The 57,671-nt window shown below is 29.7% G+C and carries 56 protein-coding genes (2 of these 56 cut by a window edge); 30 read left to right on the plus strand and 26 right to left on the minus strand.

Annotated elements, in window-relative coordinates:
• Positions 1-95, minus strand: partial view of an ornithine--oxo-acid transaminase gene (rocD, locus tag P161_RS0116125; RefSeq protein ID WP_026777928.1) — the 5' portion only. 1,183 nt of this gene lie to the left of the window's left edge; the window shows 95 of its 1,278 coding nt (coding positions 1-95); it begins with the start codon at positions 93-95; the stop codon falls past the left edge of the window.
• A 495-nt stretch (positions 96-590) separates the two neighbouring features.
• On the opposite strand from rocD, the gene P161_RS0116130 reads away from it, so the two are divergent.
• The 13 genes from P161_RS0116130 (at position 591) to P161_RS19580 (ending at position 9,802) form a co-directional block, all read left to right on the plus strand.
• The gene (locus P161_RS0116130; protein ID WP_026777929.1) at positions 591-1,067 is read left to right on the plus strand and encodes a lipocalin family protein; all 477 of its coding nucleotides are present in this window, start codon (positions 591-593) and stop codon (positions 1,065-1,067) included.
• Between the two features lie 21 nt (positions 1,068-1,088).
• On the plus strand, positions 1,089-1,784 hold the full coding sequence (locus P161_RS0116135) for an OmpA family protein (RefSeq protein ID WP_026777930.1): 696 nt from the start codon (positions 1,089-1,091) through the stop codon (positions 1,782-1,784).
• Between the two features lie 105 nt (positions 1,785-1,889).
• On the plus strand, positions 1,890-3,344 hold the full coding sequence (gene rlmD / locus P161_RS0116140) for a 23S rRNA (uracil(1939)-C(5))-methyltransferase RlmD (protein WP_026777931.1): 1,455 nt from the start codon (positions 1,890-1,892) through the stop codon (positions 3,342-3,344).
• 58 nt (positions 3,345-3,402) lie between these two features.
• Positions 3,403-3,672, plus strand: a complete 270-nt coding sequence (locus tag P161_RS0116145) for a hypothetical protein (RefSeq protein WP_026777932.1) — start codon at positions 3,403-3,405, stop codon at positions 3,670-3,672.
• A 44-nt stretch (positions 3,673-3,716) separates the two neighbouring features.
• Positions 3,717-4,010 (plus strand): 4a-hydroxytetrahydrobiopterin dehydratase, encoded by a 294-nt coding sequence (locus P161_RS0116150; RefSeq protein ID WP_026777933.1) that lies wholly within the window; start codon positions 3,717-3,719, stop codon positions 4,008-4,010.
• Between the two features lie 4 nt (positions 4,011-4,014).
• Positions 4,015-4,479 (plus strand): DUF6452 family protein, encoded by a 465-nt coding sequence (locus tag P161_RS0116155; protein ID WP_026777934.1) that lies wholly within the window; start codon positions 4,015-4,017, stop codon positions 4,477-4,479.
• Positions 4,460-5,179 (plus strand): DUF6048 family protein, encoded by a 720-nt coding sequence (locus P161_RS0116160; protein WP_026777935.1) that lies wholly within the window; start codon positions 4,460-4,462, stop codon positions 5,177-5,179. The genes P161_RS0116155 and P161_RS0116160 overlap by 20 nt, the downstream gene beginning before the upstream one ends.
• A gap of 128 nt (positions 5,180-5,307) precedes the next feature.
• The gene (locus tag P161_RS0116165) at positions 5,308-6,255 is read left to right on the plus strand and encodes an isopenicillin N synthase family oxygenase (protein WP_026777936.1); all 948 of its coding nucleotides are present in this window, start codon (positions 5,308-5,310) and stop codon (positions 6,253-6,255) included.
• A gap of 135 nt (positions 6,256-6,390) precedes the next feature.
• A complete protein-coding gene (locus tag P161_RS0116170) occupies positions 6,391-6,714 on the plus strand; it encodes a translation initiation factor (protein WP_026777937.1) in 324 nt (107 codons plus the stop codon).
• Between the two features lie 243 nt (positions 6,715-6,957).
• Positions 6,958-7,902, plus strand: coding sequence for a hypothetical protein (locus P161_RS0116175; protein WP_026777938.1), 945 nt, complete (start codon positions 6,958-6,960; stop codon positions 7,900-7,902).
• Positions 7,903-8,772: a nucleoside phosphorylase gene (locus tag P161_RS0116180; RefSeq protein WP_026777939.1), complete on the plus strand. Its 870-nt coding sequence runs from the start codon at positions 7,903-7,905 to the stop codon at positions 8,770-8,772. It begins immediately after the preceding gene.
• Positions 8,773-9,633 (plus strand): substrate-binding domain-containing protein, encoded by an 861-nt coding sequence (locus P161_RS0116185; RefSeq protein ID WP_026777940.1) that lies wholly within the window; start codon positions 8,773-8,775, stop codon positions 9,631-9,633. It abuts the gene before it with no gap.
• A 19-nt stretch (positions 9,634-9,652) separates the two neighbouring features.
• A complete protein-coding gene (locus tag P161_RS19580) occupies positions 9,653-9,802 on the plus strand; it encodes a hypothetical protein (protein ID WP_155810487.1) in 150 nt (49 codons plus the stop codon).
• A 137-nt stretch (positions 9,803-9,939) separates the two neighbouring features.
• Here P161_RS19580 and P161_RS0116195 read toward each other — a convergent pair whose 3' ends face one another.
• On the minus strand, positions 9,940-10,605 hold the full coding sequence (locus P161_RS0116195; protein WP_026777941.1) for a uracil-DNA glycosylase: 666 nt from the start codon (positions 10,603-10,605) through the stop codon (positions 9,940-9,942).
• A 97-nt stretch (positions 10,606-10,702) separates the two neighbouring features.
• On the opposite strand from P161_RS0116195, the gene P161_RS0116200 reads away from it, so the two are divergent.
• Together P161_RS0116200 and P161_RS0116205 are read left to right on the plus strand one after the other, a co-directional pair.
• A complete protein-coding gene (locus tag P161_RS0116200) occupies positions 10,703-12,910 on the plus strand; it encodes a DNA mismatch repair protein MutS (protein ID WP_026777942.1) in 2,208 nt (735 codons plus the stop codon).
• 142 nt (positions 12,911-13,052) lie between these two features.
• Positions 13,053-13,397: a hypothetical protein gene (locus P161_RS0116205; RefSeq protein WP_026777943.1), complete on the plus strand. Its 345-nt coding sequence runs from the start codon at positions 13,053-13,055 to the stop codon at positions 13,395-13,397.
• A gap of 181 nt (positions 13,398-13,578) precedes the next feature.
• Here the strand turns inward: P161_RS0116205 and P161_RS0116210 are convergent, their stop codons facing one another.
• Positions 13,579-13,806, minus strand: a complete 228-nt coding sequence (locus P161_RS0116210; protein WP_026777944.1) for a hypothetical protein — start codon at positions 13,804-13,806, stop codon at positions 13,579-13,581.
• Positions 13,807-13,830: 24 nt separating this feature from the next.
• The gene (locus P161_RS0116215; RefSeq protein ID WP_026777945.1) at positions 13,831-14,340 is read right to left on the minus strand and encodes a DinB family protein; all 510 of its coding nucleotides are present in this window, start codon (positions 14,338-14,340) and stop codon (positions 13,831-13,833) included.
• Positions 14,341-14,423: 83 nt separating this feature from the next.
• Between P161_RS0116215 and P161_RS19825 the strand changes: the two genes are divergently transcribed.
• The 4 genes from P161_RS19825 (at position 14,424) to secA (ending at position 19,575) form a co-directional block, all read left to right on the plus strand.
• Positions 14,424-14,909: a hypothetical protein gene (locus P161_RS19825; protein ID WP_026777946.1), complete on the plus strand. Its 486-nt coding sequence runs from the start codon at positions 14,424-14,426 to the stop codon at positions 14,907-14,909.
• A gap of 102 nt (positions 14,910-15,011) precedes the next feature.
• Positions 15,012-15,584: a cob(I)yrinic acid a,c-diamide adenosyltransferase gene (locus tag P161_RS0116225; protein ID WP_026777947.1), complete on the plus strand. Its 573-nt coding sequence runs from the start codon at positions 15,012-15,014 to the stop codon at positions 15,582-15,584.
• 213 nt (positions 15,585-15,797) lie between these two features.
• Positions 15,798-16,019, plus strand: a complete 222-nt coding sequence (locus P161_RS0116230) for a DUF2795 domain-containing protein (protein WP_018942163.1) — start codon at positions 15,798-15,800, stop codon at positions 16,017-16,019.
• A gap of 214 nt (positions 16,020-16,233) precedes the next feature.
• Positions 16,234-19,575 carry a preprotein translocase subunit SecA gene (gene secA, locus P161_RS0116235; protein ID WP_026777948.1) on the plus strand — a complete coding sequence of 1,114 codons (3,342 nt, stop codon included), beginning with the start codon at positions 16,234-16,236 and terminating at the stop codon, positions 19,573-19,575.
• A gap of 154 nt (positions 19,576-19,729) precedes the next feature.
• On the opposite strand, the gene P161_RS0116240 is transcribed toward secA, so the two are convergent.
• The 11 genes from P161_RS0116240 to nadC form a co-directional block, all read right to left on the minus strand.
• Positions 19,730-20,044 (minus strand): hypothetical protein, encoded by a 315-nt coding sequence (locus P161_RS0116240; protein WP_026777949.1) that lies wholly within the window; start codon positions 20,042-20,044, stop codon positions 19,730-19,732.
• 12 nt (positions 20,045-20,056) lie between these two features.
• The gene (locus P161_RS0116245; RefSeq protein WP_026777950.1) at positions 20,057-21,091 is read right to left on the minus strand and encodes a hypothetical protein; all 1,035 of its coding nucleotides are present in this window, start codon (positions 21,089-21,091) and stop codon (positions 20,057-20,059) included.
• Between the two features lie 4 nt (positions 21,092-21,095).
• Entirely contained in the window at positions 21,096-21,707 is a 612-nt protein-coding gene (locus P161_RS0116250) for a HEAT repeat domain-containing protein (RefSeq protein WP_026777951.1), read from the minus strand.
• Between the two features lie 5 nt (positions 21,708-21,712).
• Positions 21,713-22,240, minus strand: a complete 528-nt coding sequence (locus P161_RS0116255) for an RNA polymerase sigma factor (RefSeq protein ID WP_026777952.1) — start codon at positions 22,238-22,240, stop codon at positions 21,713-21,715.
• A gap of 252 nt (positions 22,241-22,492) precedes the next feature.
• The gene (locus P161_RS0116260; protein WP_026777953.1) at positions 22,493-27,232 is read right to left on the minus strand and encodes a glycosyl hydrolase; all 4,740 of its coding nucleotides are present in this window, start codon (positions 27,230-27,232) and stop codon (positions 22,493-22,495) included.
• Positions 27,233-27,500: 268 nt separating this feature from the next.
• The gene (folE, locus tag P161_RS0116265; RefSeq protein WP_231494754.1) at positions 27,501-28,166 is read right to left on the minus strand and encodes a GTP cyclohydrolase I FolE; all 666 of its coding nucleotides are present in this window, start codon (positions 28,164-28,166) and stop codon (positions 27,501-27,503) included.
• Between the two features lie 138 nt (positions 28,167-28,304).
• Positions 28,305-29,669: a histidine--tRNA ligase gene (hisS, locus tag P161_RS0116270; RefSeq protein WP_026777955.1), complete on the minus strand. Its 1,365-nt coding sequence runs from the start codon at positions 29,667-29,669 to the stop codon at positions 28,305-28,307.
• A 117-nt stretch (positions 29,670-29,786) separates the two neighbouring features.
• Positions 29,787-30,725: a YihY/virulence factor BrkB family protein gene (locus tag P161_RS0116275; protein ID WP_026777956.1), complete on the minus strand. Its 939-nt coding sequence runs from the start codon at positions 30,723-30,725 to the stop codon at positions 29,787-29,789.
• Positions 30,726-30,790: 65 nt separating this feature from the next.
• Positions 30,791-31,261 carry a hypothetical protein gene (locus P161_RS0116280; RefSeq protein ID WP_026777957.1) on the minus strand — a complete coding sequence of 157 codons (471 nt, stop codon included), beginning with the start codon at positions 31,259-31,261 and terminating at the stop codon, positions 30,791-30,793.
• The gene (locus tag P161_RS0116285) at positions 31,258-31,827 is read right to left on the minus strand and encodes a pentapeptide repeat-containing protein (protein ID WP_026777958.1); all 570 of its coding nucleotides are present in this window, start codon (positions 31,825-31,827) and stop codon (positions 31,258-31,260) included. The genes P161_RS0116280 and P161_RS0116285 overlap by 4 nt, the downstream gene beginning before the upstream one ends.
• A 92-nt stretch (positions 31,828-31,919) precedes the next feature.
• Entirely contained in the window at positions 31,920-32,777 is an 858-nt protein-coding gene (nadC, locus tag P161_RS0116290) for a carboxylating nicotinate-nucleotide diphosphorylase (RefSeq protein ID WP_026777959.1), read from the minus strand.
• Positions 32,778-33,066: 289 nt separating this feature from the next.
• Here nadC and rlmH point away from each other — a divergent pair, with 289 nt between their 5' ends.
• Complete coding sequence (rlmH, locus tag P161_RS0116295) at positions 33,067-33,540, plus strand: 23S rRNA (pseudouridine(1915)-N(3))-methyltransferase RlmH (RefSeq protein ID WP_026777960.1); 474 nt, start codon at positions 33,067-33,069, stop codon at positions 33,538-33,540.
• Positions 33,541-33,610: 70 nt separating this feature from the next.
• On the opposite strand, the gene P161_RS19830 is transcribed toward rlmH, so the two are convergent.
• A complete protein-coding gene (locus P161_RS19830; protein ID WP_051605784.1) occupies positions 33,611-34,459 on the minus strand; it encodes a helix-turn-helix transcriptional regulator in 849 nt (282 codons plus the stop codon).
• Between the two features lie 201 nt (positions 34,460-34,660).
• Between P161_RS19830 and P161_RS0116305 the strand changes: the two genes are divergently transcribed.
• The 4 genes from P161_RS0116305 (at position 34,661) to P161_RS0116320 (ending at position 38,307) form a co-directional block, all read left to right on the plus strand.
• Complete coding sequence (locus tag P161_RS0116305) at positions 34,661-35,239, plus strand: non-canonical purine NTP diphosphatase (protein ID WP_026777961.1); 579 nt, start codon at positions 34,661-34,663, stop codon at positions 35,237-35,239.
• A 51-nt stretch (positions 35,240-35,290) separates the two neighbouring features.
• A complete protein-coding gene (locus P161_RS0116310; RefSeq protein ID WP_026777962.1) occupies positions 35,291-36,319 on the plus strand; it encodes an iron ABC transporter permease in 1,029 nt (342 codons plus the stop codon).
• Positions 36,320-36,386: 67 nt separating this feature from the next.
• Positions 36,387-37,184, plus strand: a complete 798-nt coding sequence (locus P161_RS0116315) for an ABC transporter ATP-binding protein (protein ID WP_036841605.1) — start codon at positions 36,387-36,389, stop codon at positions 37,182-37,184.
• 67 nt (positions 37,185-37,251) lie between these two features.
• Entirely contained in the window at positions 37,252-38,307 is a 1,056-nt protein-coding gene (locus P161_RS0116320) for a M28 family metallopeptidase (RefSeq protein WP_026777964.1), read from the plus strand.
• Between the two features lie 130 nt (positions 38,308-38,437).
• Here P161_RS0116320 and P161_RS0116325 read toward each other — a convergent pair whose 3' ends face one another.
• The 3 genes from P161_RS0116325 to P161_RS0116335 are packed head-to-tail and all read right to left on the minus strand — an operon-like array spanning position 38,438 to position 40,991.
• Positions 38,438-38,767: a hypothetical protein gene (locus P161_RS0116325; RefSeq protein WP_026777965.1), complete on the minus strand. Its 330-nt coding sequence runs from the start codon at positions 38,765-38,767 to the stop codon at positions 38,438-38,440.
• A gap of 1 nt (position 38,768) precedes the next feature.
• On the minus strand, positions 38,769-39,614 hold the full coding sequence (locus P161_RS0116330; RefSeq protein WP_036841607.1) for a sulfurtransferase: 846 nt from the start codon (positions 39,612-39,614) through the stop codon (positions 38,769-38,771).
• A 48-nt stretch (positions 39,615-39,662) separates the two neighbouring features.
• Positions 39,663-40,991 (minus strand): dicarboxylate/amino acid:cation symporter, encoded by a 1,329-nt coding sequence (locus tag P161_RS0116335; RefSeq protein ID WP_026777967.1) that lies wholly within the window; start codon positions 40,989-40,991, stop codon positions 39,663-39,665.
• A 123-nt stretch (positions 40,992-41,114) separates the two neighbouring features.
• Here P161_RS0116335 and P161_RS0116340 point away from each other — a divergent pair, with 123 nt between their 5' ends.
• Positions 41,115-41,756 carry a DUF937 domain-containing protein gene (locus P161_RS0116340; RefSeq protein ID WP_026777968.1) on the plus strand — a complete coding sequence of 214 codons (642 nt, stop codon included), beginning with the start codon at positions 41,115-41,117 and terminating at the stop codon, positions 41,754-41,756.
• A gap of 185 nt (positions 41,757-41,941) precedes the next feature.
• A complete protein-coding gene (locus P161_RS0116345) occupies positions 41,942-43,480 on the plus strand; it encodes an IS1182 family transposase (RefSeq protein WP_026775472.1) in 1,539 nt (512 codons plus the stop codon).
• Positions 43,481-43,599: 119 nt separating this feature from the next.
• Here P161_RS0116345 and bshA read toward each other — a convergent pair whose 3' ends face one another.
• The 6 genes from bshA to dnaB form a co-directional block, all read right to left on the minus strand.
• Positions 43,600-44,736, minus strand: coding sequence for an N-acetyl-alpha-D-glucosaminyl L-malate synthase BshA (gene bshA / locus P161_RS0116350; protein ID WP_026777969.1), 1,137 nt, complete (start codon positions 44,734-44,736; stop codon positions 43,600-43,602).
• Positions 44,737-45,030: 294 nt separating this feature from the next.
• Positions 45,031-45,876 (minus strand): transketolase, encoded by an 846-nt coding sequence (locus P161_RS0116355; protein ID WP_026777970.1) that lies wholly within the window; start codon positions 45,874-45,876, stop codon positions 45,031-45,033.
• Between the two features lie 223 nt (positions 45,877-46,099).
• Positions 46,100-47,359, minus strand: coding sequence for an asparagine synthetase B (locus P161_RS0116360; RefSeq protein ID WP_231494755.1), 1,260 nt, complete (start codon positions 47,357-47,359; stop codon positions 46,100-46,102).
• Positions 47,360-47,363: 4 nt separating this feature from the next.
• Entirely contained in the window at positions 47,364-47,780 is a 417-nt protein-coding gene (locus tag P161_RS0116365) for a PIN domain-containing protein (RefSeq protein ID WP_026777972.1), read from the minus strand.
• Positions 47,780-48,034 (minus strand): DUF6364 family protein, encoded by a 255-nt coding sequence (locus P161_RS0116370; RefSeq protein ID WP_026777973.1) that lies wholly within the window; start codon positions 48,032-48,034, stop codon positions 47,780-47,782. Before P161_RS0116370 ends, P161_RS0116365 begins: the two co-directional genes overlap by 1 nt.
• Before the next feature lie 202 nt (positions 48,035-48,236).
• Complete coding sequence (dnaB, locus tag P161_RS0116375) at positions 48,237-49,748, minus strand: replicative DNA helicase (RefSeq protein ID WP_026777974.1); 1,512 nt, start codon at positions 49,746-49,748, stop codon at positions 48,237-48,239.
• Positions 49,749-49,886: 138 nt separating this feature from the next.
• On the opposite strand from dnaB, the gene P161_RS0116380 reads away from it, so the two are divergent.
• The 4 genes from P161_RS0116380 to P161_RS0116395 all read left to right on the plus strand — a co-directional run bounded on the left by P161_RS0116380 (position 49,887) and on the right by P161_RS0116395 (position 56,014).
• A complete protein-coding gene (locus tag P161_RS0116380) occupies positions 49,887-50,963 on the plus strand; it encodes a DUF3810 domain-containing protein (protein ID WP_026777975.1) in 1,077 nt (358 codons plus the stop codon).
• Positions 50,964-51,119: 156 nt separating this feature from the next.
• Positions 51,120-54,089 (plus strand): amidohydrolase family protein, encoded by a 2,970-nt coding sequence (locus P161_RS0116385; protein WP_026777976.1) that lies wholly within the window; start codon positions 51,120-51,122, stop codon positions 54,087-54,089.
• A 6-nt stretch (positions 54,090-54,095) separates the two neighbouring features.
• Positions 54,096-55,391 (plus strand): amidohydrolase family protein, encoded by a 1,296-nt coding sequence (locus P161_RS0116390; RefSeq protein ID WP_026777977.1) that lies wholly within the window; start codon positions 54,096-54,098, stop codon positions 55,389-55,391.
• Between the two features lie 230 nt (positions 55,392-55,621).
• Complete coding sequence (locus tag P161_RS0116395) at positions 55,622-56,014, plus strand: hypothetical protein (protein WP_026777978.1); 393 nt, start codon at positions 55,622-55,624, stop codon at positions 56,012-56,014.
• Positions 56,015-56,071: 57 nt separating this feature from the next.
• Here P161_RS0116395 and typA read toward each other — a convergent pair whose 3' ends face one another.
• Positions 56,072-57,671, minus strand: the 3' portion of a protein-coding gene (gene typA, locus P161_RS0116400; RefSeq protein WP_026777979.1) for a translational GTPase TypA. Its footprint extends 173 nt past the window's final position; only the last 1,600 of its 1,773 coding nucleotides appear in the window; its start codon lies beyond the right edge, outside the window; the stop codon is at positions 56,072-56,074.

Consider the following 57,671-nt stretch of genomic DNA (forward strand, 5'->3'; position numbering starts at 1 on the left):
CTTAAAACCACAGGAAGTGGATGATAGTTGTGAGCACCATGTTTTTCTTCTAATTCAATCGCTTGTTGCGAACTTAATTTGTCTAAAACAGTCATTTTATTTTTTTTAAATGTTTGTACTAAAAACATTCCTGTTCTACCTTTTTCTTTCTGATACAAAAATTTATTTTTTGGTCAAAAATTCAGCGTGGGAAAGAAATCATCCTCGAAGTTTTACAAAAGTAATAAAAAATTAAAATCCATCAACCTTAATAAAGAGAAGAAACAATAAATTAATTCAATATATCTCATACTTTTTTTGGGCGTTCCCTAAAAAGTTCGCGCTTTCACTACTCGCTTTTTTTGTGAAAAACAAAAAAGAGCTCAAACAAGTAGCTCAATCGCTAACGCAAATAGAGCAAACTAAAAACTGTTGATAAAAAAATCTGATTTCGATTAAAGAAAAAACTTAATGAGCTCAATTTTAAATCAAAAAAAATTTAATTTTGATTCCTATAGATAAGTAAAAAAAATATACTTCTATTATTCTTTTGTATACTTTAGCCTTTGCTAAAAAAACAATTAAACTAATAAAAAAACAATGTATCAATCATGAAAAAAACCATATTCATTTTATTATTACTGACAGCTTTTATAAGTTGTAAATCAACATCCACAGTTAATACAAAATTAGACAATAAAACAGAACGAATGTTAAAAGGCGATTGGACGTTAACTTCTGTTAATTACCCAAATTCTGAATATTTTCAGGTAAATTCTTTTAATATCGAAGATTCTAAATGCTTTGTAAATAGCAATTGGAGCTTTGTTTCTAATAACAATAAAGGTGAAATGTCTCTTAACAATGCAAGTAGTGCTTGTAAAAACTTTAGCTCTCCATTAACTTGGTACATTAATGAAGAGGGTAATTTTATTTTAAAAATTATTAATGACTATAAAGCAAAAGAAGTTAACAATGGTTTTATTTTAGCAGTTAACAATGTTTCTGAATCTAGTTTTGAATTAGTTGACACTATTAATGTTGCAGGACAAACAAAAAACATCACTTATACTTTTCAAAGAAAATAATTTAATAAAAAAACATATATAATGAAAAAATCAATAATTTATAGTTTGGCTATTTTAATAGCATCTGCACTTACATTCTCATCTTGTGAGGCTACAAAAAATGCAAATAATACTCAAAAAGGTGCTGGAATTGGTACAGCTGCTGGAGCCATTATTGGTGGTATTATTGGTAACAATGTTGGTAACAAGAAAAACTCTGAATTAGGTGCAGTTTTAGGTGGTGTTATTGGAGGGGTTACTGGTGGTATTATTGGTAATAAAATGGATAAACAAGCTAGAGAAATTGAAGAAGCTGTTCCTGGAGCACAAGTAGAAAGAGTTGGTGAAGGTATTATGTTAACGTTAGGTGAAAACTCAATTAGATTTGATACAAATAAGGCTTCATTATCTACAACAGCAAAAGAAAACTTAATGAAATTAGTACCAGTTTTAAATAACTATGAAAATACAAATATTGTAATTTATGGCTATACAGATAATACTGGTAGAGCTGAGTACAACTTATCTTTATCAGAAAAAAGAGCAATTTCTGTGATGGAATTTTTAGCTGCAAATGGAGTTCAAAAAGCTAGGTTTGAAACAAAAGGAAAAGGAATTAACGATCCTATTGCAACCAATGAAACAGCTGAAGGAAGAAGCAAAAACAGACGTGTTGAGTTTGCAATTGTTGCTAATGAAGAAATGATTAAAGAAGCACAAAAAGAAGCAAAACAATAAAAATCTTATTTTTTATAAAATGAAAGGTTACTCAAAATGAGTAGCCTTTTTTGCTTTGTAAAAGTCTTATTTTACTTAATTTTGTGCATCCATAAAAAACAAGAAATGCCACGTAGAGAACGAAATAAATTTGTCAAAAAAAATCAAGTTTTAGAATTAAAGATTGAAGATTATGCTTTTGGAGGAAAAGGAATTGCAAGAATAAAATCCGAAGAAGGTAGTTTTGTAATTTTCGTTCCTAATACGTTGCCTGGACAGTTGGTAAAAGCACAAATTAGCAAGTCTAGCAAGAAATACGCAGAAGCTAAATTAATTGATGTTTTACAGCCTTCTGAAGATGAAGTTGAAGTTCCTTATCAAGATATTCCTGGTGCTCCTTATATTCAGTTGCCTATTGAATTGCAACATCAATATAAAAAAGAAAGCACCTTATCTTTATTTAAGAGAATTGGTAAAGTTGCCAATATCGAAGATTTGTATGACGAATTTATAGCCTCACCAAACGTATTTCATTATCGAAATAAAATGGAATATGGTTTTTCTGCCATTGGTTATGACAGAATTAACAAAACCGATAAAGACGAATTTACCTTAGGTTTTAAAAGACGTGGAGTTTGGTGGATGGGTGATAATTTAGAAAAAGATTCTGGTTTATTTGACAAGCAACTAGAAGACAATCTAAAAAACATCAGACAATACTGCATTGATACTGGTTTAGAACCTTGGCATGGACCTAGAAAAGAAGGTTTTTTTAGATATTTTGTGGTAAGAAAATCTTTTAAGACTGATGAATTATTATGCAATTTAGTAACCACTTCTGGGGATTTAGACAAGTTTGATTTAAACAAATTCGCCAACTTTTTGAAAGAAATTTTGGGAGAACGTTTAGCAGGTTTATTACACACTATAAATGATGAAACTGGCGATAGAACAATCGCAACTTCTGGAAGTTTAAAGTTAGTTTACGGAAAAGATAAAATTGTAGAAGAATTGTTAGGTTTAAATTTTGAAATCAGCATGAAAAGCTTTTTTCAAACCAACCCAAAATGTGCAGAAAAATTATATGCCAAAGTTGTTGAATATGTTTTGGAAGACAAAAGCAAAGTAGACAATTCTGTTGTGATGGATTTGTTTTGTGGAACAGGAACTATTGGGCAAATTGTAGCTTCTAAAAGCGAAAATGCCAAAATTGTTGGGGTAGATATTGTGGCTTCTGCCATTGAAGATGCAGAGAAAAATGCCAAAAGAAATAACATTGAAGGATTACAATTTTTTGCTGCAGATGTAGGTAAGTTCTTAATTGCACATCCTGAATATCAAGATAAGATAAAAACGATTATTTTAGATCCTGCAAGAGCTGGAATTGCTCCAAAAACATTGCAAAAAATCATCAATTTAAATGCAGATAGAATGGTGTATGTTTCCTGTAATCCTGCAACGCAAGCAAGAGATACAGAATTGTTAAGTGAAGCTGGTTATCAATTGAAGAAAATTAGTTTGGTAGATCAGTTTCCACACACAAGCCATATTGAAACTGTGGTTTTGTTTGAGAAAGGGTAAATTGGTTTATTAACGAATCCTTTTAAAAGTTGTATATTCATTTTAATATATTTGTATTATGGTTAAAAAAATATTTGGTGCTATTTTTATATTAATCTCTGTATTTTTAGGTATACTTTTTTTAATTGGAATCCCCAATAATTTAAGTTTGTTTTTATTAATGATAAGCAGCAAGTCTGCGCATTCAATTGGGTATTTTACAGGTAATTTTATTATTTATATTTTAATATTAGTAATTTCAATAAAATTATTCAAATTAGGTTTAAAATGGACTAGTAAAAAACCAAATCTAACAAAGAATATCAATAAAATTGGCATCAACAAATAAATCTTTTAAACATATAAACTTTTTAAAAAACAATACTTATGAAAATGCTAAAACTATCTGAAGAAGCAATTGAATCGAAATTAGAAAACTTAATTGATTGGGAATATTATGACAATGCTTTGCACACCGATTTTGAGTTCGATAATTTTAAAGATTGTATGTCTGCAATGAATAGAATTGCTTTTGAATGTGAGGCTTTAAATCATCATCCTGAATGGACCAATGTTTATAATACGTTAGATATTACGTTAACAACACATGATGCAGATGGTGTTACAGAATTAGATTTTAAATTGGCTGCAGCCATCAACAAAATTGTAGAGGTTGAAGAAGATTAAATATATGAGAAAAATAATTGTCCTTATTTTTTTATCATTCATCATTTTTTCAAGTTGTGAAAAAGATGACTTTTGTATACAAAATCCTGTAACTCCAAATTTAATCTTAGAGTTTTACGATGCTAATAATAGAGAAACACTTAAAAATTTTACATCTTTAACGGTTTCGTCTGAAAGTGCAGAGAATAACGATAACCTTTTTGAAAATATTACCAGAAGTAGACTTGAAATCCCTTTAAATCAATTTGCTACAGAAACAGTCTATAACTTTTCTCAAAATGGGATTGACAATCAATTTACAATAAAATATACAACTGAAGATGTATATGTTTCTAGATCTTGTGGATTTAGAGTTATTTTTAATGATGTAAGTTTCGAATCAGATAATACATGGATAACAAGTTTTACACCACAAATAATAACAACTATAGACAATCAAAATGAAACTCATGTCCAAATATTTCATTAGTATTTTCTTTCTATTAGTTTATGTTGATGGATTTTCACAACAGCAAAAAAAAGATACTTTAGGAACTTCAAATGATTCAATTGTTTATAAATCTCCTTATGGAATTCGTATTGGAATAGATATTAGCAAACCAATATTATCTACTCTTAGTGATTCTTACTCTGGTTTAGAAATTGTTGGAGATTATAGAATTTCTAAGAAATTTTACATAGCTGCAGAATTGGGTTTTGAAGAAGAAACAACACAAGAAGATTATACAAACTCAACCTCAAAAGGTAATTATATTCGATTAGGTTTTAATTACAATGCTTATGAAAATTGGTTGGATATGAACAACGAAATTTTTGCTGGGTATAGATATGGTTTTAGTATTTTTGATCAAACTTTAAATAGTTACACTCCAAATGTTATAAGAGGTGAAGATAATGGAACTCCTTATTTTCCAGTGATTACAAATACAACAGCATCAACCACTAGTTTAAATGCTCATTGGTCTGAATTTGTGGTTGGTTTTAAAGCAGAAACGTTTAAAAATCTATTTGTAAGTGTTAGTGGATCTTATAAAATTTTAATGAGCGCCAAAGAGCCTGAAAACTTCCAAACATTGTATTCTCCAGGATTTAATAGAATTTTTGAAAGTGGAACTGGATTTGGTTTCAACTACACCATAAGCTATTTAATTCCGTTTACTAAAAGGTAATATTTAAAAAATTCTTACATTTACTATCCAAAAAAAGGATCACACAAAAATGGACTTTACTTTTATTGAAAGCTAAAAGTAATTCTTTTGTAACTTTAAATTCTTATTTTACTAAAAATTCAATTAAAATGAATAAAATACCAAGCGTTAATTTAGCTGATTTTTTATCAGATGATACAACAAGAAAACAAAAATTTATAGATGAAATTGGACATGCTTATGAAAACATAGGTTTTGTGGCACTAAAAGGTCATTTTTTAGATGAAAAATTAGTGGAAAATTTATATAAAGAGATTAAAAACTTTTTTGATTTACCAACAGAGGTAAAAGAAAAGTATGAAATTCCAGGAATTGGTGGCCAAAGAGGTTATGTTTCTTTTGGTAAAGAATCTGCCAAAGGCAAAAAAGAAGGTGATTTAAAAGAATTTTGGCATTTTGGTCAATATGTAGATAGAGACTCTAAATATGCAGATGAATACCCTGCAAACGTGCAAGTTGATGAATTACCAAACTTTAATAAAGTTGGGAAGGAAACCTATCAAATGTTAGAAAAAACCGCAAAATTTGTATTGCGTTCTTTGGCTTTGCATTTAGGTTTAGAAGAAACTTATTTTGATAATTATATTAAAAATGGGAATAGTATTTTACGTCCAATTCATTATCCACCCATAAAAACAGAACCAAAAGGTGCAGAAAGAGCAGCTGCTCATGGAGATATTAATTTGATTACCTTATTAATGGGTGCTCAAGGAAAAGGTTTACAGGTGCAAAATCATAAAGGAGAATGGATTGATGCAATGGCTGAACCAGATGAATTAATGATTAATGTGGGTGATATGTTATCAAGACATAGCAACAATAAATTAAAATCTACCATTCACAGAGTTGTAAATCCACCGAAAGAAATGTGGGGAACTTCTCGTTATTCAATTCCATTTTTTATGCACCCAGTTTCTGATATGAAATTAGATGTTTTAGAAAATTGTATCGATGATAAAAACCCAAAACAGTTTGATGATATTACTGCTGGCGAGTTTTTAGATGAACGTTTAAAAGAATTGGGACTTAAAAAATAAAAAAGCCCATCCTAACCTTCCCAAAGGGAAGGAACTAGCAAGTTTAAGAAAAAATATAAAATATAAAAACTCATTTAAATACGAGTAATTAAAGAGAATGAGTTTTTTCCCCTTTGGGGAAATTAAAAGGGGCTTATGGATTTCAAAGATCAATTAAAAAATTTATTTCCAGATCATCAAGAAACTGAAGAACCAAAAGAAGAAAAATCGAATATTTGGTTACAAGATGATCCTATACTTTGCAAATACGAAAAACGTAAAGGAAAACCAATTACTATTTTAGATGGGTATACAGGAGCAACATCGGACTTTAAAATACTTGCCAAAGAAATAAAAACAACACTTTCTGTTGGTGGTAGTTTTAAAGATGATAAAATTATTATTCAAGGAGATTTTAGAGATAAAATCATGGAAATTTTAAAAGATAAAGGCTTTAAAGTAAAAAGAGTTGGTGGATAATCCCATCCTAACCTTCCCAAAAGGAAGGGATTAGCTTGTTTGAGTTTTTTTATGATTGTATTCTTTAAAAAAACAGCATAAACAAAAGTCAAAAAGTTTTTATTTACAGGCTAAAAAATCTGGTTTGTGAAATATAAAAATACAACTAAACTAGTTGAGTTCAATTCTTGAATTAGTGGCTAAAACTTATGAAATTTAAAGCAGTATGCAATAAATTAAGACAACAAACGTTATTTTTTAATTATGAGCTCATCTATTTTACATATTACCAATGGAGATTTTACTACAAACTATTTAAAAAAATTAAATTATTCTGGAGATTTTATCACTTGGAGAGAAATGTTAAGTGAAGGTAAAACAACTACAGATGTTGGTAGTGAAGCTTTTTGGAAAAATAGATTCGAATTTTTTAAAACTTCTTATAAAGTAAGCAAACAAAAATTTATAAATTATACTTTAAAAGAATACAGAAACCTTTGTAATAAAAAAAGTAACAAAGAAATTGTATTATGGTTTGAGCATGATTTATTTTGCCAAATTAATATGTTGGCAGTTTTAAGCTGGTTAAATCGTTACAGAAAAGGACATCATATTTCTTTAATTTGTAGTGGAAAAATTGGAGATTCTAATAAAATGTATAGCATTTCAGAACTCAATAAAACACAAATAAATAATCATTTTAAAAATAGAGTTGCACTTTCGCAAGATGATATTGAATATGCAGATTATATTTGGCAATTATATTGTTCTGATTCTCCTTTGCGATTAGAAGCCGTTTATAAATTCAACCCAATGTCTCCATTTCATTATTTGGCAACTGCTATAGAGGCTCATTTGCAACGTTTCCCAGCCATAAAAAATGGACTCAATAGTATTGAGAATTCAATTTTAAAAACTACTCATAGTCAAACTTTTACTTCAAAAAAAGAATTAATTTCTAAATTGATAACAGCGCAAAAAGTCTATGGTTTAGGAGATTTACAATACGAACATTATATAGATACATTAAAACCACTTTTTAACAGTTTTAATCCTGTAAAACTCTCTAAAAAAGGAAAACAAGTTTTAGAAAATCAATTGAATTTTTATGGTCAAATAAGAAATGATATTTCGTATCTTGGGGGCTCTAAAAAATATAGTTTTTTGTTTGATAATCATTCTAAAAAACTATTACAAATTACCTCATAAATGGCTATAAAACAATCTGAATTAATCTTAAATCCAGATGGAAGTATTTATCATCTCAATTTAAGACCAGAAAATATTGCTACAAATATTATTTTCGTTGGTGATCAAGATCGTGTTGAAAAAATCACACAACTTTTTGACAGTATTGAGTTTACAACTCAAAAAAGAGAATTTAAAACATCCACAGGAATTTATAAAGGAAAACGAATTTCTGTAATTTCCACAGGAATTGGTCCTGATAATATTGATATTGTTCTAAATGAATTAGATGCTTTGGTCAACATCAACTTAGAAACAAGAGAAGTTAAGGAAAATCATACAGCTTTAAATATTGTAAGAATTGGTACTTCTGGCTCTTTGCAAAAAGACATTCCAGTTGATTCTTTTTTACTGAGTTCTCATGCAATCGATTTAAATGGCATGCTTCACTCCTATCAAGTTGATGAAATTGCACACCCAGAAATCGAAGATACTTTTGTAAAACATACCAATTGGAGTGCAAAAAAATCGTATCCTTTAGTAATTGCAAATAGTACTGAGTTAGCAAATAAAATTATTTCTGATACAGTTTTTCAAGGAATTACGGCTACTGCTGGGGGTTTTTATGCACCTCAAGGACGAATTTTACGTTTAGGTTTACAAGACGAACATCTAAACTCTAAAATTGATAGTTTTAATTTTAACGGAATTAGAATTACAAATTTAGAGATGGAAACATCTGCAATTTATGGTTTGTCTAAACTTTTAGGGCATCATGCAGTTTCTATGAACGCCATTATTGCTAATAGAGCCAATGGTACTTTTAGCGAAAATCCATATAAAGTTGTTGAAAATTTAATTGAATACACTTTGCAAAAATTAATTGAGTAAATGACGAATTTAAAAATTGGTGGTGTTCCTGAGCATTTTAATTATCCTTGGTATATCACTTTAAAAAATAAAGAATATAGCAAGCATAATATCAATCTTCGTTGGCAAGATTATCCTGGAGGAACAGGACAAATGTGCAAAGCGTTAAGAAATGGTTCTGTAGATATTGCTATAGTTTTAACAGAGGGAATTATTAAAGATATTGCAGATGGAAATCCGTCTAAAATTGTGCAAACTTTTGTAGAAACTCCCTTAATTTGGGGAATTCATGTAGGTGCTAAATCAAAATTTAAAAAAATAGATGATTTAGAAAATGCTACAATTGCCATTAGTAGGTTTGGTTCTGGCTCTCATTTAATGGCGATTGTAAATGCCTATAACCAAGGTTGGGATATTGCAAAACTAAAATTTAAAGTCATCAAAGATTTGCAAGGTGGCATTGATGCTTTAACAAATGGTGAAGCAGATTATTTTATGTGGGAACATTTTACCACAAAACCTTTGGTTGATAATGGTACTTTTAGAAGAATAGATGATTGCCCAACTCCTTGGCCTTGTTTTGTAATTGCGGTTAGAAACGAAGTTTTAGAAAACAATTTTAATGAAGTTAAAAAAGTTTTAGACATTATAAATGCCGAAACTGCAGACTTTAAAGAAATAGAAAATATTGATAAAACCTTAGCAAAAAGATACGAACAACAATTGGAAGACATTCAAAAATGGTTAAAAATAACTGAATGGAATGCAGGAAAACCAATTACAAAAAATTTAATTGGTCGTATTCAAAATAAAATGGTGCAGTTTAACGTTATTGAAGAGAAGAAAAATTCGGGAGATTTCATAAAAAATATGTACATTTAAACCGTAAATAAAAGAATTTATGAAAAGAGCAGTATTTATTGTCGTTTGTGTTTTAGGAATTATTTGTTTTGCTTCTTGCAGAAGTACATCTTCTTCTTGTGGCTTGGCTGATACTTTAGAAGTTGAGCAACTTCAAAATGAAGAATTAGAACAAATGTTATTCGTTTAATTTTACTTCCGAAATCTGTTAACATATTAAAATTTCAGTTTATATATTTTTAAACTTATAAATTTACAAAATCCATCAATCTTTAAAATTTGATGGATTTTTTGTTCACATATAATTCGTGCATTCGTGGCAATAATTTACCAATCAATTTCATTTTTATTGATAGATTTCAAAAAAGCATTCGTTTTCGAAAAATGCTCATTTCCAAACCAATAACCTCTATTAGCACTTAAAGGTGATGGATGCCCAGATTCTAAAATATGATGTTTCTTTTTGTCAATTAACTTCACTTTTTTCTTGGCAAAACCTCCCCAAAGTAAAAAAACAATATTTTCTTTTTCGGTTGATATTTTCTTAATTACTTCATCTGTAAACGTTTCCCAACCTTTTTTTTGATGACTTCCAGCTTCATGAGCTCTAACTGTTAAAGTGGCATTTAATAATAAAACTCCTTGTTTTGCCCATTTTTCTAAATTCCCACTTTGTGGATATTCTTGGTTTAGATCCGTAGAAATTTCTTTAAAAATATTTTGTAAAGAAGGTGGATGAGCAATACCATCTTTAACAGAAAAGCATAATCCATTAGCTTGATTTGGTCCATGATAAGGATCTTGACCAATAATTACCACTTTTAAATCATCTAAAGAACAAAAATCAAAAGCTGCAAAAATATCAGATCCTTTTGGGTAACATATATGGTTTGTATATTCATCTTTTACAAATTTTGTTAGATCTTTAAAGTATGGTTTTTCAAACTCGTTTTGTAAAATATTTTTCCAAGGATTGGCTATTTTTACTTGCATTGTTTCTTATTTTTGTTATCTGAATTCAAGACTTAAAATTTTGAATTCAAAGTTACTTATTAGTTCGCTAAAAACCTTGAACATTAAATTTTAAACTTTGAATACTAGTATCTCCGAAAAAACATTACAAGATTTAGAATTTTCTACAGTTTTACAACATATTACAGAGTTTTGTATTTCTGGTTTAGGAAAAGAAAAAGTATTGGAAATTACGCCGATTCACAATAAAAGACAATTATTTAAAGAACTGAATTTAGTCGATGAATATGTATCTTCTTTTGAAAGTGAAAATAGAGTTCCTAATCATGGTTTTGATAATATTTCAGCAAGTATAAAACGTTTAGCGATAGAAAATAGTTTTATAGAAACAGAAGCGTTTTTAAAACTTGCAAGTACTTCTTTAACTGTAAACGAGTTAATTAAATTCTTTAAAAAGTTTCAAATTATGTTTCCTACATTTTTTGAACTTTCTCAAAAAATTGAATTTACAACCTATATTGATGACGAAATCAAGAAAATTATCGAGATTTCTGGCGAAGTAAAAAACAATGCATCATCCACCTTAAAACAATTACGAAGAGATATTAATAATGTTCGTGGTAAAATTGGTGCAAGTTTTTCAAGTGCTTTATCCAAAGCAATTGCAGCTGGTTATTTAGATGATATTAAAGAAACTGTGGTTGATAATCAACGTGTTTTGGCAGTTGCTGCCATGCACAGAAGAAAAGTTGCTGGTAGTTTGTTAGGTTCATCCAAATCTGGAAATATCGTTTACATTGCTCCACAAGCAACCTTAGCTTACAGCAGAGAATATCAAAATTTAGTGTACGATGAAAAGCAAGAAGTGATAAAGATTTTACGAGATTTATCAACTACAATTCGTCCAATGGTTTCTTTGTTAGAGGAATATTTTGAATTTTTAATTCATATGGATAGTGTTGGAGCAAAAGCAAAATACGCACGAGAAATTAATGCAATTTTGCCAAAAATATCTCGAACTAAAAAGATATTTTTTAAAAATGCGTATCATCCTGTTTTATGGAGAAAAAATAAAAAACAAAATTTACATACAGTTCCTCAAACTATTGAGTTGAATGAACAACAACAGATCATCGTAATTTCTGGACCCAATGCTGGTGGAAAAAGTATCACTTTAAAAACCATTGGTTTGTTACAAATTATGGTGCAAAGTGGTATTTTAATTCCTGTTGATGAACGAAGTGAAACTCATATTTTTGATATTGTTTTAACGGATATTGGAGATAATCAATCTATTGAAAACCAACTGAGTACTTACAGTTATCGTTTAAAAAATATGCGTAATTTTTTAAGAAGATGTAACGAAAATACGCTGTTTTTGATTGATGAGTTTGGTACAGGTTCAGATCCAGAATTGGGTGGAGCTTTAGCCGAAATTTTCTTGGAAGAATTCTATCATAAAAAAGCATTCGGAATTATTACCACCCACTACTCCAACTTAAAAGTTTTAGCGGCTGAATTAGAAAATGTTACCAACGCAAATATGCAGTTTGATGAACGCAGTTTAGAGCCCTTGTATAAATTATTTGTTGGGCAAGCAGGAAGTTCATTTACATTTGAAGTCGCGCAAAAAAACGGAATTCCTTTTAGCTTAATTAACAAAGCAAAAAAGCGAGTTGATACAGAAAAAGTGCGTTTAGATAAAACCATTTCTAAACTTCAAAAAGAGCGAAATAAATTACAGAAAAATTCTGAAAATTTAGAAAAACAAAAAACGCAAGGTCAAGAGCATTTAGAGAGTTTGCAAGAAAAAGAACAAAGAATTCAAAATAAATTGTCTGGTTTTCAAGAATTGTATGATCAAAACCAAAAAATGCTTTCTTTAGGAAGAAAAACAAATGAACTCTTAAATAAATACTTTCAAACCAATAATAAAAAGGAATTAAATACCAACTTTAATAAATGGGTTGCTGATGAAAAAGTAAAACATTTAAAGAAAAATCCTGTTCAACCGAAAACTAAATCTCAAAAACAGAAAGCCAAAATTGTTCAAAAACAAATGCAAGAGGTTATTAATAAAGTTGAAAAAGAAGTTTTAGAAAAAGTTGTTGAAGTTAGAAAAGAAAAGAAAATTGAAGCTGTAAAAATTGCAAAAGAAAAATCAGATTATGTTTATAAATTAAATGATCGTGTTCGAATTATTGATTCTAATTCTGTAGGAACAATTGATAAAATTGATAAAAAAAATGTAACGATTAACTATGGTGTTTTTACAACAAAAACTTCGTTGAATAAAATTGAATTGGTAGAAAAAGCAAAAAAGTAGAACCCTAATCAGCTAAAAAACTTCTTTAAAACTCTTAATTTGAGTTAAATGTTGTTAAGATTATATTAAACCAAGAAAACTGTTGAAACCTTTTTCATTTTCCACAGTCTATTAGATATACATTTAACTTAACACATTTATTATGAGAAAATTAAAATCAATCATTACCATTATTGCCATTAGTTTAGCAACCACTTTTTCTACAACAGCTTCAGAAAAAGAGCCTTCAAAAATCACCAAAGAATTAAGAACAGAGATTGTAGAATTGCTTGGCAGCAAAATTCCTATCGAATTTAAAAAAACCGAAAAAGTAGAAATCTCATTTATGATTAATAATGAGAATGAAATTATTGTTATTTCTGTAGATTCTGAACTTGCAGATTTTAACTCTTACATTAAAAAGCAATTAAACTACAAAAAAGTAAAGGTTAAAGGAACCATAAAAGGAGAAGTTTATAAAATTCCTGTTACAGCAAATAAAAAGTAACTTTTACAAGTAAAAAAACAATATTTAACTAAAGATCCCGCTTTTCAGCGGGATTAGTTCAACTAAAAATTTTAAAAGAAGCTTCGCTATTTTTAAAATTGAGTTTCAATAAACTGGTTGGTTAGTTTGTGCCCAAGATTAGTATAAAAGCTAACTTGGGCATTTTTTAATCTAATTCTATTTAATCCTCGAATTGTTTCATTTCCGAATCATAAAATTCACCAGCTTTATCCATTAAATCTGCTAATTCTGTTGATATATCTTCTTCACTTTCGCCTGTTAAATCTTCAAACCACTCAATTTCATCATCTTTTAAATTTATTAAAAAACGAGGAAACTCTGTGTGTAACACAAAAATATCATCTGGAAAGTTACTATTATCGGCCAATAAAAATTTTGGTAAAGTCATATGCTAAAATTAGTTTTTACAAATTTACAAATATCTTTCTGTAACAATGTTTAAATGATGCTTTTGATGCCCAGAAAATAAATATCCTAAAGCTCTTACCGAAATTTTATTCCCAGAAGCAACTCCAATTCGCAGCAAAGCTTCATCAGAAAAACTTTTATATAATTGAATTGTTGATTTTCTTAAAGTTTCCATTTCATCTAATAAATCAAAATAATTTAACTGATTTGCATTCCCATGATCTACAAAAATATCTTGATCAAAACCTGGTAAAGAAGTGGCATCATTTCTAGCAAAACACAAAGCTCTGTAACAAAAAACGCGTTCTGTATCTATACAATGTTGAATCAATTCTTTCAGTGTCCATTTACCTTCTGCATAGCTAAAAGTATGTTTTTCTTCTGGTAATTTTCTTAAAATAGCATCAAATTCTTTTTGAGAATGTTGCATATTTTCAATGATTGATTTTCCATCTTTCGTTACCAATTGGATGTATTGTTCAAAATAAGGATTATACTCATTATTTGGAATCATATTCATAGATTTTTGTAAGTTTGTTCTGCGAATTTAATCATTTTAATAAACAAATTCATCAATCTTAACTAGAACAAATTTTAATGTTTTTTAAAACGTATTCTTACCTAAAATTTTTACTAAAATCTCAAAATCAACATGGTTTACATTCTCCTTTTGTGTACGATTTTGTCACCAAAGGCTTGTATCAACAAAAAATAAAAATCAACGATTTATTAGAACTTAAAGAGTTAAAAAATCTATCAAAAAAACAAATGATACTATTCTCTAAAATTGCAACTTATTTTGAGATTAAAAATATTGATTTTGATGTAAACTCATTTTCAGAAAACAAAAATAAGTTTTATAAATTACTATTTTCCAAAGATATATCATCTTTAAAAAACATCAATTTTAAGAATTTAAATTCGCATCATATCATTATTGTTGATCAAATTCATCAGCATAAAAAAGAATGGCAAAGAACAATCGATTTACAAGAAGCAACAGTTACTATTGATTTGTTTTATTTTGGGTTGATTTTTTTCAGAAAAGAACAAGTAAAAGAACATTTTATTATAAGAACATGATATTCTGTAATTAATGAATGTTAAATAATGCTAACATTTCTTTAAACAAAATTCAAACTTCGTAACTTTGAAATCTAAATTTTAAACATTGATTTTTCAAACATGAAAATATATACAAAAACTGGTGATAATGGCACAACTGCATTATTTGGTGGCACAAGAGTAAAAAAATACAATGCACGCATAGAAAGTTATGGAACTGTAGATGAATTAAACTCTTACATTGGTTTGATCAAAGACCAAGATATTAACAAAGATGCCAAAGAAGCTCTGCTAAAAATTCAAAACGAATTATTCACTTTGGGAGCAATGTTGGCAACTCCACCAGAAAAAGAAACATTAAAGTCTGGCAAAGAGCGATTGAATATTCCTAAAATTAATGAAAATTCTATTTTGTTTTTAGAAAATGAAATTGATAAAATGGATGAAGTGTTGCCTCAAATGACCCATTTTATTTTACCTGGAGGTCATCAAGCTGTGTCATTCTGTCACCTTGCAAGATGTGTTTGTAGACGCGCAGAACGTTTGTCTGTAGAGTTAAATGATGATGAACCTATAAATGAAGACATTTTAAAATACTTAAACCGACTTTCTGACTACCTTTTTGTGCTGGCACGAAAATTGTCTTTAGATTTACAAGTAGAGGAAATTAAATGGATTCCTACAAAACATTAATGAAATCTCAAAGCGAAAAGCTTTAAGAAAATCTTTTTTGTATTAAGTTCTTTTTTTATCGATATTAAAGAAATTAAAAAATTTACATTAAACTATATAATTGATTACTAATAGTTTAAAAATTAATTTAAGATCTTTAAAGTATATTTCTTAAAAAAGACTTGCATAATTGCGTAAAAAAATTATTTTTGCACAAAATTAAACAATTAAGAAATGTATTGGACATTAGAATTAGCATCTTATTTAGCAGATGCACCTTGGCCAGCAACCAAAGACGAATTAATAGATTACGCTATTAGAACTGGAGCTCCTTTAGAAGTAGTGGAAAATCTACAAGATATAGAAGATGAAGGTGATGCATATGACTCAATTGTTGAAATTTGGCCAGATTATCCAACAGAGGATGATTATCTTTGGAATGAGGATGAATATTAAACATCAAAATAAAATATAAAAAGTCTCTAAAGAGGCTTTTTTTTTGTTTTAAAATAAAAAGTAGCTTTTGAGGTTTTTACCTCAATTTCCTATTAAAAATTTCATTTCTTTGGAAACAAGAATCAAAAAATAATTCTTTTTCCCTTTTTGATAAAAACCTGATAAACAATTAAATAATACAGCTTTTTTTGAAGCTGATAAAAATATATAAATAATGAGTATTTTAAATTCAGTAATTAAACTTTTTGTAGGAGATAAACAGCTAAAAGATTTAAAAAGTTTACAACCAGTTGTAGATAATGTAAGAAAATTTGAAGCAGCAATTGCAAAGCTTTCTCATGATGAATTAAGAGCGAAAACGCAAGAATTCAAAAATATTATTAAAGAAGCTTTAAAAGAATTTAACGATAAAATTGAAGCGTTAGAAGCAGAAGCAAAAGGTGCAGATATAGACAGACAAGAAGATATTTATACTGAAATTGATGCTTTAAAAGACGAATCTTACAAAGTTTCTGAAGAAACGTTATTAAAAATTATGCCAGAAGCTTTTGCTGTTGTAAAAGAAACTGCGAAACGTTTTGTAGAAAACGAAGAAATTGAAGTAACTGCTTCTCCTTTTGATAGAGAATTGTCTGCAGAAAGAGATAATGTTACTTTAGAAGGTGATAAAGCCTATTGGGCAAATTCTTGGGATGCTGCAGGAAAACCTGTTACTTGGGACATGATTCATTATGATGTTCAGTTAATTGGTGGATCTGTTTTACATCAAGGTAAAATTGCTGAAATGATGACTGGAGAAGGAAAAACTTTAGTTTCTACGTTGCCAGTTTACCTAAATGCTTTAACAGGAAATGGCGTGCATTTAGTAACCGTAAATGATTATTTGGCAAAACGTGATAAAGCTTGGATGGGACCAATTTTTGAATTCCATGGGTTATCTACAGATTGTATCGATTATCATCAGCCAAACTCAGATGCCAGAAGAAAAGCCTACAATGCAGACATTACTTATGGAACCAATAACGAATTTGGTTTCGATTATTTGCGTGATAATATGGCTAGTTCTAAAGATGATTTAGTTCAAAGACCACCAAATTATGCCATTATTGATGAAGTAGATTCTGTTTTAATTGATGATGCCAGAACGCCATTAATTATTTCTGGTCCAGTTCCTCAAGGAGACAGACATGAATTTACAGAATTAAAACCTTTAGTTGCAGATATTGTTACCTTACAAAAACAACATTTAGTGAAAGTTTTAGCGGAAGCTAAAAAATTATTGGCAGAAGGTGATGAAAAAGAAGGTGGGTTTTTATTATTGAGAGTTTACAGAGGTTTACCTAAAAACAAAGCGTTAATTAAATTTTTATCACAAGAAGGAATCAAACAAATTCTTCAAAAAACTGAAAATACATACATGGCAGACAACAATAAGTTGATGCCAGAAGTAGATGAAGATTTATGGTTTGTTGTAGAAGAAAAAAACAATCAAATTGATTTAACTGATAAAGGAATTGCACATTTATCAGAAAAAACTCAAAATGATAATTTCTTTGTGTTACCAGATATTGGCGTAAAAATCGGACAAATTGATGCTGCTGAAACTACAAAAGAAGAAAAAGCAGCTCAAAAAGACGAATTATATAAAGATTTCAGCATTAAAAGTGAACGTATTCATACCATGAATCAACTTTTAAAAGCATACACTGTTTTTGAAAAAGATGTGGAATATGTTGTGATGGATAATAAGGTAATGATTGTTGATGAACAGACTGGACGTATTATGGATGGTCGTCGTTATTCAGATGGTTTACACCAAGCAATTGAAGCAAAAGAAAACGTAAAAATTGAGGATGCTACACAAACTTTTGCTACTGTAACATTACAAAATTATTTTAGAATGTACAGAAAACTGTCTGGAATGACAGGAACTGCGATTACTGAAGCTGGCGAATTATGGGAAATCTACAAACTAGATGTTGTAGAAATTCCTACCAATAAGCCAATTCAAAGAGATGATAAAGAAGATTTAGTCTACAAAACTGCACGTGAAAAATACAATGCAGTTATTGAAGATATTGTAAAATTAGTGGCAGAAAATCGTCCTGTTTTAGTAGGAACAACCTCTGTAGAAATATCAGAATTATTAGGTAGAATGTTACAAATGCGTAAAATTCCTCATAATATATTAAATGCAAAATTACACAAACGTGAAGCTGATGTTGTTGCAGAAGCAGGAAAATCTGGTGTGGTAACAATTGCAACAAACATGGCTGGTCGTGGAACAGATATTAAACTTTCTAGTGAAGTAAAAGAAGCTGGTGGTTTGGCAATTATTGGTACAGAAAGACACGATTCACGAAGAGTTGATAGACAGTTAAGAGGACGTGCAGGAAGACAAGGTGATGTTGGTTCTACACAGTTTTATGTTGCTTTAGATGACAATTTAATGCGTTTGTTTGGTTCTGATAGAATTGCCAAAATGATGGACAGAATGGGCTTAAAAGAAGGCGAAGTAATTCAGCATTCTATGATCTCAAAATCTATTGAAAGAGCGCAAAAGAAAGTTGAGGAAAACAACTTCGGAATCAGAAAACGTTTATTAGAGTATGATGATATTATGAACGCTCAACGTGAGTTTGTTTATAAAAGAAGACGTAATGCTTTAGATGGTAAACGTTTGCAAGTTGATATCGCTAACATGATTTATGATACTTGTGAATTAATTATCAACACTAATAAAGCTGTTAAAGATTTTCAGAATTTTGAATTTGAATTGATTAAATTCTCTTCAATGACGTCTCCGTTTTCTGAGGAGGAATTCAATAAAATGTCTGAAAAAGAAATGACAGACAAGTTATATGAAATTGTTACTGAACATTACAAAAATAAAATTGAGAGAAATGCAGTTTTAGCTTTTCCAGTAATTAAAGACGTTTTTGAAAATGAAGGTGATAGATATGAACGAATTGTAGTTCCTTTTACAGATGGAAGTAAATCTTTACAAGTTGTTACCAATTTAAAAGAAGCGTATGAAAGTGAAGGAAAAAGTTTGGTTACCGATTTTGAGAAAAATATCACATTAGCAATTATTGATGAGAACTGGAAAGAGCATTTACGTAAAATGGACGAGTTAAAACAGTCTGTACAAAATGCTTCTTATGAGCAAAAAGATCCTTTATTAATTTATAAGTTCGAGGCTTTTGAATTGTTCAAAAAGACAGTTGACGAAATAAATAAGGAAGTTTTATCATTCTTATTTAAAGGAGAATTGCCTGTACAAGACCGTTCTCAAATTTCCGAAGCTAGAAGTCAGAAAAAAGAGCGTTTAAATACGAGTAAGGCAGATGTTCAGAATTCAACTGAACAAGCAATTCAAAATTCTAGACCTCAAAAATCTGAACCTGTTGAAACCATGGTTAGAGAACAACCAAAAATCGGAAGAAACGAACGAGTTACCATTAAAAACGTAATGAGTGGTGTAGAAAAAGAGGTAAAATATAAACAAGCCATTCCTTTAATTGAAAAAGGAGAGTTTGTTTTGGTAAATAAATAATAAACTTATTTGTCAATTTGAAAAGCTTATAGATTAACAAACTGACTACAAAAAAACAAAAAAACCGTTTAGAAAATAATTTCTAAACGGTTTTTTATAACTAGTTATATTTAAAATTTATTTTATACAAAAACGTAAAAATGTATTTTTCAAGTTAATTCAAAACGTTATTTGTAAAATAAATTTTTTCATTTTCCCAATCCTCTTTAATTAATAAATTGTCAAAATCTTTTTTAACTAGTTTTATCGCCTCTTTAAATTTAATTTCCTTTTTATTATGATAAAATTTTGCCTTATGTCTGTTTAGAACCCTAATTCCTAAAATAGCTTGTTTTTTAGTTTTAGGATGTTTAATTTTTTTCACAATATGTAAGCCTTCGTTTGTACTAGATTCTTCTATTTTTTGAGCATTTAATTGGTTTACACCAAAAGTTAGAATAGCTACTAATATTAAAGTTTTTATTTTCATAAGATTTATATTTTACTTTTTTCTTAAATAAATATTCCCCAAGTTTGCATTTAATTTCATTTTTACAATTCCTTTATTCAGTTTTAACTTCATGTTTTGTAAATCATTTACAACATTGTCTTCTTCAACTTTAAATTCAATATCGCTAAAAATTTCACTCGCAGTAATATCTAAATTCAAATCTGAATCTTTAGGTATGGTAACATTTATATAACCATTATTAGAATACACAGAATATAATTGTTTTGGTATTTTATTTTCGAATTCTATACTAACATTGCCTCCAATAGAATTTATTGAAACTGGCCCTGTAACATCTTTTAAGTTTACGTTATGAATTGATGTTGAAATTGATACTTCTCCATCAAAATCATATAATCTGGAAATTTCTGAATTAAAGAAAAAATGATGTTGATCTTCATTTTTTTTATCTTCACAACTATCTGTAATCCAATTTAACTTAATAGAATTTGGTATTTTAATTTTATATTGCTCTCTATTACTAGTCATTATAAAATCATTTTGTTTATCATCTTTAAAAATAAGCTCTCCATTTTTTTGTTCAATTATAAAAAATATTCCTAGCTCTACATTCTCATTCTTTTTACCTAATTTTTTTAAACCTGCTTTTAATTTAGGATTGATTGTTTTAAAAAACACTGTTTTTGGTCTAATAGTCGAATCATTCTCTGAATATGCACCACTTACTGTATAAGAAATTCGATTTGTACTTAAACTATCCATTCTACTCTTTACTTTTGAGTTTTTAGCAACACCATTAAAAGAAAAAACTTTATCATCTTTAGTAATTAAAGTTGAAGATTTTTTACCTGCCTTTCCCTTTATTAAAGTAGTAAACTTCATTTCTCTGAACTGATGTAGACTTTCAATTATTACTTCATCTCCATCATAACCTTCTATAATAAAACTTTTAGAAGAACATATTTTTAAAGTTCCTTTGTTAAATTTTATTTTCTTTTGTTGAGCATTTGCGTTTAGAACAAAAAGTGCAATTATAAAAAGTACTATTAATTTTATGTGTTTCATTGTGTTATTTTTTAATTTTAACCATTGCTAAAGTTGCGTTGTTTTTAACAATAGGAAAGGTTTGTTCATTATTTATTATTTTTTCAAGAGGTTTTTGTGCACGGTTTTCTCTTAAAATACTTAAAGCTTTAATCAATTTTATTTGTACCAAAGGCTTGTGTTCATTTTCTAAAGCCATTATTAAATTCTTTCTTATTTTTTCGTTTGATGGAAATTGTAAAAGCGCATCAATAGTTGCAATTTTTACATTTGCATTTTCATCTTTATGAATAATTTCTACCAATCTATTTATGATTCTTGCATCTTCTTTTTTGTATTCATCATTAAATTGATATACAGCTTCCAAACGTTTTCCAGCAGATTCATTTTCCAAATTTGCCATTAACTCACTTTCAACTGAAGAAGTCTTATTTTGATTTACGAACCAAAATCCCACTGAAAAAACAACAGCAAAACAAGCAGCAACAGCAATGTATTTTAAATAATAAATCTTTTTCTTTTTAGGTTGATGTAATTCTTTTTGCACCAATTTTTCGAAAGAAATAGTTGCTTTTTCTGACATTACTTCATTATCAAATTTTAATTTATTTTCCTGTATAAATTCTTCTAATTTCATACGATTTACTTTTTCTGAATCATTTTTAAAAGTTGGTCTTTCCCTCTTTTATATTGATTTCTTACGGTACTTTCTTTAATGTTTAGCATCTCTCCTATTTCTCTATGGTTGTAATTTTCAATCATATATAAAACCAAAATAATACTGTATTTTTCTTTTAATTGATAGATACAATCTTTTATAAAATCGATTGAAATATTATTTTCAATTTCATCTTCATCAACTTGGCTTTCAGTTTCTAAAACGAGCGTTTCATCAATCCAAATAATCTTTTTTTGTGTTCTAATAACATCTAAAGATTTATGAACAACAATTCTTTTTAACCAAGCACCTAAATTTGCATCATCATTTAATTGATGAATTTTTTGAAAACTTTTTATAAAACAATCTTGTACCACATCTTCTGCTTCTTCCCTACTTTTTAGAATTCTTATTGCAGCAGCAAACATCATATTTTTGTAATTATGATATATTTTTATTTGTGCTGAATAGTTATTCAGTTTGCATTGTTGTATAAGTTGTTTTGTATTCAAAAAGTAGGTTGGTTGATTTTGTTTACATTATAAGAACGTGAAAATTTTAAAAGTGTCGCAAAAAAAAAACATAATATTTTAAATCAATACAATAAATTATTATAATCAACTCTATTTAAACAATTTAAATTTTATTTAATTTAACAATACAATATGATATATTGATATATTAAAAATAAAAAATCACTCAAACTAAAAAAATCCGTTTAGAGAGTTTATAAACGGATTTTGAAATGTATAAATACTTAAAAACTATTCTTTTATAAATTTAGTGGTATAACTTCCTTTATCAGAAATAAACTTTATTAAATACAAACCACTTGTTAAATCTTCCACATTAACTTTGTCTAAGTTAGATGTAAACTGTTTCATCTTTTTACCAATTACAGAATATACTTCTACTTTGGTTAAGTTGATTTCGAGGTCGATATTTAAAATATTTTTAGCAGGATTTGGATAAACTCTGATAGAATTTGCAAAATTAGCATCATCAATAGATAAAGTACACGTTTCTCCAACTTTATAAGATAAAAATTTAGTTACAGCTAAGCCACCTGCAAAAGCAAATTTACAGGCATAATTTATGGTTTCACCAGTAGTAAAACCTGTAATAGTTTTTGTGAATTTTTTACCTCCAGCATTACTCATTTGTTCTTCTGCAAAAGGAGATTGTTTTTGTAAGTAAGCAATTACACCTGTTTTATCTGAGTCTAATAATTCAAAATTAAAAGTTACGTTATTTCCATTTGTGATAAATTCATAAGTATAACCCACAGAAAAAGCACCTTCTCTTGCATCATTAGCAGTTCCTGAACATTCAGAATTTGTATTTGCTAAAGTTGTAGCTTCTAAAATAATTGGATTGTTTGTTGCTGAATTACCCGTTAAATCTTTTGCTACAATACTAAAACTATATGCAGTTTCAGCGTTTAAATTGCTAATTATAAAAGGTTTTTCAATTCCTGAATCTCCATTTACAGATATTGTTGTAGCCTCATAACTAATATCATAAGCTATTTTACCAGAATCATCTGTTGCATTTAGTAAAACTTCTACTGTAGACGATGTTATATTGCCAATGGTTGCTGTAAAATTTTCTGGGGAAGTGGTATCTGAACTACTTCCTGAACAAGAACTGCCAACAACATAATCAAAATACTTTGTGGCTGATAAACCTCCTGCAAATGCAAATTTAGCTGCATAACTTATAGTTTCACCAACTGAAAATCCACTTATTGTTTTAGAGAATTTTAAACCAGCACCTTGTTGCAATTGTGTTTCTGAAAAAGGCGTTTTTTGCCACAAATAAGCAACAACACCAACTTTATCTGAATCTAATAATTCAAACGTAATTTCTACAGATGTTCCTTTGGTTTCGAAAGTAACTTCATAGCCTTGAGAAAAACTACCTTGTTGCGCTTCTGCAGAAATTTCGTTACATTTTTTTTCTTCGGAAACTGTAATATTTACCAATTCTGATGTCGTTTTTGCTCCTAAATTATCAGTTGCAATTGCAGTTATTTGATGAGATCCAATATTGGCATTGTTCCAAACAAAATTGAAAGGAGCAGTAGTATCATCTCCTAGCTTTGTGGTTCCATTAAAAAACTCTACAAGTACCACATTTCCATCTAAATCGTTAGTTGTAGCCGATATTGTAATTAGATCTCCTTCTTTAAATGATTCGTTATTTGTAGGCGAAATTATTGAAATTGTTGGATTGATATTTCCACTACTTGAAACTAGCACCAAAACTTCATCTGAATCTTGATAAACCCCATCACTAACAGTTAATTTGCATTTATAAACACCATCTACTAAATTTGAAATCGATGGTGATGCAATTTTTTCGTCATCAAAAGAGATGATTGTTGGTCCATAAACCTGCTCCCATTCATAAGTAATTGTTTCACCTTCTGGATCATTACTCTCAGAACCATCTAAAGTTGCAAATGTATTTGGTGAAATTACAGAAACATTTTCGCCAGCATCTGCAATTGGTGGTACAAAAGACAGAGGACTGTTATAAGAAAATGTCATTTTTCCGATATTAAATTCTCCACTTTCGATGAATAATCTTAATACATTTTCTCCTTTTGTTAATTCAATGCCTGAAACAGTTTTAGTTTGCCAAACATCCCAATCAGAAGAATATTGCACATAAATATCTGGACTCACTTTTTTGCCTTCCACTTCAAAATAAAAAGGACCTCCTCCACTTTCGTTTCCAGAAGCATATCTAAAACTTACATCATAATTCCCAGCAGTTTGTACATTAACAGAATATTCTAACCATTCACCTGCAGCATTCCAACCCACTGTTGCTCCTTCTCCATTTACAGAAATAGCATCAATATTTTCATCGGTTCTAAAATCGCCATTATTACCTACAGATGTATCTACATAGCTAATATTTTGACCTTTTCCTCCTTCAAATTTATCATAAAAACCAGCTTCAATTTCTCCAGGAATGTTATGAGGTGTTCCTAAATAAGGAACTTGTTCACCTACAATAACTTCAACAATATTTGTTACGTTAAATTGATTGTTTACAAATACTTTTGCGTAAAAACCATGAATTCCCAACGTTAAATTTGCTGATTTCAATTGATAAGGAGCTGTTAAATCTTCTCCAATCAAAGTTTCACCGTCAAAAAACGCAACTTTACTAACATTATTTCCAGTAATAGTTGCTGTTAAATTTACACTTCCATTTGGAAAAGCTTGTGTAAAATCTGAATTTAAAACACCACTCACATCAACATCTCTACTCGTTTTCATTTGATTTGCTGGCACTGTTAATTGATATCCATCAGAAAAAGAAACCACGATTTCAGCATCAGAATAATTATGAGCAACATACGTGGTTTCTCCATTTTGTTTAAAAACTCCTGCAATTGGGTAATTAGCCGTAATTGTAGCATCAATAACCCCTAAAGCATTTACAGAATGTAACCAATGATAGGTTTGTGCATCAGAAATACCAAACTTTAAATTTCTTTCTGGATAGGCATTGTAAAGATTTACAGCTTCTTGAGGATTGCTCATTGATAAATATTTCCAATAAGTATCATGCCATAAATTGTCATTATCTTCTTTACTTAAAACTCCTGTATTTTGTGTAATTTCTGTCCATAATTTTTTAGCATATTCTTGATTATGTCCTAAATAAAAAGAGCCTCCATGAATTGGATACATTTCAATTCCATAAGAAGCTGCAATATCTGAAGTCCAAAAAGTACCATTATCGTAAGAATTTCCCCAAACTCTAGAGACCAAACTATATTGTTGATTACTTCTAAAATTACGTTCATACACATCAAACCAATATTCTTCAACTGCAGTTTGCTCTGTAGTATAAATATAGATTCCTAAATCTCTAATCGCATTGTTTTCGGTAATTGTTCCCCAGTGAATTAAAGAAGAGGCAAATTGCATACTTTCTGAGGTGGATTCTTGATCATTTCCTTGCGGAAACGTTGCAAATCCATTTGCCCAACTATGGCCAGCATAAGGACTAAAATTTCTTAAAAATGGAAATTTAGGATCATTTCTATCAGCAGAAGCTGCATCACTAATTAAGGTATTAATCATTGGTGCCCATTGAGAAGCCCAACCAGGTTGAAACTGCTCCATAAAAGCTGCTGCATGAATAAAATATCCCCAATGAAAATGATGATCATTAATATTGGTATCCTGTCCATGACCTGAAGGATAGCCCAACATTGCAGACCAAGTATCGTTATAATAAAACAAAAATGCTTTTTCTCCAGATTCGTATGTTAGCCAATCTTCTAAACGTTCTTTAACAGTGGCAATCATTTTATTTCTTGCAGTAATGTTTCCTGTTTGATCTGCAATTCTTGCTGTTTGTATTAAACGATTCATAACCTGCCCTTCATTATAAGAATCTGTCCAAGTTGCTAAACCATCATTTTCTATTTGAGAAATTTTTGCTTCTAAATCTGCAGGACTAAAGCCATCGCTATAATTTGCTAAATAGGGAATTGTTGGTAAAATTCCTTTAAAAGTATTTTCTACTGTAAAACTATTTCCAGCTAACATTTTTAACTCACCTCTTACTGAACCATATGTATAAGCACTTGGCATAGGAGAATTAGAACTTGAATTATACCATTGATGAGGCAATAAACCCAGCATCATTTTTGAATTTGTACCTTCTTTTATTTCTGTATCTACTAAAAAAGTAGTGGTTACTTTTGAGTTGTTTTCATTATAAACCCAAGAAGTTGTGGTATTTGTTGGAAAAACATAAGCATATTCTTGTAACTCGTTTGCTACTAAACTTACATTGCCTGTATTTTGTGGCAACATTGCCATGGACCAATAAGTTTTTCCATTTAAGGATGATGAATATGTGTTTCCTGATTGATTCCAAATACTTCCAACTGGTGCATAAAAAACAAAATCTTGTCCACTTGCAGCATTTTCTATAATTAAAATTTCATTATTGATGGATGTTGAGCCTGAATTCACTTTAATTTCCACAACATCGTCTGCATCTTTTGTATAATATAAAAATGGCATTCCAATTCCTGAAGTAACATTTAATTCATTATCTGCATCTTTCCAATTCATGGTAACTGTCCAATCTGAATAATCTGAAACTGTAGTTTTATCTGTATTTAATCCTTGTAAACTAACTTGAATTGGAGCAGAATCGCCAATAACTCCCCAAGGAATGTACGTAACTATTAAACCTGTATTAGTGGTTTTCATAGTCATTGGATAATTAAATAAATTATCTGCATGGTTTTCTTTTACCAACTTAGACCACCAATCGTTAGTGGGTACTGGTTTGCCTATGACATTTCCTGATAATTGTGGAGAACCTGATGGAAAACCATTTCTACCAGCAACATCTGTGCCTGGAAATGATTTTGTATAACTTCCATTGCCAACTTGTATCGTTTGTGAAAAAATTGAAAGACCAATACATAAAAAGATTGAGGAAATTAATTGTTTTATCATTTGAATGCGTTTTAGGTAAAACTAAAATTTTTCCTAAAGATTAAAGAAAATTCCAACCATACAAAAACCATACAAGCAATTATTTTGATAAAATATTAAAGAATTCTAAAAAATCTCGACTTTTATTCTGAAAATGGATTGAATATACTTTTGATAAAAAAAATAATTAGAACTTATTACATTTAAATATCAAGCAAAAAAAAAACCATTTAGAAATTTTTCTAAACGGTTTTAGTACTATAAAAAGTTAAAATAAACTCAGATACACTTAAAAACTTGTATCCATTTTTATATAATTCAAAAACTCTCTTTTGGTATCTCTTTCTTTAAATTTACCACCAAATTCTGCAGTTACAGTAGAGCTTTCTATATCTTTTATTCCTCTAGAATTTACGCACAAATGTTTTGCATCAATAACACAAGCAACATCTTCTACACCTAAAGCTTCTTGCAATGCTTGTACAACTTGCATTGTTAAACGCTCTTGCACTTGTGGTCTTTTTGCGTAATACTCTACAATTCTATTCATTTTTGATAAGCCAATTACCTTCCCATCAGAAATATAAGCCACATGTGCTCTACCAATAATTGGTAACAAATGATGCTCGCAAGTAGAATACACAACAATATTTTTTTCTACCAACATTTCTCCATAACTATAATTATTATCAAAAGTTGATGGAACTGGTTTGTTTTTAGGATTTAACCCCATAAAAAGCTCATTTACAAAAGCTTTTGCAACTCTTTTTGGGGTTCCTTGTATACTGTCATCCTCTAAATCCATTCCTAAAGTTGTTAAAATATCTTTAACACTTTCTTGGATTCTGTTTATTTTTTCTTCGTCAGAAATATCAAAAGCATCAGCTCTTAATGGAGTTTTCGCAGAAGTTCCTACGTGATTTTCTCCTAATTCCTCTATTCTTTCGTCATTCATTTTGCTGTCTAATTCAAACATTTCAAACTAATATATTAAAGTGCAAATTTACGTCTTTAGAACGTATTAAAAATAGTTTTATATCAATTAAACTTATAATAGAATAAATCTTGATAAGTAAAATCTAAACCTTTAAAACTACTTTAATTTCTTTATCAATTCTTGTAAGGAACAATTTGATTGCTCTCCAGAAATCATATTTTTTAAAGTGAATTCCTGATTATTCATTTCATTAGAACCAGCAATCACCACAAATTCGATTTCTCGATTATTTGCATACGTCATTTGCTTTTTCATTTTTGCATTATCAGGATACAATTCCGATTTTATGTTGTTGGCTCTTAATTGCGTAATTGCTTTCATACAATACAAGCCTTCTGCATCTCCAAAATTGACGAATAATACCTTTGGTTTTGGCAAAGCCACTGTTTTAAACAAGCCTAATTCTTCTAAAACCAAATAAATTCTGTCTAAACCAAAAGAGATTCCAACTCCAGAAACATCTTTCATTCCGAAAATTCCTGTTAAATCATCATATCTTCCTCCTCCACCAATGGAACCCATTTTTACACCTTTTGGTGCAGATACTTCAAAAATTGCGCCTGTGTAATAATTTAGACCTCTTGCTAAAGTTACATCAATCTCTAAATTTGCAGATTGCAAACCTAATGCTGCCACTGAATTTATTACAAATCGTAATTCTTCAACACCTTTTTTACCTTCTTCCGAAGTTTGTAACATGTTTTCTAAAGATGCTAATTTGTCTACATTAGAACCTGTAAAAGAAAATAATGGTTGTACTTTTTTGATAGCTTCTTCAGTAATTCCTTTAGAAATCATTTCTGCTTCCACCTTTTCTTGACCAATTTTATCTAACTTATCTAAAGCTACAGTAAAATCGATTAACTTATCTTGTGCACCAATAACTTCTGCAATTCCAGAAAGTATTTTTCTATTATTTATTTTGATGGTTGTGCCAGTTAACCCTAAACTTGTAAAAACGGTATCATATAATTGAATAAACTCAACTTCTTGCCAAAGAGATTGACTTCCAACGACATCTGCATCACATTGAAAAAACTCTCTAAAACGTCCTTTTTGTGGACGATCTGCTCTCCAAACTGGCTGAATTTGATAGCGTTTAAAAGGAAACGTGATTTCATTTTGATGTTGCACTACATATCTTGCAAAAGGAACAGTTAAATCGTAACGAAGTGCTTTTTCGGAGATTTGTGGCGTTAATTTTAAACTATCTTTTTCTTCAATTAAATTGTTATCAGCTTTAGATAAATAATCTCCAGAATTTAAAATCTTAAAAATTAAACGATCTCCTTCTTCTCCATATTTCCCCATTAACGTGTCTGAATTTTCAAAACTTGGAGTTTCAATAGGTTGAAATCCATAAGTTTCAAAAGCAGTTTTAATCGTGTTCATTATATAACTACGATTGGCAACTTCTGTTGGCGAAAAATCTCTTGTTCCTTTTGGAATGCTTGGCTTCATTAAATAGGTTTTAGGTTTTCGTTTTTCGTTTTTAGTCATTTTACTGAAAACTCAAAACTTAAAATTGAACACTTACAATTAAAAATTGCGGGTGCAAATATCGTTAAAAAGATATACTTATTTAGGAGTTTCAAAAGTTTTATTTTGTCTTCTTAAGGCATAAATTGTCGCATTTAATTCGAAACCCAACAGTAGAATAATTGCGTTTAACCAAATAAATAACATCAAAATTAAAAGCGTACCAATAGAACCATATAACTCATTATATTTTGCAAATTCATTTACATAATACCCAAATAAATTAAAGGTTAAAAGTAGTAAAACTGTAGTAAAAACAGAACCTGGAGAGAAAAAACGAGAGTGTTTGCCTTCTTTAACTCCATAATGATATAACATGGAAACTGTTACAAAAATCATAGTAAGAAAGATAAACCCACGCACAATTTGAATCCAAATTAGGTTATCATCTAACCAACCTAAGGTTACTGAATTTTTTAAAATAAGTTCGAAAAAAATGATAATTGCCACTGTTATTAATAGAAAAACAACAATAATTACAGAAACATACATGGCTATAAAATAGGCTCTAAAAACGTTTCTAATTTCTTTAACGTGATAGGAATATTCAAAACCACCAAAAATAGCATTTACACCATTGGTCATTAAAAAAATAGAACCTATAAAACCAAAAGAAAGCAACCCTCCATATTGATTTTTAATAATATCTACCAAAACAGAATCTACAGCATCAAAGGTTTTTGGCGGTAAAACATCGCTAATAATTGATAGCAAACCTTCTTGTGCTCCAGGAATTGGTAAAAATGGAATTAACGTCAACACAAAAAGTAAAAACGGAAAAATCGCCATAAAAAAACTATACGCAATTCCTCCTGCTCTTGTTGTTAAAGCACCTTCTACAATGCCAATAAAATACATTTCTAAAAGATCATATAAAGACATACCTTCTAACCCCGGAATTTTTATTTTCTTCCCGAATTTTACCAAAACATTTACAATTGGTATGTTCTCTAATTTTTCTTCAATTTCTTTACTCATAAAGCTTTTTTGTCCTTTGGACATTTCCTATTTGGTCTTTTTAAAAACAGCTTTTTAGGAAATTTTTATTCAGTATTATTCAAACTTACAAATAAATCTTTAAAAGTAAATTCTTTTACATTAAATGAAATTGTTGAATCTTTTAAAAAAAGACAATCAGATTCGAATCCTAAAGTTGCAAAAAGTCCATAATCTTCATTAAAAACAAATGTTTTATTTCCGTTTTTAGCTTTTTTATTTTGATACATCTTAAAATCAATATTCTTTGTTTTATAGCTGTTTTTAATCTTTTTAAACGTATCTAAATCAGCAATAATGATCTCTTCTTTTGGGTAATATTTTAAAATGAAATCTTTAAGAGAATCATTTTTTTGAGCATAAGCAAAATGAATGTTTGTAGCTGTTTTTTTAATTTCTAATTTTAAATGTTGCGCTTTTTCCACGCCTAAAACATGACCATAAATAGGGATATTATTTTCTTTACAAGAAGTAAGAAAGACAATTGCAATGCATAAAAAGAAAATGTTATTTTTCATTCAATAATAATTTTATAATTTGATAAAAGTCCTGCAATAGTATGTTTGCTAAATTTTGCGCCTTTTAAGTAGTTATTTGCTGGATTGATCTCAAAATTAGTGGCAGTTCTAAAATCTGATTTTTCTAAATTCGTTTGTTCAAAAATAGCACCTTTTAGATTTGAATTGTCAAAATCAGCATTCGTTAAAATGGTTTCTGTAAAATCTACTTCCTCTAAATTACAACTACTAAAAACTGTTTTTGGTATTTTTAATTGATAAAAAGAAGAAAAACTTAATTGACATTCTTTGAACGAGAATTGCAACAAAAAAGCATCACATTCATTAAACTTTACGCCTATCATTTTACAGTTGATAAAATTTACATCCTTAAAAGCTGTATTGGTTACAATAGCGTTGCTAAAATTACAATCGATAAACTCACATTCAACAAACTGAATATTTGAAGCATGCACATTCTCAAAATTGCAATTCGAAAATGTACAATTGTCATATTCTCCTTTTTTGATTTTCGTTTTAGTGAAATCAATTTTAGAATATTCTTCGTTGTCAAAATAATTATCCATGCTTTTTAATTCAATATTTAAAGTTAAAAATTCAAAATTGTGTTATCGACTAAGAATCCAACTTTGAACTTTAAACCTTAAACTCGGAATTTTTAGAGCGCTTTTAAACTCAAATCTAAATTATAAACAGAATGCGTTAAAGCACCAGATGAAATAAAATCCACACCACATTCTGCATATTTTCTGATGGTTTTTTCATTGATGCCTCCTGAAGACTCTGTGAAACATTGGTCGCCAATTAAAGCAACTGCTTTTTTGGTGTCTTCATAATTAAAGTTATCAATTAAAATTCTGTAAACACCTTCGTTCGCTAAAATTTCTTTGATTTCTTCTAAACTTCTAGCTTCTACAATAATCTTAATATCCAGCTTTTTTTCGGCTAAATATTTTTTGGTTTTGGTAATTGCAGCTGTAATTCCGCCAGCAAAATCTATATGATTATCTTTAATCATTACCATATCATACAAGGCAAATCTGTGGTTTTCTCCACCTCCTATTTTTACGGCCCATTTTTCTAGAGCTCTAATGCCAGGTGTTGTTTTTCTGGTGTCTAAAACTTTGGTTTTTGTTCCTTTTAATAAATCAGCAAAAAAAGCAGTTTTGGTAGCAATTGCACTCATTCTTTGCATCGCATTTAAAACCAAACGTTCTGCCATTAAAATAGATTGCGACTTGCCAGAAACATGAAAAACAACATCTCCATATTTTACTTTTTCGCCATCATTGATAAAAGTTTCTACTTGTAGATCCTTATCAACATAACAAAAAACTTGTTTTGCAAATGCAACACCAGCAATAATGCCTTCGTCTTTTACCAATAATTTGGCTTTTCCTTCGGCATCATCAGGAATACAAGAAAGTGAAGTATGATCTCCATCTCCAATATCTTCTCTAATGGCGTTTTTTATAATGATGTCTAACTCGTCTTGAAATTTTGCTTCTGATATCATAAATTCTATATTCTGCTGTAAAAATAACAATGATTTTCTTTTTTATGTTACTTCTGATGGTTTAATGTTTTAAAACTGATAAATTTGTGATTAGAAATGATATTAATTGAACGAATTCAATACAAACTTCTCGATATATTTTCGCAAAAAAGCGAAATCACTCGAAGAAACAGTATGTTTTTACTCTTACCTAATAAAGTGCTCACAAAATGTCACATCGAGTGAAATTCTTTTTTCAAGAATTTTGTATCGAGATGCTTTTTGAATACATAATTTGTAATTTTGACAAATGAAAATAAAATTACTCGCAATCGGAAAAACCGATAATAAAAACTTAATCAAATTGATTGATGAATATCAAAATCGATTAAAACATTACATCAAGTTTGAGTTGGAAATTATTCCTGATATTAAAAATGTTAAAAATTTAAGTGAAGTTCAGCAAAAGGAAAAAGAAGGCGAATTAATTTTATCGAAATTGCAAAATACAGATCAATTGGTTTTGTTAGATGATAAAGGAAAACATTTTACTTCGATTGAATTTTCTAAATATTTACAGAAAAAAATGAATGCTGGTTTAAAACAATTGGTTTTGGTAATTGGTGGTCCTTATGGTTTTTCTGAAGCTGTTTATCAAAAATCAACAGGGAAAATTTCGCTTTCTAAAATGACATTTTCGCATCAAATGATTCGTTTATTTGTTGTGGAACAATTGTATAGAGGTTTTACGATTTTAAAGAATGAACCTTATCATCATGAATAAAGGCCTCTCCTAACCTCTCCAAAAGAGAGGAACTCTCGTCTTTGTGAAAATTTACAATCTAAAAAATATTTTAAGAGTAAATTTTATTACTACTATCACTAAAGTTTTGAGCATTTTTAAAAGTAGTATGTAAAAAAACAATTTCAAGAACTAAAATTGGAACTACAAAAAATAACGCTATTGGAGATAAAATAACACTGATTAACAAAGCTCCGTTAATAATTTTTGCAATACCCGTAATTTGAGCCAAAGAGCCCAAGTTTTCTTTTAATTTTAAAATACCCAAGCCCATAATTAGCTCACCAATACCAAAAATAATCATTAAAAATACGCCCATTATAATTTCAAAAGCATTTATAAAGCCAATTCCATCTGTAAAAAAATTAAAAATAGTCATAATTATTGCAATTATTATGTAAATTAAAATAGCCTTTGATAAAAGAGCATTTTCAAACTTTTTTGCAATTATTTTATATCCATTTATAAAAGGGAATAAGGTTATAAAAAAGATGATTGCAAAAGGAATTCTAAAAGCTAGAATCCAAATATCATCTACGTTTTTAGCCGCGAAATATATTTCCATAAAAATACCTATTGAAGTTATTATGGCATAAAATATTCCAAAAACCCAACTGTTATTTATTGTTTTTAGTTCGTCTTTCGTCCAATCAATTTCTATTTGCTCTGTTGATGAATTTGTTTGAATATTATTCAAATCTTCTCCTAAAACCTCTAAAATAATTTTAATGGTATAACTTCTTGGATTCACTTCACCTGCTTCAATTCTTTGAATTGTTCTTACATTAATATTACATTGTGCAACCAATTCTTCTTGAGTTAACCCTTTTTGTTTTCGCAGTTCAGTAATTCGTTTTCCTAAATCTGGCTGTTTCATAATAAATGTGTTTTTATTTTTCATACAATGTTAGTTCAGTGAATTAAGTTTACAAATTATTTAAGCGTTTTTTAACCCGACATTTACACGACAAATCAATGGCACTAATACTTTTGGCGTTTTATTTTTTTTCAATGTACATCGTTAAATTTGTTTTATTTGCAGATTTATACATAAATATTCATTTTTAAAATGACTACATTTGTCCAAAATCAATACTTTTTAATGAAATTAGTCTTTGCCACCAATAATTTAAACAAATTGAAAGAAGTACAAGAAATGTTATCAAATTCAATAGAAATATTGAGTTTAAAAGACATTAATTGTTTTGATGATGTTGATGAAACTGAAACTACTTTAGAAGGAAATTCAAAACTAAAAGCAAACCATATCACTAAAAAATTTGGTTATAATTGTTTTGCTGACGATTCTGGTTTGGAAGTTGAAAGTTTGGATGGTAAACCTGGTGTATATTCTGCACGTTTTGCTGGTGAACCTGCAAATGCTGAAAATAACATGCAAAAATTATTATCAGCATTAAAAAATAAAGAAAACAGAAAAGCACAATTTAGAACGGCTGTTTGTTTAAATATTGATGACAAACAGTATGTTTTTGAAGGTATTTGCAAAGGTGAAATTTTACACGAAAAACAAGGAGAAAAAGGTTTTGGTTACGACCCTATTTTTAAACCTGAGGGTTATAATATCTCTTTTGCAGAAATGTCATCAGAAGAAAAAAATAAAATTTCTCACAGAGGAATTGCCATTCAAAAATTGGTTACTTTTTTAAAGAATTATAATTAAATTTTCAGACCTCACAGGTTTTCAAATCCTTTGAGGTTTTGTTGAATAGTAATGAAGCAAACAAACTACACAAAACATTTTATAATCTTATCAGTTTTGCTGGTTGTTTTATTTTTTGTGAATATAAGTTTGGGCTCTGTTTCTATTCCTTTTGATGAAATTTTCACCAGTTTAATTGGTGGAACTCCAACCAAACTAAGTTGGGAAACTATTATCTTAAATTTCAGATTACCCAAGGCAATTACTGCTATTTTAGTAGGTTCTGGTTTATCAATTTGTGGTTTGTTGATGCAAACCTTATTTCGAAATCCTTTGGCAGGTCCTTTTGTATTGGGAATTTCTTCTGGTGCAAGTTTAGGAGTTGCTATTTTAATTTTAGGAAGTTCCGTTTTTGGCGGATTTTTATTATCAGCATCAATTTCTACTATTTCTTTGCCAATTGCAGCAAGTTTAGGCGCTTTTTTAGTGTTGTCAGCAGTTATTATTGCTGCAAATAAAGTTAGGAATACCATGTCAATCTTAATTATTGGTTTAATGTTTGGGAGTTTAACTTCAGCTATTATTAGTGTTTTAGCTTACTTTAGTGAGGCAGCACAAATTCAGCAATATTTATTTTGGAGTTTTGGCAGTTTAGGGAATTTATCTTGGAATGAAATTACAGTTTTTGCCATTATTTTTGTCATCGGAATTCTAGGAACTTTATCGGTTATAAAACCTCTTAACAGTTTTTTATTAGGCGAAAATTATGCAAAAAGCTTAGGCATCAACATTAAAAAAAACAGAACAATTATTTTATTAATTACAAGTTTACTAACAGGTGTAATTACGGCTTTTTCTGGTCCAATTGCTTTTGTTGGTTTGGCTGTGCCTCATATTGCTCGACTGTTTTTTACAACTTCAAATCATAAAATATTAATTCCTGCTGTAGCTATTTTAGGTGGAATTATTTTACTAATTTGTGATGCTATAGCACAATTACCAACAAGCGAATTTACATTACCAATTAATGCAATAACATCGTTATTTGGTGCGCCTGTTGTGATTTGGTTATTAGTTAGAAAGAAGAAAATATACATATAAAGCCCATCCCTACCTTCCCAAAGGGAAGGAGTTAGCAAGTTTATGAAAATTAACAATTTTAAAATTCGTGAAATTCGTGTCTGAAAATATTGTCCTAAAAACTGAAAACATAACTATTGGTTATCAATTTAAAAAAGTACAAAATATTGTAGCTTCAAAGATTGATATTGCTATTGAAAAAGGAAAACTTGTTACTGTTTTAGGTAAAAACGGAATCGGAAAATCGACTTTTTTGAGAACCATTGCTAAAGTGCAAGAACCTTTACAGGGCGAAATTTTCATCAACCAAAAAAATATAAAAAAATTTACCAATAAAGATCTTTCTACAGTTTTAAGTTTGGTGTTAACTGAACGCTTGCCAGAAAGTCAGATGACCGTTTTTGAATTGGTGGCTTTAGGAAGACAACCTTACACAAATTGGATTGATTCGCTTTCTGAAACTGATTTAGTAAAAATAAATTGGGCAATTGAGCAAACTGAAATCAATCACTTAAAAGGTAAATTCTTTTATGAATTGAGTGATGGACAATTGCAACGCGTTTTAATTGCAAGAGCTTTGGCACAAGATACAGACATTATTATATTAGATGAACCCACTGCTCATTTAGATTTGCATCACACTATAAAAATATTTTCTTTATTAAAAAAATTGGTTTCTGAAACTTCTAAAACTATTATTTTATCAACTCACGAAGTAAACTTAGCGATTCAGTTTGCAAATGAGATTATTTTATTTGCTGATGACAAAATATTTACAGGAAACCCAACAGAATTGATAACAAAAAATGCTTTTGACAACTTATTTCCTAAAGAAATTGTTGTTTTTAACAGAAATTTGCAACAATTTATAATAAACAAAAAGTAATTTTGAAGATACTGTAACTTTTTGTTACTTTTGGATACTAATAAATTAAATAACTAATTTTTAATCGATGAAAAAAATACTTTATATGGCTAGTGCAGTCGCTTTTATGGCTTGCAGTTCTAGTAAAGATGCGACTAACAACGAGGACGCAAATGTAGATCAGGCTGCAAAATATGCAGCTACAATTACAGCTAAAGATTTAGGTGCTCACTTATTTACATATGCTTCAGATGAGTTTGAAGGTAGAGAAACTGGAGAACCTGGACAGAAAAAAGCCGTAGAATATTTAAAGAATTTTTATGTAAGTAACGAAATTGTATCGCCTTTAGGTGGTGATGATTACTTTCAAGAAGTGCCTGCAGAATGGATTAATAAAAATACACGTAGAGGAAAATATAACGATTCAGAAAATGTAGTAGCATTTATTAAAGGATCTGAAAAGCCAGACGAAATTATTGTTATTTCTGCGCATTTAGATCACGAAGGTATTAAAGGTGAAGAAATTTACAATGGTGCTGATGATGATGGTTCTGGAACAGTTGCTATGTTAGAAATTGCAGAAGCATTTCAAATGGCTGTAAAAGCAGGAAAAGGGCCAAAGAGATCTATCTTATTTTTACACGTAACTGGTGAAGAAAAAGGTTTGTTAGGTTCTAAATATTATACTGATGAAGATCCTATTTTTCCTTTGGCAAATACAGTTTGTGATTTAAATATTGACATGATTGGTAGAACTGATGACAGACATAAAGCAAATCCGAACTATGTTTATTTAATTGGTTCTGATAAATTAAGTACAGAATTGCATACTTTATCTGAAGAAATAAATGCTAAATACACAAACATAAATTTAGATTATAAATATAATGATGAGAATGATCCAAATCGTTTTTACTACAGATCTGATCATTATAATTTCGCTAAAAACAATGTGCCAATTATTTTTTACTTTAATGGTACACACGTAGATTACCATAAACCAACTGATACACCTGACAAAATTAATTATGAATTGTTAGAAAACAGAACACGTTTGGTTTTCCATACTGCTTGGGAAGTTGCCAACAGAGAAAACAGAATTATAGCTGATAAAGCTGAAGTTAAAAAAGAAACAGGAAAGTAATTTCTTATTTTTATTGATATGAAAAAGCCAAGTAATTTAAATTACTTGGCTTTTTTTATTTTCCTAAATGTAGCTTTATGTTAAATTTTGATGAAATATCAATTTGAGTTTCTAGCATAAATTAGGACTATTAATCAATAATTTTTCTTAAAATATTAAAAACTTTTTTTTCAATAGCATCAACAGTACCATCTGCAAAAAATACGTTTTTTATATCTCGAATTAAATTCTCTTTTTCTTGTTGATTTAATTTGTTTTCGGAAATATAATGCTGAATTTTATTCAAATTTTCTTCATCAGAATCTACAATAACTTCTGTATGGATTTTATGAAAGGTTACTTTATCAACTCTTGATAAGATATAATCTTCCTCTTCTTTTGATTCAAAAAAGTTACAATGTGCAGCATATAAAAGCACATATGCTTCAAATTCTTGTTGGGTCCAATCTAGTTTTTCCATGTTATTTTTCTATTGGTAAATTTTCTGTGGATGCCCATTCTGTCCAAGAACCATCATAAACAGTATGATTTTTAAAACCAGCCATTTCAGCTCCCAAAGCTAAAACAGCTGCAGTAATTCCTGAGCCACAAGAAAATATAAACTCTTTATTTGTAGGATTCTTTTCTTTAAAGATTTTATTTAATTCTTCTGCAGATTTTAATTTGCCATCAACAATAATATCAGAAATAGGAAAACTAATGGAATTTGGAATATGACCTCCTTTTAGCCCTTTTCTTGGTTCTGGTTCAGTTGCATAAAATCGTCCTTTTGAACGAGCATCTGCAATAAGCATCTTATTATTTTCTATTGCTGATAAAACATCCCTTGTAAATTTCACCTTTTGAGGTTGATAATTAACCTTAAAATTTCCTTTTTTGGGTTGATGAAAATTTGGTTGTTCAGTTGGATATTCTTTCCTTTTCCATTCAGGAAAACCTCCATTTAAAACTGCAATATTTGTAAAACCCATCAATTGAAAAAGCCACCAAACTCTTGGTGAAGAATAAATGCCTAAATCATCATAAACAACAATACAACTAGTATTGTTGATGCCTAATTTTTGTGCTTTCACTTCAAATTCTTCTGGTGATAATACAGTATTTGGATATGGTGCATGTACATCAGAAAAAACACTTTGAATATCAAAAAATCTGGCATTTTTAATTTGATTTTTTTCTTCAAGTACTTCTTCAGTTTTTAAGGTTACTTTTGGAATTGTCGCATCTAAAATTATGAGATGTTCGTTTTCTAAATTAGATAACAACCAATCTACAGAAATTAAAGACGTGTTTAATTTTAAAGACATAATTCAACTTTATTTACAACAATAAAAACTGCAAACTGCAACTGAAAACTATTTTACATCATCATAATCATCATCCCAATTTTTAGGCTTTGGGTTATCGTGTAATTTACCAACAGATTTTGCTACTAAACTAGCCACAGTTGCATCACCAGTAACATTAATTACGGTTCTACACATGTCTAAAGGTCTATCCACAGCAAAAATTAATGCCAAACCAATGGCTAATTTATCTGCAGGAAAATTAACAGATTCTAAAACAATTACCAACATTACCATTCCTGCTCCAGGAACTGCTGCAGAACCAATTGACGCTAACAATGCTGTTAAAATAATGGTTAATTGCCCTGTAAACGTTAAATCGAAACCAAGTGCTTGTGCAATAAAAACGGCTGCAACTGCTTGGTATAAAGAAGTTCCATCCATATTAATTGTTGCTCCAACAGGCAGTACAAAACTAGAAACTTCTTTATCAACTCCTATGTGCTCTTCAACACGCTCCATAGTTACAGGTAAAGTTGCTGCACTTGAACTTGTAGAAAATGCCAATAATTGTGCAGGACTTAATTGCTTTAAAAACCAAAATGGGTTCTTTTTTGTAAAAATACTTACCAAAAGCATATAAAAAGAAACCATTAATAACAAACCACCCACTACTGTAAGTGCATATTTTAAAAGTGCAATTAATAAATCTGGATCATTAGACGAAACCACCACGTTTGCCAATAATGCAAAAACTGCATAAGGAGCAGAAAGCATAATTAAATCGACCATTTTAAGAACAACTTCATTTAAAGAATCAAAGAAATCTTTTAGTGGTTTTGCTCTTTTTTCTCCAACTAATAACATCGAAATTCCAAGAAAAATAGTAAAGAAAATTACTTGTAACATAGATGTATTATCGCCCAAAGCTTTTATGGCATTGTCTGGAACCATGTCTTCTAAAAACTGCAAAGGTCCTGTATCTCTTTGTTTAGAAGCTTCCGATAATTTAGATTGTACATCTCCACTATTTGCATACGTTTCTGTTAGTTTTGTAATTGTTTCTTCGGATATTCCATTTCCTGGTTTTACAACATTTACCAACAACAAACCAATTGTAATAGCAATTACAGTAGTACCAATATAAATTGCTATGGTTCTTAAACCAATATTTTTAAATTTAGAAATGTCTTTTAAGTCTGATATTCCTTTTACTAAAGATGCAATAATTAAAGGAACTGCAATTAATTTTAAGAGTTTTACAAAAATTGTTCCGAACGGATTTATCCAATTTAAAATAAATTTTGCTCCTCCATCAATAGCTGTCATCCCCAATCCAAAAAGGATTCCAACAACCATTCCTATTAAAATTTGCCAATGTAATTCTAATTTTTTCATACTAAATTATAAAAGATTTAAAAAAAATGAAAGATAGAAAAATATTTAAACTTATAAGTGACTTAATTCTTATATTGTGTCATATTATCAACAATAAAACATATTAATTATTAAAAATACAAAATGGCAGGAATTTTAGATTTATTAAATAGCGATTTAGGAAAACAAATAGTATCTGGTGTAGCAGGTTCTACTGGTACAGATTCAAGTAAAACAAGTAGCGTTTTAACAATGGCTTTACCAGTTTTAATGAAAGCGATGGAAAGAAATGCAGCAACTCCAGAAGGTGCAAAAAGTTTACAGAATGCTTTAGAAAATAAACATGATGGAAGTATTTTAAACAATCTTGGAGGTTTATTTGGTGGTGGAGTTGATGATGCTGTAAAGCAAGATGGAGCAGGAATTTTAAGCCATATTTTAGGCGCTAAACAACAAGGAGTTGAACAAGTTATTGGACAAAAAGCTGGCTTGGATGCTAGTTCTGTAGCCAATATTTTAAAAATTGCTGCACCTTTAGTAATGGGTATGTTAGGGAAACAAAAGAAAGAACAAAATGTAAGCTCTGCTGGAGATTTAACAGGACTTTTAGGTGGTTTATTAGGTGGTAACTCTCCAGCTAACGATCAAAGTTTTCTTGAAAAAATTTTAGATGCTGATGGTGATGGAAGTGTTATTGATGATGTTGCTGGAATGTTTTTAGGTGGTGATAAAAAATCTTCTAAAAGTGGACTTGGAGGAATGCTTGGTGGAATGTTTGGAAAATAGATTGAAGTTGGAAGGATGAAGTTTGAAGTCAAAAGCTAGAAGTTAGAAGCTAGAAGCTAGAAGCTAGAGGTTTAAAATATGAAGTGTGAAGTTGGAAAACTGATATTTTATAAATAACAAAAGAGGCTGTCTGAAAAGGCAGTCTTTTTTTTTGCAAATTTTTAAAGAATTTCGTATTTTTAAGAATGAGCAGAAAAGTTGTTTTTAAGACTTACACTCAAGATCAGTTGAGTCTTTTACCTCCCAGTTATGATGATTTAGTTCCAAAGAATCATCCAGTTCGTATTGTTAATACGATTATAGACCATGTAGATATTAGTAAATTAGAAGAGAGTTATAAAGGTGGAGGCACCTCAAGCTATCACCCAAGAATGTTGCTAAAAATATTAATTTATGCTTATTTACGTAATTTATATTCTTCAAGAAAAATAGAACAAGCTTTATCAGAGAACATCCATTTTATGTGGTTAAGTGGACAAAACAAACCTGATCATAACACAATTAATGATTTTAGAGGTAAAAGACTTCAAGAACATTTCAAGCCCATATTCCATCAAGTAGTTTTACTGCTTGTTGAGCAAGGAGTTATCAGTTTAAAAGATATTTTTGTAGATGGTACTAAAATAGAAGCCAATGCAAATCGCTATACTTTTGTTTGGGGTAAATCTATTAAAACCAGTAAAACTCGCATTGAAAAACAGTTGAAAGAGCTTTGGTCTTATGTAGAGAAGGTTTACAAAGAGGAACAACATATACCCAATACACCAGATTTTGAGCAGATAAATGCGGAGCAAGTTGAAGCTACAATTGATAAAATAAATGAAGTTTTACAAGGCAAAGTAATTGATAAAAAAGTAAAGCAGAAGCTGAATTATGCCAAGAAAAACTGGCCAGCTAATTTAGCGAAATATGAAAAACAAGAAGCTATTTTACAGGGTAGAAATAGTTATAGTAAAACTGATAATGACGCTACTTTTATGCGAATGAAAGATGATCATATGCAAAATGGACAACTCAAACCTGCCTATAATATACAAGCCTCTACCAACAATCAATACCTTACCAATTACACTTTAGCACAAACCACAGCAGACACCACTACTTTAAAAGAACACCTTAACAATCATATCGAAAATTATGACCAAACTCCAGAGACGCTCACAGCAGATGCAGGCTATGGAAGTGAAGAAAATTATACAGATTTAGAAGATAAAGAAATTACCGCTTTTGTAAAATACAATTACTTCCATAAAGAGCAATTAGATAAAAAAAGAGGAAAAACAAATCCTTTCCATCCTAATGAATTACATTATAATAGAGAGAAAGATCTTTATTACTGTCCTATAGGACAAGAAATGAAACTTATAGATACTTATAAAAGAAATACTAAGAACGGATTTATCCAAGAAATACACAGATACCAAGCACAAAACTGTAAAGGTTGCCCTTTAAGAACACTATGTCATAAATCAAAAACAAATCGAGTTATAGAAAGGAATTATAATTTAATACGATTAAAATCAAAAGCTAAAATATTACTCAACTCTGAACAAGGCATTGCAAAGCGAAAACAACGCTGTTGGGATGTAGAAGCTGTTTTTGGAAATATCAAACAAAACATGAACTTTAAACGATTTATGCTAAGAGGAACACGTAAAGTAAATGTTGAAATAGGGCTAATTGCAATGGCACATAACTTAAAAAAGTACAGTTTAACTATTTAGAAAAACTATACTTTTTTTAAATCTGAGTATTTTTTAAATCATTCTTAAAAAATCGCAAGAAAAAATTAACAAAATAAAAAATCGCCTAAAAAATGCTTTTTAGACGACCTCTTTCTATTTTATTTAACTTCGCTTTTGTAACAAGATTTATAAATTTCCTCGTAAACAGGTAAAATGTTTTCTAAAGAAAAACGCTTGGTATGTTCTTGAGCATTGAGTTTAAAACATTCTAAAACATCATCGTGCTTTAAAATAGAAATTGCATTTTTAGCCATATCTTCAACATCACCTAAATTGCTTAAAAAACCAGTTTCTCCATTAATATTTACCTCTGGTAAACCACCTGTATTTGTAGAAATTATTGCGGTTTTTGCAGCCATTGCTTCTAATGCTGCCAAACCAAAACTTTCTGTTCTAGAAGGTAGTAGAAAAACATCTGAATAACATAAAATCTTATCGATTTCTGTACTATTTCCTAAAAAGAAGACCTTACTTTTAATGCCTAATTGTTTTGTTAAAAGTTCTGCTTTTTTTCTATCTGGCCCTTCACCAATCATTAATAATTTAGACGGAATTTCTTTTTGAACTTCGTAGAAAACTTTAATAACATCTTCTACTCTTTTTACAGGCCTAAAATTACTAATGTGCGTTAAAATACGCTCATTGGGTTTTGCTAAAGCACTCCTTTTACATTCTTCACTTTCTGCCTTACTATATTTATTTACATCAATAAAATTATAGATAACTTTGATGTCTTTTTTAATATTAAAAAGCTGATTTGTAGTTTCTTTCAAATTATTTGAAACTGCTGTAACCACATCAGAATTATTAATACTAAATTCTACTGCTGTTTTATAGGTAGGATGACTTCCAACCAACGTAATATCTGTACCATGTAAAGTTGTTACAACTTTCACATTAATCCCTTTTTCTTTTAGCATTTGTTTTGCCATATAAGCAGCATAAGCGTGTGGAATTGCATAATGCACATGTAAAACTTCTAACTCATATTTTTTTACAACTTCCACCATTTTGCTAGACAATGCTAACTCATAAGGTTGATATTGAAACAATGGATATTCTTCTATTAAAACTTGATGAAAATGTAATTTGTGTGATATAAAATCTAAACGAACTGGTTGATTGTAAGTTATAAAATGAACTTCATGTCCTTTATCTGCTAAAGCCATTCCTAATTCTGTTGCTACTACTCCACTTCCCCCAAAAGTTGGATAACAAACAATTCCTATTTTCATGTTTTTATAAAAAGATTAAAAAATTAAAGCTGATAAGTTTACCTATTTAGTTGTAAAGATAAATGTATTCTTACAAACCAATCAAAATGAAATCATAAAAAAAGCTTTTCAATTATTTTGAAAAGCTTTTTTATGTTGTGTAATTATGTAATTATTGAATTGTGTAATTGTTCCACGAACAGCTTCCACAAAGATTTTTTCCCCTTTGGAGAAATAAGATCCCAATATAAAATTGGGATTAGCTGAACTTACAATTTTTAATGCATCTTTCAGACTTCTAAAAATTTTGTTTTGCTAATAATCTCCTAAAGTTACAGGATTTTGAGCCAAAGCACTCTCTAACTGCTCGTCATTTGGTGCTTTTCCATGCCAAGCGTGTGTATTCATCATAAAATCTACACCATTCCCCATTTCTGTATATAGTAAAATACAAACTGGTTTACCTTTTCCTGTTAATGATTTTGCCTCTTTTAGTCCCGCTAAAATTGCTTCAATATCATTTCCTTCTTTTACTTCTAAAACGTCCCAACCAAAAGCTTCAAATTTTGCTTTGATACTTCCCATTGGTAAGACATCATCTGTAGCACCATCAATTTGCTTTCCATTTAAATCGATAGTTGCAATTAAATTGTCTACTTTTTTACCAGAAGCATACATAATTGCTTCCCAGTTTTGCCCTTCTTGCAATTCTCCATCACCATGTAAAGTATAGACTATTTTGTCATCACCATTTAATTTTTTTGCTTCTGCAGCACCTAAAGCCACAGACATTCCTTGTCCTAAAGAACCAGAAGCAATTCTAATTCCTGGCAAACCTTCATGTGTTGTTGGATGACCTTGTAAACGAGAATCTATCAATCTAAATGTGTTTAATTCTTCTACTGGAAAAAAGCCACTATGAGCCAAAACACTGTAATAAACAGGAGAAATATGACCATTAGAAAGAAAAAATAAATCTTCATTTTTTCCGTCCATTTTAAAATCTGTAGAATACTCCATTACTTCTTGATACAAACAAGTAAAAAATTCTGCACAGCCCAAAGAACCTCCTGGATGACCAGAATTTACTTTGTGTACCATTCTTAAAATATCTCTACGAACTTGTTGTGTAAAATCTTGTAATTTTTTAGTTGTTGGCATTGTATGCGTTTTATTTTATATTGACAAAAATACAAAAGTGATTGGATTAGATATAGATAAAGTAATAATTTATTTGAGATTTATAAACAGTTGATACTTGGCACGGATTTCACAGATTTTCAAGGATAAAAAGAATGTTTTTATTGAATTTTAAGCACTACATATTTCACAAACATCTGCAAAATCCGTGAAAATCTGTGTCACTTTTTTTCTTCGGATAATTCTAAGTTTTCTGTTTCTTCTTTTTTGCTGCAGGAAACAAAACATTGTTTAAAATTAAACGATAACCAGGAGAAGTTGGATGCAAATCGAGTTCCGTTTTTGGATCGCCAACTCTGTGTGTGTAATCTTCTGGATCATGACCTCCATAAAAAGTAAACATTCCTTTACCTTTGGTACCATGAATGTATCTTGCTTCTCTGTTTGTTTTGTTTTCTCCTAAAACTAAGACATTAGATTTTACAGTATTTCTATCAAAAGAGGTAGTTTGTCCCATAAAACCTTTTACCAAAGTTGTATGATTTTGAGTTAACATGGTTGGAACAGGATCCCATTTTGCAGAGAATTCTATCAAGGAAAAATAATCTGATGTTTTTGGAATTCTACGTTTTCTTGTCATATCAATAGAAGAAAACTCATATGTAATTGGATTTCTTTCTAGTTCAAAATCTGTAAAAGCAAAAGTTTTATTAAAATTTATTTTAGATTGATAATTCATCTCTGAAGCATCACCATCAAACATGGCTTCTGCAATATCTACACCTTCTGCAGCTAAAGCAATATCAAAACTATCGGTTGCAGAACACATAGCAAACATAAAACCACCACCAATTACGTAGTCTCTAATTTTTTTTGCAACTGCTAATTTTTCTTCGGATACTTTATTGTAACCTAATTCTGATGCTAATTTTTCTGCACTTAATTTTGCATCAATATACCAAGGAGTTGTTCTAAATGAACCGTAAAATTTTCCATACTGACCTGTAAAATCTTCATGATGCAGATGCAACCACTCATAAATCAGGAGTTTATCTGCTAAAACATCTTTATCGTAAATAACATCAAAAGGGATTTCTGCATAGGTTAAAACCATAGTTACTGCATCATCCCAAGGCATTTTGTCTTTTGGCGAATACACTGCAATTTTCGGTGCTTTCTCTAAAGTTACTGCTTCTTGGTTTGAGGATGGAGCAGAAATTTCTTGTAAAATTAATTGCGCTTTTGCATCTGAAATTACTTGATAAGAAACACCTCTTATTTTACATTCGTTCTCAATGGCTTTATTATTTTCGATTAAAAAGGCACCTCCATCATAGTTTAATAACCATTTCGATTTTAAGCCTGCTTCCAAACCAAAATACACAATTCCATATGCTTTTAAATGATTTCTTTGGTTATCGTGATTCATTGGCACATAAATAAAAGATGCCCAAATTGAATTTGAAATTAGTAGGAAAGAAAATATTAATAAGAGTTTTTTCATTAAATTAATATTGTAGAGAATTTAAAAATTCATCTGGAGACATTACTGGAATTGTAGATTTTTTAAATCCTTTTGAGTCTCTTGTAATTATAATTTCACAACCAAAATCTAAAGCACTAAAATATTGAACAGCATCTTCAAAATCAGTAAAACTAGATTGTAAACTTTTTTCAATCATCATACTATCAATTCGTGAAACTTGACAAATCACTTTAAATTTTCCTATTTTTTCTAATGCTGCTTTACTATTTTCATATTTAGATAAGATATAATTTGTGTTTACAAAAGAAACTGGAGAAACTACAATTCTAAAACTACCTCTTTCTGATAAAGTAATCAATTTTGAAGCAGTTTCATAAAACAATTTCCTCTCTCCAAGAAAATCTAGCATTACATTTGTATCGAAAAAAACAGTTTTCATTATTTATATTTTTCCAATAAATAATCAGCAATTTCTTCTTTATAATTGAAATCGTTTGGTAAACTAACTCCTGTAGCAATACTTTTTACAAACGGAGAAATTTCAATTTCTTTTTTGTTTGATTTATCTTTTTGAGTCAAAGAAGCCAAATAGTTTTCTATCAATCTTGACAAGCTTATCTGTTGCTCTTTTGCGTATTGTTTTGCCTGTTCAATAACAGATTTATCTAGTTTTAATGTTAATTTAGAATCCATAATAATTATATATACGTACAAATATAATAAATCTCTACGTATTTATATTTTTATAAATTGTTAAAATTAAATTCTTCAAACAAACTCTTTACTGTATAATAAATATAAAACCTTTTTGATTCAAAACTAAAATACACAATTACTTGAAAGCAATTGTGTATTTATATAAATTAAATATTTTTTAACAAATGTCTATTATCTACTAAAAAGGCACATCATCTCCAAAAGCATCTTTAGGATCAATGCCTCCTTCACCTGCAAAAGGATCTTCTGGAAAATCAGCGTTCATAGAAGATTGGAATTCCGAACTAAAACCTTCTTCTAAATCAGAGAATTTTGCTAAATGTCCTGTAAATTTCAAACGAATATTATCTAAACCACCATTTCTGTGTTTTGCCACAATAAATTCTCCTTGACCTTCACAAGGTGTATGTTCATCATCATCCCATTCTGTCATTCCATAATATTCTGGTCTAAAAATAAAACTCACAATATCTGCATCCTGCTCAATAGCTCCAGATTCACGTAAATCAGATAATAAAGGTCTTTTAGATCCTCCACGTGTTTCAACGGCTCTCGATAACTGAGAAAGTGCAATTACTGGTACAGATAATTCTTTTGCTAAAGCTTTTAAGTTTCTAGAAATCATAGAGATTTCTTGTTCTCTGTTTCCACCAGCTTTTCCTCCAGCTGTCATTAATTGTAAATAATCAATTACAATAATTTTTACATTATGTTGCGAAACCAAACGTCTTGCTTTTGCACGTAAATCAAATACAGAAAGCGATGGTGTATCATCAATAAAAATTGGAGCGTCAGATAATCTCTTAACTTTTACATTTAATTGCTCCCATTCATGTGCTTCTAAATTTCCTTTCCTTAATTTTTCTGATGTTAAACCTGTTTCTGAAGAAATCATACGCGTAATCAACTGAACAGAAGACATCTCTAAAGAAAAAACGGCAACTCCATGACCAAAATCGATTGCCATATTTTTTGCCATCGAAATTACAAAAGCGGTTTTTCCCATACCTGGCCTTGCTGCAATAATCACTAAATCAGAAGGTTGCCACCCAGAAGTTAACGCATCTAATTTGGTAAAACCAGTTTCCAAACCAGACATTCCTTCTTGGTTACCAATTTCTTGAATTTTAGTTAAGGCTTGTTTTACAAGAGACCCAGCATCTTCTGAACTCTTTTTTAAATTACCTTGTGTAACTTCAAAAAGCTTTGCTTCAGCATCGTCTAATAAATCAAAAACATCTGTACTTTCATCATACGCATTTTCTATAATTTCTGATGATATGGAAATCAATTTACGTTGAATATATTTTTGTAAAATGATTCTGGCATGAAACTCAATATGTGCAGAAGATGCTACTTTTTGAGTTAAACGAATCAACGCAAAATCGCCACCAACAAATTCTAGCTTTCCATTCTTTTTCAACAAATTAGATACTGTTAAGATATCAATTGGTTCAGAATTTTGAAATAATTGATAAATTGCAGCATAAATTTCTTGATGCTTTTGATCGTAAAAAGCATCTGCACTTAATACATCAATTACATCATCAATCCCTTTTTTGTCAATCATCATGGCTCCAAGCACAGCCTCTTCCAACTCCACTGCCTGTGGGGGAATTTTACCTTTTTCAAGACTAATAATTCTTGCTTTATCTATCTTTTTGCCTGCTACAGTATTCGTTTTTTCCATTGTCACAAATGTACTTTTTTAGGTTGATTAGGTCTGTTAAAATCAAACTTATATTTGTGAACATTTATTGTAAACAAAATTGTTATTATCTTGTTAATAACCAGTCAACTTCCAAAATGAAATGTTATTTTTACCAAAATGAAATGGAATAAGACTCATATTTTTTTAGCAATTTTTCTGCCAATTCAAGTTTTTCTACTGCAAATTTTGGCAAAAAACCCCACATTTGTAGAACGTTATTATTCCAATGGAATTTACCCAGTCATTTCCTCTTTTTTTAGAATTATATTCGGTTGGATTCCTTTTTCGGTTGGAGATCTTTTATTGGCTTTTGGTGTGTTTGTTTTCTTTCGTTTTTTATACAGATTGATAAAAACACGATTCAGAAATTTTATTCCGAAAATAATTCATGTTTTTGCTGTTTTCTCTGTTATTTATTTTTGCTTTTATCTTTTCTGGGGATTCAATTATTACAGAGAACCTTTGGCAAAAAACTTAGAATATCAACAAAAAGAATATACTTCAGCACAACTTACAAAAGTTACTGAACACATTATTAAACAGCTAAATTTTTATCAACATAAAATAACACAAAACGATTCGTTAAAAGTTGATAATCCTTATCAGTCAAAAGAAATGTACAACCTTGCTCTTGATGGTTATGATAACTTAGCAAAAGATTTTCCGCAATTAAAATATCAATATACATCTGTAAAAAGTTCGTTGATGAGTTGGTTGCAAAGTTATAATGGCACATCTGGTTATTTAAATCCTTTAACTGGAGAAGCTCAAGTAAATGATAGAGTCCCTAAAACAAGTTATCCAACAACTACTTGTCATGAAATGGCGCATCAAATTGGATTTGCAGCTGAAAATGAAGCCAATTTTGTCGGTTTTTTAGCTGCCAATTATAATAACGATGTTTATTTTAAATATGCAAGTTATAGAATGGCATTTGGATATTGCATTTCCGAAATCAGAAAACGAGACAGCGAAAAATCAAAAGAACTTTGGAAAACCGTAAACAAAGGAATTTTTAAAGATTTTAATGCGAGTTACGATTTTTGGGAACAATACAAAAACCCTTTTGAACCATTAGTTAAGAAAGGTTACAACGCTTATTTAAAGGCAAACAACCAAGATAAAGGAGTAGAATCTTATAATTATGTGGTGGATTTGTTAATTTCTTATTTTGAGAACTCTGGTCAACTTTGATTTTTCTGCCAAAAATGCACAAATTAAAAAATAAACTTCCAAACAAGCTTATAACTCAAATCAGTTTCTTAAAATTTTGTTAAAAAAAATTCATTTAACATTTATCAAAATTCATATCAATAAATTTATAAATAATTCAAAAACAAATCAAACTACATGAAAAAACTATTTTTCCTACTCTTTTTCTTGTCGCTTTCAGTTACACAAGCACAAGACTATTTTCCTACGGATTCTGGAGTAAAAACAGCAGAAAATGCAACATTTGCATTTACAAATGCCACCATTTATGTAACACCCACAGAAATCATTAAAAAAGGAACTTTGCTTATTAAAGATGGTAAAGTTGTAAGCGTTGGTAAATCAGTAAAAATTCCTGATGGAACAACAACTACTAATTTAGAAGGCAAAACAATTTATCCATCGTTTATTGATATTTACACAGATTTTGGTATCTCAAAACCAAAAAGAGCTTCAAGCAATTCTAGATCAACACAATATGATGCTGCAAGAGAAGGCTATTATTGGAACGATCATATAAGACCAGACACAAACCCACTAGAATCTTTTAATTTTGATACTAAAAAAGCAAAAGAATTAATAGAAGCTGGTTTTGGTGCCGTAAATACGCATTTACACGATGGTATTATTCGTGGAAATGGGTTGTTGATTGCGTTAAATCCTAACTCAACAAACGCATATAGAATTTTAGATACAAAATCTGCGCAATATTTATCTTTTGATAGAAGTGTGCAGTCAAGACAAGCCTATCCAAATTCAAGAATGGGTGCAATGGCTTTATTACGTCAAGTTTATAATGATGCAGATTGGTATGCAAAAGGCAACATGAAAAATAAAGATATGGCTTTAGAAGCTTTAAACAGCAATAAAAATCTAATCCAAATCTTTGAAACTGGCAATCATTTAGATGCTGTAAGAGCAGATAAAGTTGGTGACGAATTTAATATTCAATATACAATTGTTGGTTCTGGAGACGAATATGAAAGAGTTGCAGATATCAAAGCAACCAATGCAAACTTTATAATTCCAATTGATTTTAGCAATGCTTACGATGTTTCTAATCCACTTTTAGCGCAACAAATTTCTTTGCAAGATATGCGTAAGTGGAATCAAGAACCATCAAACTTAGTTGTTTTAGCTAACAATGGCGTTAATTTCGCTTTAACTACTCATAAATTAAAATCGGCTAAATCTTTTCATAAAAATTTACAAAAAGCCATTAAATATGGTTTTGATAAAGAAAAAGCATTAGCTGCTTTAACTACAATTCCTGCGAATATCATTGGAAATTCATCATTAGGAAACTTAAAAACAGGAAGTCATGCAAACTTTATCATTACTTCTGGAGATATTTTTGATGGAAAAACTACACTTTACGAAAATTGGGTTCAAGGAAGTAAAAATGTTGTAAATGAAATTGATGTAAAAGATATTTCAGGAACGTATATGTTATCATTAAATGGTAAAAATTACGATTTAACAATTTCTGGAGAAGGCACAAAACAAAAAGCAGCAATAAAGTTAGGAGAAGATAAAATAAAATCTACTTTTTCTTTTAAAGATGATTGGATTGCCATCAACCTAAATGAAGATGGTAATTATACAAGAATGATGGGTAAAATTATTAACGACGCTAATGTAATGCAAGGAATTGCTTATGATAGTGAAGCGAATGAAACTTCTTGGTCTGCTAGTAAAAAAGTAGCAAAGGAAGCTGACAAGAAAGAAGATGACGAAGATGAGAAAAAAGAAGATGATGTTGTTACAGTTTTACCTGTAAGTTACCCAAACATTGGTTTTGGAAACTTTACACAACCAAAATCTGAAACTATTTTAATTAAAAATGTCACTGTTTGGACGAGTGAAGAAGCTGGAATTTTAGAAAATACAGATGTACTTTTAAAAGACGGAAAAATCGCTGAAATTGGTAAAAACTTAAAAGCAAGAAATGCTGTTGAAGTTGATGGAACAGGAAAACATTTAACTGCTGGTATTGTAGATGAACATTCACATATTGCAACTTCTGCTGTAAACGAAGGTGGTCAAAATTCATCTGCGGAAGTAACTATTGAAGATGTTGTAGATCCAACAGATATCAACATTTATAGAAATATTTCTGGAGGAACAACTTCTGCTCAAATTTTACATGGTTCTGCAAACCCAATTGGTGGTCGTTCTGCGATTCTTAAATTAAAATGGGGAGAAAATGCAGAAAATATGATTTATGACGATTCGCCTAAATTTATAAAATTTGCTTTAGGAGAAAATGTAAAACAATCTCGTTCTTCAAATGGCGTACGTTTTCCACAAACAAGAATGGGTGTTGAGCAAATGTTTATCGATTATTTTACAAGAGCTAAAGAATATGAAGCTAAAAAGAAATCGGGAAAACCATATAGAAAAGATACTGAAATGGAAACTTTGGTTGAAATTTTAAACGGAGAACGTTATATTTCTTGTCATTCTTATGTACAATCAGAAATTAACATGTTAATGAAAGTTGCTGATAAAATGGGCTTTAAAGTAAATACATTTACTCACATTTTAGAAGGATATAAAGTTGCTGATAAAATGGCTGAACATGGTGTTGGTGGTTCAACTTTCTCTGATTGGTGGGGTTATAAATACGAAGTAAATGATGCTATTCCTTATAATGCTTCAATAATGCACAATGCAGGAGTTACAGTAGCTATTAATTCTGATGACAGAGAAATGTCTAGACGTTTAAACCAAGAAGCAGCAAAAACGATGAAATATGGTGGAATGTCTGAATTAGAAGCTTGGAAAACTGTTACGATTAACCCAGCAAAACTATTACATATTGATGATAAAGTGGGTAGTATTAAAGTTGGTAAAGATGCAGATGTTGTTCTTTGGAGCGATTATCCAATGTCTATCTACGCAAAAGTAGAAAAGACGATTATTGATGGTAAAGTATTTTTTGATAGCGCTGAAGATGCTAAAAAGCGTGAGGCAATTAAGCAAGAAAAAAGTACCTTAATTAATATGATGTTGAAAGAAAAAATGGGTGGTGGAAAAACAAAAGCACCTATGATCAGAAAAGATAGAAATTTTGGATGTGATACTTTAGAAGAACTTAAAAACTAAAAAAAGATGAAAAAAATACTATATAGTTTACTGTTTTTCTTTGTATTAGGAAACGTAAACGCACAACAAACGCCAGCAGACAAACAAACCACAGCAATTTCCATAGAAGGTGCCACTGCACATTTAGGAAATGGAGAAGTTATTGAAAACTCATTAATTATGTTTAATGATGGTAAAATAACTTTTGTAGGTTCTGCAATGATGAAAATTGCAAGACAAGGAACTATTATAAATGCGAAAGGAAAGCATATTTATCCAGGTTTTATTGCTGCAAATGCAACCTTAGGTTTGGTTGAAATTGATGCTGTAAAAGCAAGTGATGATGAAGACGAAATTGGTCTTTTAAACCCTCATATTAGAAGTTTAATCGCTTATAATGCAGAGAGTAAAATTGTAGAATCTATGAGACCAAATGGTGTTTTAATGGCACAAATTACACCAAGAGGTGGTTTGGTTTCTGGAACTTCTTCTGTGGTGCAATTAGATGCTTGGAACTGGGAAGATGCTGCTTTAAAGGTAGATGATGCAATCCACATGAATTGGCCAGGAAGTTTTACAAGAGGCAGATGGTGGCTGGGAGAAGATCCTGCATTAAAAGCAGATCCTAAATATGGAGAAAATGTAGCGAGTATAAAATCTTATTTTGCAGATGCTAAAACATATTTAGCAAGCAATATGGAAAAAGCACACCTTCCATACCAAGCAATGAAAGGACTTTATGATGGTTCACAAAAATTATTTATTCATGTTAATGGAGAAAAAGAAATTACAGATGCTGTTACAACTGCCAAAGAAGCTGGTATTGATAATATTGTAATTTTACGAGGAGAAGGTGCAGAAAGTGTTACAGATTTATTGGTAAAACAAAATGTTCCTGTTGTTTTAAACAGACCTCATAGAAACCCAAATTCTGAAGATGACGCCTATGATTATACCTATACAATCGCAAAAAAGTTAACAGATAAAGGTGTTATAGTAGGTATAGGAATGGAAGGACAAATGGAGAGAATGAACGCAAGAAATCTTCCTTTTTATGCTGGTACTTTTGCTGCACATGGTTTGGCAAAAGAAGAAGCTTTAAAATTAATAACATCTAATGCAGCTAAAATTTTAGGAATTGAAGATAGGGTTGGAACCTTAGAAGTTGGTAAAGATGCTACTTTATTTATTTCTGAAGGTGATGCTTTAGATATGAGAGGTAATATTTTATCTAAAGCGTATATTCAAGGTAGAGATATTAGCTTAGAAACACATCAAACTGAATTATGGAGACGTTATGATAACAAATATAAATCAGAATAACAATTTTTATTAAAAATCAATAAAAAGGCTCGCAACTGCGAGCCTTTTTTATCTAAAATAATAAGCAATATCACCTTTTCTTTTACTTCTTCTTTTTCATAGTTTTTTTAAAAACAATAAAAGTTAAGAAAATTACATATTATTTAATTACAAAATTGACTAAATTTCTACAATTATAAAATACCTACTATTAGGTATATTTGTTCTTTTGAGAAAAAAATAAAATTTAAATGAAAAAAACTTATTTAAATCTTGTTTTAGCAATTTCGTTGCTTTTACAATCTTGTTATCAAGATGAAATTATTAGTGAATCTTGCCTTGTAATTGATAAAATTACTCAAAGCTCTGGACCTACTCAGGTAGAAGTTGGTAAAACTAAAGAAATCATCTTTAAAGTTTCCAGCAGTTGTGATGTTGATTTTTTTGTTACGGATTCCAAAATATTTGATAATTTTACAGAAATCAGCTTTCAAGGAATTGACAAAAATGAAATTTATAAACCAGAAGGTTTTGAATTTATCCTATTATATTCTCCCAAAACAAAAGGAGTAAAAACTGTTTCCTTTAGTATTTATACAAATATTGGACAAGTTATTATTAATTTAGGTGTAGAAGGTATATAAAAAAAGAGTCGCATAAAATGCGACTCTTTTTTATATTTCGAAAATCAATTTTTAAAACTATGCTTTAAAATTAATTTTACGCATACGCAAGCTTGAAGGAGTTACTTCTAAGTACTCATCAGCTTTAATATATTCCATATTTTCTTCTAAAGAGAAATCTACTTTTGGAGCAATTTTCATAGCATCATCTGTACCAGATTTACGCATGTTTGTTAATTGCTTTCCTTTTATTAAGTTTACAGCCATATCATCAGATTTACTGTTTTCTCCAATTACCTGACCAATATAAATTTCTTGGTTAATGTCAATAAAGAAAACACCTCTATCTTGTAAACGGTTTAAAGCGTAAGCTGTTGCTTTACCTGCTGCAGAAGAAACAATTGCTCCTTTTACTTCTTCAGTAAAATCGCCTTTATAAGGACCATATTCACTAAATCTGTGGTTAATAATTGCTGTACCACCAGTTGCCGTTAAAATTTTGTTTCTTAAACCAATTAAACCTCTTGAAGGGATCGAAAATTCTAAATGTTGTAAATCTCCTTTTGGCTCCATTACTAACATATCTCCTTTTCTTAAAGAAACTAAGTTAATAGCTTTAGAAGCCATATCTTCTGGTACATCAATAGACAATGTTTCCATTGGCTCGTGTTTTTTGCCATCTATTTCTTTAATAATTACTTGTGGTCTTCCCACTTGTAATTCATAACCTTCTCTACGCATTGTTTCGATTAATACTGATAAGTGTAAAACTCCACGTCCAAAAACGTTAAATTTATCTTCACTATCTGTAGTTTCTACTTTTAATGCTAAGTTTTTTTCTAATTCTTTAAATAAACGATCTCTTAAGTGACGAGAAGTTACAAATTTACCTTCTTTACCAAAGAAAGGAGAGTTGTTAATTGTAAACAACATACTCATTGTAGGTTGATCAATTTCTGTTCTTGGTAATGCTTCTGGATTTTCTAAATCTGCAATAGTATCTCCAATTTCAAAATCTTCTAAACCAGTAATTGCACAAATATCTCCACAAGGAACTTTTTCTACTTGTACTTTACCCATTCCTTCAAAAACGTGTAATTCTTTGATTCTTACTTTTTTGATAGTACCATCTGCTTTACATAAGCTATAATCTTTACCAACTTCTAAGTCTCCTCTAAAAACACGTCCAATTGCAATTCTTCCTGTAAATTTAGAAAAATCTAAAGAAGTAATTTGCATTTGTGGAGTCCCCTCATTGTATTTTGTTGCTGGTATAGATTCTAATACTGCATCTAATAAAGGAACGATATCTTCAGTTTGGTTTTTCCAATCTGTAGACATCCAGTTATTTTTTGCAGAACCATAAATTGTTGTAAAATCTAATTGTTCTTCAGTTGCTTCTAAAGCAAACATTAAATCGAATACTTTTTCGTGAACGATATCTGGAGTACAGTTTTCTTTATCTACTTTATTTACAACTACAATAGGAGTTAATCCTAATTCTAAGGCTTTACCTAATACAAAACGAGTTTGTGGCATTGGCCCTTCAAAAGCATCTACTAATAATAAAACACCATCAGCCATTTTTAGTACACGCTCTACTTCTCCTCCAAAATCGGCGTGACCAGGAGTATCAATTACGTTAATTTTTGTGTCTTTGTAATTTACAGATACGTTT

Source organism: Polaribacter sp. Hel_I_88 (assembly GCF_000687935.1).
In the GTDB taxonomy this organism is placed as follows: domain Bacteria; phylum Bacteroidota; class Bacteroidia; order Flavobacteriales; family Flavobacteriaceae; genus Polaribacter.

What these genes read in the sequence shown, in the direction of transcription:
- P161_RS0116275 (WP_026777956.1), bottom strand. Translation starts at nt 30,725, where the DNA reads ATGAGTAAAGAAATTGAAGAAAAATTAGAGAACATACCAATTGTAAAT.
- bshA (WP_026777969.1), bottom strand. Translation starts at nt 44,736, where the DNA reads ATGAAAATAGGAATTGTTTGTTATCCAACTTTTGGGGGAAGTGGAGTA.
- P161_RS0116195 (WP_026777941.1), bottom strand. Translation starts at nt 10,605, where the DNA reads ATGCAAGTAAAAATAGCCAATCCTTGGAAAAATATTTTACAAAACGAG.
- P161_RS0116385 (WP_026777976.1), top strand. Translation starts at nt 51,120, where the DNA reads ATGAAAAAACTATTTTTCCTACTCTTTTTCTTGTCGCTTTCAGTTACA.
- P161_RS0116390 (WP_026777977.1), top strand. Translation starts at nt 54,096, where the DNA reads ATGAAAAAAATACTATATAGTTTACTGTTTTTCTTTGTATTAGGAAAC.
- P161_RS0116215 (WP_026777945.1), bottom strand. Translation starts at nt 14,340, where the DNA reads ATGATTCCAAATAATGAGTATAATCCTTATTTTGAACAATACATCCAA.
- P161_RS0116345 (WP_026775472.1), top strand. Translation starts at nt 41,942, where the DNA reads ATGAGCAGAAAAGTTGTTTTTAAGACTTACACTCAAGATCAGTTGAGT.
- P161_RS0116395 (WP_026777978.1), top strand. Translation starts at nt 55,622, where the DNA reads ATGAAAAAAACTTATTTAAATCTTGTTTTAGCAATTTCGTTGCTTTTA.
- P161_RS0116250 (WP_026777951.1), bottom strand. Translation starts at nt 21,707, where the DNA reads ATGAAATTAGAAGAATTTATACAGGAAAATAAATTAAAATTTGATAAT.
- P161_RS0116355 (WP_026777970.1), bottom strand. Translation starts at nt 45,876, where the DNA reads ATGCCAACAACTAAAAAATTACAAGATTTTACACAACAAGTTCGTAGA.
- dnaB (WP_026777974.1), bottom strand. Translation starts at nt 49,748, where the DNA reads ATGGAAAAAACGAATACTGTAGCAGGCAAAAAGATAGATAAAGCAAGA.
- P161_RS0116260 (WP_026777953.1), bottom strand. Translation starts at nt 27,232, where the DNA reads ATGATAAAACAATTAATTTCCTCAATCTTTTTATGTATTGGTCTTTCA.
- P161_RS0116360 (WP_231494755.1), bottom strand. Translation starts at nt 47,359, where the DNA reads ATGAAAAAACTCTTATTAATATTTTCTTTCCTACTAATTTCAAATTCA.
- P161_RS0116130 (WP_026777929.1), top strand. Translation starts at nt 591, where the DNA reads ATGAAAAAAACCATATTCATTTTATTATTACTGACAGCTTTTATAAGT.
- secA (WP_026777948.1), top strand. Translation starts at nt 16,234, where the DNA reads ATGAGTATTTTAAATTCAGTAATTAAACTTTTTGTAGGAGATAAACAG.
- P161_RS0116335 (WP_026777967.1), bottom strand. Translation starts at nt 40,991, where the DNA reads ATGAAAAAATTAGAATTACATTGGCAAATTTTAATAGGAATGGTTGTT.
- P161_RS19825 (WP_026777946.1), top strand. Translation starts at nt 14,424, where the DNA reads ATGTTTTTTAAAACGTATTCTTACCTAAAATTTTTACTAAAATCTCAA.
- P161_RS0116240 (WP_026777949.1), bottom strand. Translation starts at nt 20,044, where the DNA reads ATGAAAATAAAAACTTTAATATTAGTAGCTATTCTAACTTTTGGTGTA.
- P161_RS0116230 (WP_018942163.1), top strand. Translation starts at nt 15,798, where the DNA reads ATGTATTGGACATTAGAATTAGCATCTTATTTAGCAGATGCACCTTGG.
- P161_RS19580 (WP_155810487.1), top strand. Translation starts at nt 9,653, where the DNA reads ATGAAAAGAGCAGTATTTATTGTCGTTTGTGTTTTAGGAATTATTTGT.
- P161_RS0116245 (WP_026777950.1), bottom strand. Translation starts at nt 21,091, where the DNA reads ATGAAACACATAAAATTAATAGTACTTTTTATAATTGCACTTTTTGTT.
- P161_RS0116135 (WP_026777930.1), top strand. Translation starts at nt 1,089, where the DNA reads ATGAAAAAATCAATAATTTATAGTTTGGCTATTTTAATAGCATCTGCA.
- P161_RS0116310 (WP_026777962.1), top strand. Translation starts at nt 35,291, where the DNA reads ATGAAGCAAACAAACTACACAAAACATTTTATAATCTTATCAGTTTTG.
- P161_RS0116145 (WP_026777932.1), top strand. Translation starts at nt 3,403, where the DNA reads ATGGTTAAAAAAATATTTGGTGCTATTTTTATATTAATCTCTGTATTT.
- P161_RS0116175 (WP_026777938.1), top strand. Translation starts at nt 6,958, where the DNA reads ATGAGCTCATCTATTTTACATATTACCAATGGAGATTTTACTACAAAC.
- P161_RS0116180 (WP_026777939.1), top strand. Translation starts at nt 7,903, where the DNA reads ATGGCTATAAAACAATCTGAATTAATCTTAAATCCAGATGGAAGTATT.
- P161_RS19830 (WP_051605784.1), bottom strand. Translation starts at nt 34,459, where the DNA reads ATGAAAAATAAAAACACATTTATTATGAAACAGCCAGATTTAGGAAAA.
- P161_RS0116165 (WP_026777936.1), top strand. Translation starts at nt 5,308, where the DNA reads ATGAATAAAATACCAAGCGTTAATTTAGCTGATTTTTTATCAGATGAT.
- P161_RS0116155 (WP_026777934.1), top strand. Translation starts at nt 4,015, where the DNA reads ATGAGAAAAATAATTGTCCTTATTTTTTTATCATTCATCATTTTTTCA.
- rlmH (WP_026777960.1), top strand. Translation starts at nt 33,067, where the DNA reads ATGAAAATAAAATTACTCGCAATCGGAAAAACCGATAATAAAAACTTA.
- P161_RS0116170 (WP_026777937.1), top strand. Translation starts at nt 6,391, where the DNA reads ATGGATTTCAAAGATCAATTAAAAAATTTATTTCCAGATCATCAAGAA.
- P161_RS0116320 (WP_026777964.1), top strand. Translation starts at nt 37,252, where the DNA reads ATGAAAAAAATACTTTATATGGCTAGTGCAGTCGCTTTTATGGCTTGC.
- hisS (WP_026777955.1), bottom strand. Translation starts at nt 29,669, where the DNA reads ATGAAGCCAAGCATTCCAAAAGGAACAAGAGATTTTTCGCCAACAGAA.
- P161_RS0116285 (WP_026777958.1), bottom strand. Translation starts at nt 31,827, where the DNA reads ATGGATAATTATTTTGACAACGAAGAATATTCTAAAATTGATTTCACT.
- P161_RS0116160 (WP_026777935.1), top strand. Translation starts at nt 4,460, where the DNA reads ATGTCCAAATATTTCATTAGTATTTTCTTTCTATTAGTTTATGTTGAT.
- P161_RS0116225 (WP_026777947.1), top strand. Translation starts at nt 15,012, where the DNA reads ATGAAAATATATACAAAAACTGGTGATAATGGCACAACTGCATTATTT.
- nadC (WP_026777959.1), bottom strand. Translation starts at nt 32,777, where the DNA reads ATGATATCAGAAGCAAAATTTCAAGACGAGTTAGACATCATTATAAAA.
- P161_RS0116210 (WP_026777944.1), bottom strand. Translation starts at nt 13,806, where the DNA reads ATGACTTTACCAAAATTTTTATTGGCCGATAATAGTAACTTTCCAGAT.
- P161_RS0116205 (WP_026777943.1), top strand. Translation starts at nt 13,053, where the DNA reads ATGAGAAAATTAAAATCAATCATTACCATTATTGCCATTAGTTTAGCA.
- P161_RS0116365 (WP_026777972.1), bottom strand. Translation starts at nt 47,780, where the DNA reads ATGAAAACTGTTTTTTTCGATACAAATGTAATGCTAGATTTTCTTGGA.
- P161_RS0116185 (WP_026777940.1), top strand. Translation starts at nt 8,773, where the DNA reads ATGACGAATTTAAAAATTGGTGGTGTTCCTGAGCATTTTAATTATCCT.
- P161_RS0116280 (WP_026777957.1), bottom strand. Translation starts at nt 31,261, where the DNA reads ATGAAAAATAACATTTTCTTTTTATGCATTGCAATTGTCTTTCTTACT.
- P161_RS0116340 (WP_026777968.1), top strand. Translation starts at nt 41,115, where the DNA reads ATGGCAGGAATTTTAGATTTATTAAATAGCGATTTAGGAAAACAAATA.
- P161_RS0116150 (WP_026777933.1), top strand. Translation starts at nt 3,717, where the DNA reads ATGCTAAAACTATCTGAAGAAGCAATTGAATCGAAATTAGAAAACTTA.
- P161_RS0116370 (WP_026777973.1), bottom strand. Translation starts at nt 48,034, where the DNA reads ATGGATTCTAAATTAACATTAAAACTAGATAAATCTGTTATTGAACAG.
- P161_RS0116325 (WP_026777965.1), bottom strand. Translation starts at nt 38,767, where the DNA reads ATGGAAAAACTAGATTGGACCCAACAAGAATTTGAAGCATATGTGCTT.
- P161_RS0116305 (WP_026777961.1), top strand. Translation starts at nt 34,661, where the DNA reads ATGAAATTAGTCTTTGCCACCAATAATTTAAACAAATTGAAAGAAGTA.
- P161_RS0116380 (WP_026777975.1), top strand. Translation starts at nt 49,887, where the DNA reads ATGAAATGGAATAAGACTCATATTTTTTTAGCAATTTTTCTGCCAATT.
- folE (WP_231494754.1), bottom strand. Translation starts at nt 28,166, where the DNA reads ATGAATGACGAAAGAATAGAGGAATTAGGAGAAAATCACGTAGGAACT.
- rlmD (WP_026777931.1), top strand. Translation starts at nt 1,890, where the DNA reads ATGCCACGTAGAGAACGAAATAAATTTGTCAAAAAAAATCAAGTTTTA.
- P161_RS0116330 (WP_036841607.1), bottom strand. Translation starts at nt 39,614, where the DNA reads ATGTCTTTAAAATTAAACACGTCTTTAATTTCTGTAGATTGGTTGTTA.